Source organism: Klebsiella sp. 141153, from assembly GCF_032601995.1.
Lineage (GTDB): Bacteria > Pseudomonadota > Gammaproteobacteria > Enterobacterales > Enterobacteriaceae > Klebsiella > Klebsiella aerogenes.
The window spans coordinates 519045-561889 of sequence record NZ_JAQIRJ010000003.1 but is presented as its reverse complement, the minus strand read 5'-3'; the positions used below and the strand labels follow the sequence as shown (position 1 = coordinate 561889).

45 protein-coding genes (1 of these 45 only partly in view) are annotated in these 42845 nt (G+C 56.0%); 25 read left to right on the top strand and 20 right to left on the bottom strand.

Going from position 1 to position 42845, the window contains the following annotated elements:
* Nucleotides 1-439: 439 nt before the first annotated feature.
* Nucleotides 440-1138 (top strand): membrane protein associated with oxaloacetate decarboxylase, encoded by a 699-nt coding sequence (locus tag PGS10_RS08540; protein ID WP_047047543.1) that lies wholly within the window; start codon nucleotides 440-442, stop codon nucleotides 1136-1138.
* A 29-nt stretch (nucleotides 1139-1167) separates the two neighbouring features.
* Here PGS10_RS08540 and degS read toward each other — a convergent pair whose 3' ends face one another.
* From degS to zapG, 3 genes are all read right to left on the bottom strand, one after another.
* Complete coding sequence (gene degS, locus PGS10_RS08535; protein ID WP_015703614.1) at nucleotides 1168-2226, bottom strand: outer membrane-stress sensor serine endopeptidase DegS; 1059 nt, start codon at nucleotides 2224-2226, stop codon at nucleotides 1168-1170.
* A gap of 87 nt (nucleotides 2227-2313) precedes the next feature.
* Nucleotides 2314-3681: a serine endoprotease DegQ gene (degQ, locus tag PGS10_RS08530; protein WP_063447634.1), complete on the bottom strand. Its 1368-nt coding sequence runs from the start codon at nucleotides 3679-3681 to the stop codon at nucleotides 2314-2316.
* 173 nt (nucleotides 3682-3854) lie between these two features.
* Nucleotides 3855-4253, bottom strand: coding sequence for a Z-ring associated protein ZapG (gene zapG, locus PGS10_RS08525; RefSeq protein ID WP_015369480.1), 399 nt, complete (start codon nucleotides 4251-4253; stop codon nucleotides 3855-3857).
* A gap of 190 nt (nucleotides 4254-4443) precedes the next feature.
* On the opposite strand from zapG, the gene zapE reads away from it, so the two are divergent.
* The 6 genes from zapE (at nucleotide 4444) to PGS10_RS08495 (ending at nucleotide 8922) form a co-directional block, all read left to right on the top strand.
* Entirely contained in the window at nucleotides 4444-5574 is a 1131-nt protein-coding gene (gene zapE, locus PGS10_RS08520) for a cell division protein ZapE (RefSeq protein ID WP_045394987.1), read from the top strand.
* 247 nt (nucleotides 5575-5821) lie between these two features.
* Nucleotides 5822-6250, top strand: a complete 429-nt coding sequence (rplM, locus tag PGS10_RS08515; protein WP_002918559.1) for a 50S ribosomal protein L13 — start codon at nucleotides 5822-5824, stop codon at nucleotides 6248-6250.
* Between the two features lie 15 nt (nucleotides 6251-6265).
* Entirely contained in the window at nucleotides 6266-6658 is a 393-nt protein-coding gene (gene rpsI, locus PGS10_RS08510) for a 30S ribosomal protein S9 (RefSeq protein WP_000829818.1), read from the top strand.
* A gap of 309 nt (nucleotides 6659-6967) precedes the next feature.
* Nucleotides 6968-7606 (top strand): stringent starvation protein SspA, encoded by a 639-nt coding sequence (sspA, locus tag PGS10_RS08505; RefSeq protein WP_015369483.1) that lies wholly within the window; start codon nucleotides 6968-6970, stop codon nucleotides 7604-7606.
* Between the two features lie 3 nt (nucleotides 7607-7609).
* Entirely contained in the window at nucleotides 7610-8107 is a 498-nt protein-coding gene (gene sspB / locus PGS10_RS08500) for a ClpXP protease specificity-enhancing factor (RefSeq protein ID WP_045394985.1), read from the top strand.
* A 119-nt stretch (nucleotides 8108-8226) separates the two neighbouring features.
* Complete coding sequence (locus tag PGS10_RS08495; protein ID WP_316422721.1) at nucleotides 8227-8922, top strand: N-acetylmannosamine-6-phosphate 2-epimerase; 696 nt, start codon at nucleotides 8227-8229, stop codon at nucleotides 8920-8922.
* A gap of 62 nt (nucleotides 8923-8984) precedes the next feature.
* Here the strand turns inward: PGS10_RS08495 and gltD are convergent, their stop codons facing one another.
* Both gltD and gltB read right to left on the bottom strand, forming a co-directional pair.
* On the bottom strand, nucleotides 8985-10403 hold the full coding sequence (gene gltD, locus PGS10_RS08490; RefSeq protein ID WP_015369485.1) for a glutamate synthase subunit GltD: 1419 nt from the start codon (nucleotides 10401-10403) through the stop codon (nucleotides 8985-8987).
* A gap of 9 nt (nucleotides 10404-10412) precedes the next feature.
* Nucleotides 10413-14873, bottom strand: coding sequence for a glutamate synthase large subunit (gene gltB, locus PGS10_RS08485; protein ID WP_072048007.1), 4461 nt, complete (start codon nucleotides 14871-14873; stop codon nucleotides 10413-10415).
* 685 nt (nucleotides 14874-15558) lie between these two features.
* On the opposite strand from gltB, the gene PGS10_RS08480 reads away from it, so the two are divergent.
* The 4 genes from PGS10_RS08480 (at nucleotide 15559) to mtgA (ending at nucleotide 20539) form a co-directional block, all read left to right on the top strand.
* Nucleotides 15559-16485, top strand: a complete 927-nt coding sequence (locus PGS10_RS08480; protein WP_045394979.1) for a TIGR01212 family radical SAM protein — start codon at nucleotides 15559-15561, stop codon at nucleotides 16483-16485.
* 107 nt (nucleotides 16486-16592) lie between these two features.
* On the top strand, nucleotides 16593-18929 hold the full coding sequence (gene arcB / locus PGS10_RS08475) for an aerobic respiration two-component sensor histidine kinase ArcB (protein WP_316422719.1): 2337 nt from the start codon (nucleotides 16593-16595) through the stop codon (nucleotides 18927-18929).
* A gap of 234 nt (nucleotides 18930-19163) precedes the next feature.
* Nucleotides 19164-19817 carry an isoprenoid biosynthesis glyoxalase ElbB gene (gene elbB / locus PGS10_RS08470; RefSeq protein ID WP_045394975.1) on the top strand — a complete coding sequence of 218 codons (654 nt, stop codon included), beginning with the start codon at nucleotides 19164-19166 and terminating at the stop codon, nucleotides 19815-19817.
* Complete coding sequence (gene mtgA, locus PGS10_RS08465) at nucleotides 19814-20539, top strand: monofunctional biosynthetic peptidoglycan transglycosylase (RefSeq protein WP_316422718.1); 726 nt, start codon at nucleotides 19814-19816, stop codon at nucleotides 20537-20539. Before elbB ends, mtgA begins: the two co-directional genes overlap by 4 nt.
* A 22-nt stretch (nucleotides 20540-20561) precedes the next feature.
* Here mtgA and npr read toward each other — a convergent pair whose 3' ends face one another.
* The 11 genes from npr to PGS10_RS08410 are packed head-to-tail and all read right to left on the bottom strand — an operon-like array spanning nucleotide 20562 to nucleotide 28446.
* On the bottom strand, nucleotides 20562-20834 hold the full coding sequence (gene npr / locus PGS10_RS08460; protein ID WP_002918431.1) for a PTS phosphocarrier protein NPr: 273 nt from the start codon (nucleotides 20832-20834) through the stop codon (nucleotides 20562-20564).
* A complete protein-coding gene (gene rapZ, locus PGS10_RS08455; protein ID WP_015369491.1) occupies nucleotides 20831-21685 on the bottom strand; it encodes an RNase adapter RapZ in 855 nt (284 codons plus the stop codon). Before rapZ ends, npr begins: the two co-directional genes overlap by 4 nt.
* A 45-nt stretch (nucleotides 21686-21730) precedes the next feature.
* Nucleotides 21731-22219, bottom strand: a complete 489-nt coding sequence (gene ptsN / locus PGS10_RS08450; RefSeq protein ID WP_015369492.1) for a PTS IIA-like nitrogen regulatory protein PtsN — start codon at nucleotides 22217-22219, stop codon at nucleotides 21731-21733.
* A gap of 58 nt (nucleotides 22220-22277) precedes the next feature.
* Complete coding sequence (hpf, locus tag PGS10_RS08445; RefSeq protein WP_004125711.1) at nucleotides 22278-22565, bottom strand: ribosome hibernation promoting factor; 288 nt, start codon at nucleotides 22563-22565, stop codon at nucleotides 22278-22280.
* 22 nt (nucleotides 22566-22587) lie between these two features.
* Nucleotides 22588-24021, bottom strand: coding sequence for an RNA polymerase factor sigma-54 (gene rpoN / locus PGS10_RS08440; protein ID WP_047044697.1), 1434 nt, complete (start codon nucleotides 24019-24021; stop codon nucleotides 22588-22590).
* A 47-nt stretch (nucleotides 24022-24068) separates the two neighbouring features.
* Nucleotides 24069-24794 carry an LPS export ABC transporter ATP-binding protein gene (gene lptB, locus PGS10_RS08435; protein WP_004206203.1) on the bottom strand — a complete coding sequence of 242 codons (726 nt, stop codon included), beginning with the start codon at nucleotides 24792-24794 and terminating at the stop codon, nucleotides 24069-24071.
* Nucleotides 24795-24800: 6 nt separating this feature from the next.
* Nucleotides 24801-25346 (bottom strand): lipopolysaccharide ABC transporter substrate-binding protein LptA, encoded by a 546-nt coding sequence (gene lptA / locus PGS10_RS08430; protein WP_015369494.1) that lies wholly within the window; start codon nucleotides 25344-25346, stop codon nucleotides 24801-24803.
* Nucleotides 25315-25890, bottom strand: a complete 576-nt coding sequence (gene lptC, locus PGS10_RS08425) for an LPS export ABC transporter periplasmic protein LptC (RefSeq protein ID WP_047044700.1) — start codon at nucleotides 25888-25890, stop codon at nucleotides 25315-25317. Before lptC ends, lptA begins: the two co-directional genes overlap by 32 nt.
* A complete protein-coding gene (gene kdsC, locus PGS10_RS08420) occupies nucleotides 25887-26453 on the bottom strand; it encodes a 3-deoxy-manno-octulosonate-8-phosphatase KdsC (RefSeq protein ID WP_015369496.1) in 567 nt (188 codons plus the stop codon). Before kdsC ends, lptC begins: the two co-directional genes overlap by 4 nt.
* A gap of 14 nt (nucleotides 26454-26467) precedes the next feature.
* Nucleotides 26468-27454, bottom strand: a complete 987-nt coding sequence (gene kdsD / locus PGS10_RS08415; protein WP_015369497.1) for an arabinose-5-phosphate isomerase KdsD — start codon at nucleotides 27452-27454, stop codon at nucleotides 26468-26470.
* A gap of 14 nt (nucleotides 27455-27468) precedes the next feature.
* Complete coding sequence (locus PGS10_RS08410; protein ID WP_047044703.1) at nucleotides 27469-28446, bottom strand: calcium/sodium antiporter; 978 nt, start codon at nucleotides 28444-28446, stop codon at nucleotides 27469-27471.
* A gap of 206 nt (nucleotides 28447-28652) precedes the next feature.
* On the opposite strand from PGS10_RS08410, the gene mlaF reads away from it, so the two are divergent.
* From mlaF to murA, 7 genes are all read left to right on the top strand, one after another.
* Nucleotides 28653-29465: a phospholipid ABC transporter ATP-binding protein MlaF gene (gene mlaF / locus PGS10_RS08405; protein WP_015369499.1), complete on the top strand. Its 813-nt coding sequence runs from the start codon at nucleotides 28653-28655 to the stop codon at nucleotides 29463-29465.
* Between the two features lie 7 nt (nucleotides 29466-29472).
* Nucleotides 29473-30255, top strand: coding sequence for a lipid asymmetry maintenance ABC transporter permease subunit MlaE (gene mlaE / locus PGS10_RS08400; protein ID WP_015369500.1), 783 nt, complete (start codon nucleotides 29473-29475; stop codon nucleotides 30253-30255).
* 4 nt (nucleotides 30256-30259) lie between these two features.
* Nucleotides 30260-30811, top strand: coding sequence for an outer membrane lipid asymmetry maintenance protein MlaD (mlaD, locus tag PGS10_RS08395; protein ID WP_316422716.1), 552 nt, complete (start codon nucleotides 30260-30262; stop codon nucleotides 30809-30811).
* A gap of 18 nt (nucleotides 30812-30829) precedes the next feature.
* Nucleotides 30830-31465, top strand: a complete 636-nt coding sequence (gene mlaC / locus PGS10_RS08390) for a phospholipid-binding protein MlaC (protein WP_045394964.1) — start codon at nucleotides 30830-30832, stop codon at nucleotides 31463-31465.
* Nucleotides 31465-31755, top strand: coding sequence for a lipid asymmetry maintenance protein MlaB (gene mlaB / locus PGS10_RS08385; RefSeq protein ID WP_015369503.1), 291 nt, complete (start codon nucleotides 31465-31467; stop codon nucleotides 31753-31755). The genes mlaC and mlaB overlap by 1 nt, the downstream gene beginning before the upstream one ends.
* A 136-nt stretch (nucleotides 31756-31891) precedes the next feature.
* Entirely contained in the window at nucleotides 31892-32146 is a 255-nt protein-coding gene (gene ibaG, locus PGS10_RS08380; protein ID WP_015369504.1) for a BolA family iron metabolism protein IbaG, read from the top strand.
* A gap of 54 nt (nucleotides 32147-32200) precedes the next feature.
* Entirely contained in the window at nucleotides 32201-33460 is a 1260-nt protein-coding gene (gene murA, locus PGS10_RS08375; protein WP_045394960.1) for a UDP-N-acetylglucosamine 1-carboxyvinyltransferase, read from the top strand.
* A gap of 62 nt (nucleotides 33461-33522) precedes the next feature.
* Here the strand turns inward: murA and sfsB are convergent, their stop codons facing one another.
* Both sfsB and ispB read right to left on the bottom strand, forming a co-directional pair.
* Entirely contained in the window at nucleotides 33523-33795 is a 273-nt protein-coding gene (gene sfsB, locus PGS10_RS08370) for a DNA-binding transcriptional regulator SfsB (RefSeq protein WP_015369506.1), read from the bottom strand.
* 196 nt (nucleotides 33796-33991) lie between these two features.
* Nucleotides 33992-34963 carry an octaprenyl diphosphate synthase gene (gene ispB, locus PGS10_RS08365; protein WP_045394958.1) on the bottom strand — a complete coding sequence of 324 codons (972 nt, stop codon included), beginning with the start codon at nucleotides 34961-34963 and terminating at the stop codon, nucleotides 33992-33994.
* A gap of 260 nt (nucleotides 34964-35223) precedes the next feature.
* On the opposite strand from ispB, the gene rplU reads away from it, so the two are divergent.
* The 4 genes from rplU (at nucleotide 35224) to cgtA (ending at nucleotide 38069) form a co-directional block, all read left to right on the top strand.
* Nucleotides 35224-35535, top strand: a complete 312-nt coding sequence (gene rplU, locus PGS10_RS08360) for a 50S ribosomal protein L21 (protein WP_015703604.1) — start codon at nucleotides 35224-35226, stop codon at nucleotides 35533-35535.
* 21 nt (nucleotides 35536-35556) lie between these two features.
* Entirely contained in the window at nucleotides 35557-35814 is a 258-nt protein-coding gene (rpmA, locus tag PGS10_RS08355) for a 50S ribosomal protein L27 (protein ID WP_002434222.1), read from the top strand.
* A 98-nt stretch (nucleotides 35815-35912) separates the two neighbouring features.
* Nucleotides 35913-36878 carry a DMT family transporter gene (locus tag PGS10_RS08350; RefSeq protein WP_015369509.1) on the top strand — a complete coding sequence of 322 codons (966 nt, stop codon included), beginning with the start codon at nucleotides 35913-35915 and terminating at the stop codon, nucleotides 36876-36878.
* Nucleotides 36879-36893: 15 nt separating this feature from the next.
* Nucleotides 36894-38069: an Obg family GTPase CgtA gene (gene cgtA, locus PGS10_RS08345; protein ID WP_045377966.1), complete on the top strand. Its 1176-nt coding sequence runs from the start codon at nucleotides 36894-36896 to the stop codon at nucleotides 38067-38069.
* A 44-nt stretch (nucleotides 38070-38113) separates the two neighbouring features.
* On the opposite strand, the gene dacB is transcribed toward cgtA, so the two are convergent.
* Nucleotides 38114-39547: a serine-type D-Ala-D-Ala carboxypeptidase gene (dacB, locus tag PGS10_RS08340; RefSeq protein ID WP_316422714.1), complete on the bottom strand. Its 1434-nt coding sequence runs from the start codon at nucleotides 39545-39547 to the stop codon at nucleotides 38114-38116.
* Nucleotides 39548-39782: 235 nt separating this feature from the next.
* Between dacB and greA the strand changes: the two genes are divergently transcribed.
* Complete coding sequence (gene greA / locus PGS10_RS08335) at nucleotides 39783-40259, top strand: transcription elongation factor GreA (RefSeq protein WP_045394952.1); 477 nt, start codon at nucleotides 39783-39785, stop codon at nucleotides 40257-40259.
* A gap of 152 nt (nucleotides 40260-40411) precedes the next feature.
* On the opposite strand, the gene yhbY is transcribed toward greA, so the two are convergent.
* Nucleotides 40412-40705, bottom strand: coding sequence for a ribosome assembly RNA-binding protein YhbY (gene yhbY, locus PGS10_RS08330; protein WP_002918374.1), 294 nt, complete (start codon nucleotides 40703-40705; stop codon nucleotides 40412-40414).
* Between the two features lie 123 nt (nucleotides 40706-40828).
* Here yhbY and rlmE point away from each other — a divergent pair, with 123 nt between their 5' ends.
* Nucleotides 40829-41458 carry a 23S rRNA (uridine(2552)-2'-O)-methyltransferase RlmE gene (rlmE, locus tag PGS10_RS08325; RefSeq protein WP_008806638.1) on the top strand — a complete coding sequence of 210 codons (630 nt, stop codon included), beginning with the start codon at nucleotides 40829-40831 and terminating at the stop codon, nucleotides 41456-41458.
* A gap of 99 nt (nucleotides 41459-41557) precedes the next feature.
* A protein-coding gene (ftsH, locus tag PGS10_RS08320; RefSeq protein WP_015369514.1) for an ATP-dependent zinc metalloprotease FtsH crosses the window boundary here: on the top strand, nucleotides 41558-42845 show its 5' portion. 647 nt of this gene lie beyond the right edge of the window; the window shows 1288 of its 1935 coding nt (coding positions 1-1288); it begins with the start codon at nucleotides 41558-41560; the stop codon falls past the right edge of the window.

The following is a 42845-nucleotide window of genomic DNA, read 5'->3' as shown; positions in this document are numbered from 1 at the left end:
TTGCCGGATGGCGGCTTACGCCTTATCCGGGCTACCCGTCCGCTCCGGTTTGTAACCCCGGTAAGCGCAGCGCCACCGGGGAGAGGTTCCCGGATGGCGGCTGGCGCCTTATCCGGGCGACCGGTCCGCTCCGGTTTGTAGCCCCGGTAAGCCAGCGCCACCGGGGAGAGGTTCCCGGATAGCGGCTGGCGCCTTATCCGGGCTACCCGTCCGCTCCGGTTTGTAGCCCCGGTAAGCCAGCGCCACCGGGGAGAGGTTGCCGGATGGCGGCTTACGCCTTATCCGGGCTACCCGTCCGCTCCGGTTTGTAACCCCGGTAAGCGCAGCGCCACCGGGGAGAGGTTCCCGGATAGCGGCTTGCGCCTAATCCGGGCGACCGATGACCCCGTAGCCCGGCCGGGCGCCGCGCGAGCCGGGAATTTTTCCTGAGGAGGCTTTGATGAATGAAACGCTAGTATTACATCCTGCCAGCCGGTCGTCGGCAAAAGAGGGGGTCGTTGATGACGCCCTGGCGTCGCTGGAGGAGCTTGAACAACTGCATCCGGCGCTGAATCTGCTGGCGCACCCGCCAGTCGGCCGTGGCAGCCATGATTTCTTTGTCTGTTGTTATGACGCCGGTATACAGCATGCGCAGAGCGGGGAGGCTGAAACGGTAGCGGCGTTGCTTGATTCGCTGACGCAGGAGCGGCAAAGGAGCGGCCTGCTTTGCGCCGCCGCCGGGCATCTGGATGCGCTGCGTCAGCCGCTGACGCATAATCGTTTATGCGATCTGGCCGGAAAGATGTGCGCCAGCGTAGCGCAGGCTGATAGTGAATCGCGCAGCGGTTTCTACAGCGTACGCAGTATCTCGCTGCCGGTGTATCGACGATTGCTGCGGGACAACCATGCGCACAGCGTTTGTTTACAGCAGTCGCTGCTGCATTTGCTGGCCTGGAGGAGTGAATCGCCGTGGGCGCGGCAGCAGGCGCAACGGCTGCTGTGGCAGGGCGGGGTTCTCGGCGAGAGAGGGGAGTTCGCGTTACTGACGCTGGATGATGAACTGCGGGAGCGGCAGATCCGCTGGCCATCGTTGTGGTCGTTACTGGCGGTGACCGGGTTTCTGGCCAGATTCCCGGCCGGACCGCTGTTTGCTGATTAATCGCGCTCCCGGTAAAGGAGCGCTAAGCGTTAATTTGTCGCCGGGTATTCCTGTACCGCCACGTGCAGGGTGATTTTCTTATCATCGCGCATGATGACCACCGGGATTTCTGAACCCGGGCGAATTTCCGCAACCTGGTCCATGGTTTCCAGCGCCGAAACTGCTGGTTTATCGTTCACCGAGATGATCACGTCATTGGCGCGGATCCCAGCCTGCGCCGCCGGGCCATCCGGGGCGACGTCATTCACGACGATCCCCTGGATCTGATCCATGCCGCCGCTCTGCGCATGCATTGGCGCGATCTCGCGGCCGCTGATCCCGATGTAACCGCGGATCACCCGACCATCGCGGATCAGTTTATCCATGATCTTGGTCGCCAGCTGGAACGGGATGGCAAAGCCGATCCCTTCCGGCGTTTCGCCGTCATTGCTCTTATCAAACGACAGGGTGTTAATACCCATCAATTCACCCAGCGAGTTGACCAGCGCGCCGCCGGAGTTGCCGTGGTTGATAGAGGCATCGGTTTGCAGGAAATTCTGCCGCCCGGTAGGGTTCAGGCCGATACGACCGGTCGCGCTGATGATGCCCTGGGTGATGGTTTGTCCGAGGTTATATGGGTTGCCTATCGCCAGTACTACATCGCCGATATGCGGAACGCGTTTCGGGTTAATCGGGATGACCGGCAGGCCGCCGCTGGCGTTTATTTTGAGCACCGCCAGGTCGGTCAGGGTATCGGAACCGACTAACAGGGCTTCGAATACCCGTCCATCCTGCAGCGCAATGATTATCTGGTCAGCATCGTTGATGACGTGCTTGTTGGTGAGGATATATCCGCGTTGGTCCATGATAACGCCGGAGCCAAGCGTCAGCTGGTTATGGCTGGTGCTGTTCAGCGCGCGGTTATAGACGTTGACCACCGCCGGCGCGGCGCGTCTTACCGCAGCATTATAGCTGGCGGGCGATTCGTCAGCGGTATCGCTCGGCGTCGCCGATGAGAGCTGCCACTGGCGCAGCGAAGGCATCGCCGCCAGCAGGATGCCGCCGACGATTAAACCGATAAGGACTGAACGTAAAAGCTTTCCTGGCATGATGCGAATATCGTTAATTAATGGGCAGGCGCAGCATAGCATGACTTATCCGGACATCGCACGACGCGCGATGTCCGGAAGCAGCCGTCAGCGTAGCAGCAGATAAATGCTTTCGTTACCGCGCAGCACATTCAGCGCGATGACGGCCGGTTTGGTTTCCAGCACTTTACGTAGCTCGGCGATGGAACGCACGCGCTGGCGGTTGAGGCCGATAATCAGATCGTCTTTATGCAAGCCAACCTGTGCCGCCGCGCTGCCTTTATCGACGCTATCGATAGTCACGCCCTTAGTGCCGTCTTTCAGCTGGCCATCGCTTAGCGCCGCTCCCTGCAGGGCCGGGATAATCAGATCGGCGCTGGCGGTGGAAGAAGTGCTCTTATCCAGCGTGACTTCGACGTCCAACGGTTTGCCGTCGCGCAGTAGCCCCAGTTTTACTTTAGTGCCAGGGGCGGTGGTGGCGATACGCGAACGCAGCTCGGCGAAGCTGCTTAGCGGTTTGCCGTTCATGCTGACGATAACGTCGCCGGATTTAATCCCTGCTTTTGCGGAGCCTGAATTGGCCAGAACTTCGCTTACGAAGGCGCCGCGCTGAGCGTTGATATTCATCGCCTTAGCGATATCCGCGCTCATTTCCATGCCTTTAATACCCAGCAGGCCGCGTTTGATTTCGCCGTATTGAATAAGCTGATCGGCGAGGGTCTTCGCCATGTTGCTCGGGATGGCGAAGCCGATGCCGATGCTGCCGCCGCCCGGCGCCAGAATGGCGGTATTAATGCCGATAAGCTCGCCGTTGAGATTCAGCAGCGCGCCGCCGGAGTTGCCGCGGTTAATTGAGGCATCGGTTTGAATAAAGTTTTCCAGCCCTTCGAGATTAAGGCCGCTACGGCCCAGCGCGGAGATAATGCCGGAAGTGGCGGTTTGGCCGAGGCCGAAGGGGTTGCCGACGGCAACGGCGAAATCGCCGACGCGCAGTTTGTCGGAATCCGCGATGGCGATTTGCGTTAAATTGCTGGGTTTTAAAACCTGCAGCAGAGCGATATCGCTCTGTTCGTCGCTGCCTACCAGTTTGGCATCGAACTCGCGGCCATCGTTCAACTGAATGCTGATTTTCTGCGCCTGGCTTATTACGTGGTTGTTGGTCAGTACGTAGCCTTTGGCGGCGTCGATAATCACCCCTGAACCGAGTCCTTCAAACGGCTGCGCCTGCTCTTGCGGCGCGTTGTCGCCGAAGTATTTTTTCAGCTCTTCCGGCATATTCTGCACCGGCGAGGCGGTGCCTTCTACCTGCACGCTCACCACCGCAGGCAATACTTTTTCCAGCATCGGCGCGAGGCTCGGCAGCGCGCCCTGGCCTGGAACCTGGGTCGGCAGTGATGCCGCCGCCGGAGGCAGGACCGACAACGATAATCCAATGCTTAACGCTAACGCACTCAACAGCAAAGTCTGTTTCTTCATTAGATGCTGGCTCTCGTAACCTGAGGTGTATGGAAAAAACGTCCGAATGATTTGATGTTATTGAATTTTCGACCGGCTAACAATGCGGTCCGTGCTTAAATTGTAGCTGGGATGCAGGGGGAAGACGGGCGCGGAAGGCGCGCCCGGTAAATATTTTTACGCAGACAGCGGGATCAGTCGCGTTTCGCGCCACCGCGCAGCAGGCCGGAGGCGCCTTCAGAGTAGTCGCGCGGCATCTGTACCGGCGCCTGATCGTTGCTGGCTTCGGACTCCGCCAGGCGATTGCGGAACGGATTGGCGTCCGCCATAGCGTCCGGCAGCAGGCTGCTGGAGCTTTTTGCCATGTGCTGATACAGCTGACGGTAGTCATCCGCCATGTTGTCCAGCAGTTCTGCGCTGCGCGCAAAATGGCTGACCAGCTCTTCGCGATACTCTTCAAGCTCTGCTTTATTCTTTTCCAGTTCGAACTGCAGCGCTTGTTGCTGACGCAATTTGCGGTTACCAAAACGCATGGCGACGGCACCGATGATGATACCGACGACTAATCCAATTAGCGCGTATTCCCAGGTCATGAACATCTCCCGTTGTTTTGTGGTTCCGTAGGGTGGCTGTTAGGCTCTCCGCCTGCGCCCGATAGTGCCACTATAACCGCTAATTCCACAGAAGTGGAATCCTGGCGTATCATCGCGTACTGTAGAACCGCCTTTTTTTCGTCAATCGTGCGCTACGGCGCCACGGTTTTCAAGGAATAACAATAAGATCATGCAAAGCCTGTCCCCAACATCGCGTTACCTTTTAGCTCTCAAAGAGGGCAGCCATCAACCAGACGATGTCCAACGAGAAGCGGTCAGCCGACTCGATACCATCTATCGTGAACTGCAGGATAAACCTGTAGCCGCAGCGCCCGCGGGCGGCGGTCTGCGGGCGAAATTCAGCAAACTACTCGGCAAGCGCGAGCCGGCGGCGGAAGCGACCGCTGTACGCGGCCTGTATATGTGGGGCGGCGTGGGGCGCGGCAAAACCTGGCTGATGGATATGTTCTATCAAAGCCTGCCGGGCGAGCGTAAACAGCGCCTGCATTTCCATCGCTTTATGCTGCGCGTGCACGAAGAGTTAACCACCCTGCAGGGGCATAGCGACCCGCTGGAAATCGTTGCCGACCGCTTTAAAGCGCAAACCGATGTGTTGTGCTTCGACGAGTTTTTTGTCTCCGACATCACCGATGCCATGCTGCTCGGCGGCTTAATGAAAGCGCTGTTCTCGCGGGGGATTACGCTGGTCGCTACCTCGAACATCCCGCCGGACGAACTCTACCGCAATGGTCTGCAACGCGCGCGTTTCCTGCCGGCGATAGACGCCATCAAACAGCATTGCGACATTATGAACGTCGATGCGGGGATTGATTACCGCCTGCGCACTTTAACCCAGGCGCATCTGTGGCTGTCGCCGCTCAATGCCGAGACCAGCCAGCAAATGGATAAACTCTGGCTGGCGCTGGCGGGGGGCAAACGCGAGCAGATGCCGACGCTGGAAATTAACCACCGGCCGCTGCCGACGTTGGGCGTGGAAAACCAGACCCTGGCAGCGTCGTTCGACACGCTGTGCGTAGATGCGCGCAGCCAGCACGATTACATCGCGCTGTCACGCCTGTTCCATACCGTGATGTTGTACGATGTGCCGGTGATGACGACGCAGCTCGAGAGCGAAGCGCGGCGCTTTATCGCGCTGGTGGATGAATTCTACGAACGCCATGTGAAGCTGGTGGTCAGCGCGGCGGTACCGCTGTATGAGATCTATCAGGGCGAACGCCTGAAGTTTGAGTTCCAGCGCTGTTTATCGCGCCTGCAGGAAATGCAAAGCGAAGAGTATCTGAAGCAGCCGCACATGCCCTGAATCCAGCCTTCTTCTCAGGTTGAGAAAAACCTGCTGCAAATCACATAAAGGGGTCGATCTTTGGCCCCTACTTCTCTATAATCTTGCGACCCCACGTTACGAGAAGGTTTTTTTTCCCGAAATCTTCTATGTGCTGGCATAGGCTATTCGAAGGGGTAGGTTTGCCGGACTTTGTCGTGTGAACCTCAACTGACTAAACGTTTGGGTGTTCACCAACGTGTAACTTATTTATTTGGGTAAGCTTTTAATGAAAACTTTTACAGCTAAACCAGAAACCGTAAAACGCGACTGGTATGTTGTTGACGCGACCGGTAAAACTCTGGGCCGTCTGGCTACTGAACTGGCTCGTCGCCTGCGCGGTAAGCACAAAGCGGAATACACTCCGCACGTTGATACTGGTGATTACATCATCGTTCTGAACGCAGAAAAAGTTGCTGTAACCGGCAACAAGCGCGAAGACAAAATGTACTACCACCACACCGGCCACATCGGTGGTATCAAAGAAGCGACCTTTGAAGAGATGATTGCCCGCCGTCCTGAGCGTGTGATTGAAATCGCGGTTAAAGGCATGCTGCCAAAAGGCCCGCTGGGTCGTGCTATGTACCGTAAACTGAAAGTTTACGCTGGTAACGAGCACAACCACGCGGCACAGCAACCGCAAGTTCTTGACATCTAATCGGGATTATAGGCAATGGCTGAAAATCAATACTACGGCACTGGTCGCCGCAAAAGTTCCGCAGCTCGCGTTTTCATCAAACCGGGCAACGGCAAAATCGTAATCAACCAGCGTTCGCTGGAACAGTACTTCGGTCGTGAAACTGCCCGCATGGTAGTTCGTCAGCCGCTGGAACTGGTCGACATGGTTGAGAAACTGGATCTGTACATCACTGTTAAAGGTGGTGGTATCTCTGGTCAGGCTGGTGCGATCCGTCACGGTATCACCCGCGCTCTGATGGAGTACGACGAGTCCCTGCGTTCTGAACTGCGTAAAGCTGGCTTCGTTACTCGTGACGCTCGTCAGGTTGAACGTAAGAAAGTCGGTCTGCGTAAAGCACGTCGTCGTCCGCAGTTCTCCAAACGTTAATTGTTTTCTGCTCACGCAGAACAATTTGCGAAAAAACCCGCTCCGGCGGGTTTTTTTATGGATAAAACGGCTGTTATCCACAAAGAAATGGTCTGTTCTTACCACTTTTTCAGCATTTCCAGAATACCCTCACCACAACGTCCGCAAAATCTGGTAAACTATCATCCAATTTTCTGCCCAAATGCTGGTGGTTGTTCATTTTTTAGTTAATCAATGAACATATCGTCGCCGTGCGAATGGGGTTTATACATCTGGCTGGCCATGCGTGGTCGGCAGCAGTAAAAATTCTGAATATACCTGGAGGTTTTCATGGCTGTCGCTGCCAACAAACGTTCGGTAATGACGCTGTTTTCTGGTCCTACTGACATCTATAGCCATCAGGTCCGCATCGTGCTGGCCGAAAAAGGTGTCAGTTTTGAGATAGAGCACGTGGAGAAGGATAACCCGCCTCAGGATCTGATTGACCTCAACCCGAATCAAAGCGTCCCGACGCTGGTGGATCGTGAGCTCACTCTGTGGGAATCCCGCATCATTATGGAATACCTGGATGAGCGTTTCCCGCATCCGCCGCTAATGCCGGTTTACCCGGTGGCGCGTGGTGAAAGCCGTCTGTACATGCAACGTATCGAGAAAGACTGGTATTCGCTGATGAATACCATCCAGACCGGTACCGCGGCCCAGGCTGATGCCGCTCGTAAGCAGCTGCGTGAAGAACTGCAGGCGATTGCGCCGGTCTTTACTCAGAAGCCTTACTTCCTGAGCGATGAGTTCAGCCTGGTCGATTGCTACCTGGCTCCGCTGCTGTGGCGTTTGCCGGTTCTCGGCGTAGAACTGGTGGGTGCTGGCGCGAAAGAGCTTAAGGGCTATATGACTCGCGTCTTCGAACGTGATTCTTTCCTCGCTTCTTTAACTGAAGCCGAGCGTGAAATGCGCCTCGGCCGGGGCTAAATAATGGATGTATCACAGCTGACGCCGCGTCGCCCGTACCTGCTGCGGGCGTTCTATGAGTGGCTGCTGGATAACCAGCTGACTCCGCACCTGGTCGTCGATGTGACGCTGCCAGGCGTTCTCGTGCCGATGGAGTACGCTCGCGACGGCCAAATCGTTCTGAACATTGCGCCGCGTGCGGTGGGCAATCTGGAACTGGCGAATGACGAAGTGCGCTTTAACGCCCGCTTCGGCGGCGTACCGCGCAACGTTTCCGTGCCGCTGGCTGCGGTACTCGCAATCTATGCCCGTGAGAACGGCGCAGGAACGATGTTTGAACCTGAAGCGGCCTATGACGAAGATGTCAGCAGCCTCAACGATGATGACGTCGCGCCTGAGAGCGAAAACGAAACGGTGATGTCGGTGATTGATGGCGATAAGCCGGATAATCACGATGACGATCCTGACGACACGCCACCGCCGCCGCGCGGTGGTCGTCCGGCGCTGCGCGTTGTGAAGTAATGCCTGACAGGCCCTCCGGGGCCTGTTTTTTTGCCTGCTTGCTTTGTTAACCCCGCCACACATCACGCGTCTCGCCACTGGTACTGTTTACGCTACACGTATCCGTTCGGGGAGCAGGAATGTCTTTATTTGCCCAACTAAATTCGCGCATACGCCATCATGGCGGATTAATTGTCTCCTGCCAGCCGGTACCCGGCAGCCCGCTTGATAACCCGCAGATTGTCGCCGCGATGGCGCTGGCGGCAGAGCAGGCGGGGGCCGTGGCGCTGCGTATTGAAGGTCTGAACAACCTGCAGGCCGTTCGTCCGTTAGTGACGGTGCCCATTATCGGCCTGATAAAGCGCGATCTGCATGAAAGCCCGGTGCGTATCACCCCGTGGGTGGAGGATATCGTCGCGCTGGCGCAGGGCGGGGCGGATATTATTGCCATTGACGGTACGCAGCGTCAGCGTCCGGTACCGGTATCGGCGCTATTGGCGGAAATTCATCATCAGGGAAAAGTGGCGATGGCGGATTGTTCGTCTCAGGCCGATGCCCTGCAGTGCTGGCAGCTGGGCGCAGAAATCGTCGGCACCACTCTTTCAGGCTATACCGCAGAAGAGACGCCGGATGAGCCCGACCTGGCGCTGGTGAAAAGCCTCAGCGCCGCGGGCTGCAGGGTAATCGCCGAGGGGCGGTATAATACGCCAGCGCAGGCGGCTGAGGCGATGCGCCACGGCGCGTGGGCCGTCACCGTCGGGTCAGCGATAACCCGCTTAGAGCATATCTGTGGATGGTATAATACGGCGTTGAAAAAAGCCGTTTCTAATCGATGAAGCATAAAAAAGCCCGATGGCGTTAACCATCGGGCTTTTATGCGTTGCGACTCAGAATCTAATCAGACTTCAAGATAGTTGAGGATACCGTCTGCCGCTTTGCGGCCTTCGGCAATCGCCGTTACCACCAGGTCCGAACCGCGAACGATATCGCCGCCGGCAAAGATTTTCGGGTTGCTGGTCTGGAACGCGTTGTCGCTGCCTTCCGGGGCGATGATGCGGCCCTGAGAGTCCAGCTCGACGCTATGCTTCGCCAGCCATTCCATGCTGTGCGGACGGAAACCAAACGCCATCACCACCGCGTCTGCCGGCACCACGTGCTCGGAACCGGCGACGATTTCCGCGCGACGGCGGCCTTTCGCATCCGGCTGGCCCATTTCGGTGCGCGCCATTTTCACGCCGCACACTTTGCCGTTGGCATTCACTTCCACGCCCAGCGGCTGGACGTTGAACTGGAATTCGACACCCTCTTCACGCGCGTTTTTCACTTCGCGTTTGGAGCCCGGCATGTTTTCTTCGTCACGGCGATAGGCGCAAATAACGTGCGCCGCCCCCTGACGAACCGAGGTCCGCACGCAGTCCATCGCGGTGTCGCCGCCGCCGAGAACCACCACGCGTTTGCCTTCCATACTGACGAAAGGTTCGTGTGCCGTTTCGCCAAAGCCCATGATCTGTTTGGTGTTGGCGATAAGGAACGGCAGAGCGTCATACACGCCGTTGGCATCTTCGTTTTCCAGCCCGCCGCGCATGGACTGGTAGGTGCCCACGCCCAGAAATACCGCATCGTACTCTTTCAGCAGATCGTCGAGCTGGACGTCACGACCCACTTCGGTATTGAGCCGGAACTCAATCCCCATGCCGGTGAAGATCTCACGGCGGCGGGTCATCACCTCTTTTTCCAGCTTGAACGCCGGGATGCCGAAGGTCAGCAGGCCGCCGATTTCCGGATGACGATCGAAGACGATCGCCTTCACGCCGTTGCGGGTCAGCACATCGGCGCAGGCCAGCCCTGCCGGACCGGCGCCGATGATGGCGACGGTTTTACCGGTTTGCTTCACGCCGGACAAGTCCGGGCGCCAGCCCATCTCAAACGCTTTATCGTTGATATAGCGTTCAATGTTGCCGATGGTCACCGCGCCGAACTCATCGTTCAGGGTGCAGGAACCTTCGCACAGGCGGTCCTGCGGGCAGACACGTCCGCAGACTTCCGGCAGGGTGTTGGTCTGATGCGACAGCTCCGCCGCTTCAAAAATACGCCCCTCGTTGGCCAGCTTCAGCCAATTCGGGATGTAATTGTGCACCGGACATTTCCATTCGCAGTACGGGTTGCCGCAGGAGAGGCAGCGATCCGCCTGCGCCTTGGCCTGGCCTTCTGAAAACGGCTCGTAAATTTCTACAAACTCAATTTTACGGATCTTCAGCGGTTTCTTTGGCGGATCAACACGCTGCAGGTCGATAAATTGGTATACGTTCTGACTCATCTTAACCCCTTACTGCGCCTGCACCCGCAGCTCAGCTGCGGAACGACTACGGTGACCCAACAGTGCTTTAACATCGCTGGACTTCGGTTTAACCAGCGCAAACTTCGCCGCGAAGGCCGGCCAGTTGGCGAGGATCTCTTCGCCGCGCTGCGAACCGGTAAGCTGGACGTGTTCGGTAATTAAGCCGCGCAGGTGTTCCTCATGGATAGCCAGCGTGTCCACGTCCAGAACTTCCACCAGTTCAGGGTTAACGCGTTTACGGAAGTCGCCATCCTCATCCAGGACGTAAGCAAAGCCGCCGGTCATACCTGCGCCGAAGTTCACGCCGGTTTTACCCAGGATACAGACGATCCCGCCGGTCATGTATTCACAGCCGTTGTCGCCGATGCCTTCCACCACGGTGATGGCGCCGGAGTTACGTACCGCAAAGCGTTCGCCCGCGCGTCCTGCCGCGTACAGACGACCGCCGGTCGCGCCATACAGACAGGTGTTGCCAATGATGCTTGCTTCATGGCTGCGGAAGGCGGAGCCGACCGGAGGACGAATCGACAGCAGACCGCCCGCCATGCCTTTACCCACGTAGTCGTTGGCGTCGCCGGTCAGGTGCAGCTCAACGCCGCCGGCGTTCCAGACGCCGAAGCTCTGGCCCGCGGTACCGCTAAAGTGGGCGGTAATCGGGTCGGCGGCCAGCCCCTGGTCGCCATGAGTCTGGGCGATATAGCCGGACAATGACGCCCCAACGGAACGGTCGGTGTTACGAATATCGAACCAGAACGTTTTGCTCTGTTTGTTATCCACATACGGCTTCGCCTGCTGCAGCAGCTGCGCGTTGAGCACGCCGTTATCGAACGGCGGGTTGCTCTCGGTGCAGTACAGCGCCTTGCCCGGCAGCGGCTCAGCGGTTTCCAGCAGTTTGCCGAGCTCCAGTTTCTGCTGTTTCGCCGTAAAGCCTTCCAGTTCTTTCAGCAGGTCGGTACGGCCGATCAGGTCCACCAGACGCTTCACGCCCAGCTGCGCCATCAGCTCGCGGGTTTCGCGGGCGATGAATTCAAAGTAATTGGTCACTTTGAACGGCAGGCCGTGGTAGTGGTTCTTACGCAGTTTGTCGTCCTGGGTCGCTACGCCGGTGGCGCAGTTGTTCAGGTGACAGATACGCAGGTATTTACAGCCCAGCGCGACCATCGGGCCGGTGCCGAAGCCGAAGCTTTCCGCGCCAAGGATCGCCGCTTTGATGATATCGAGGCCGGTTTTCAGGCCGCCGTCTACCTGCAGGCGAATTTTATGACGCAGGCCGTTGGCGACCAGCGCCTGCTGGGTTTCCACCAGGCCAAGTTCCCACGGACAGCCGGCATATTTCACCGATGAGAGCGGGCTCGCCCCGGTACCGCCATCGTAACCGGCGATAGTGATAAGGTCTGCGTAGGCTTTCGCCACGCCGGTGGCGATGGTGCCGACACCCGGTTCGGAAACCAGTTTGACGGAAATCATCGCCTTCGGATTGACCTGCTTGAGGTCGAAAATCAGCTGTGCCAGATCCTCGATAGAGTAAATATCGTGGTGCGGCGGCGGGGAGATCAGCGTCACGCCCGGTACCGAATAACGCAGTTTGGCGATATAAGGCGTCACTTTGTCACCCGGCAACTGTCCGCCTTCACCGGGTTTCGCGCCCTGGGCGACTTTAATCTGGATCACGTCGGCATTCACCAGGTAGGCTGGAGTAACGCCGAAACGACCGGAAGCCACCTGCTTAATGCGCGAGACTTTGTTGGTGCCGTAGCGCGCCGGGTCTTCACCGCCTTCACCGGAGTTGGAGAAGCCGCCGATGCTGTTCATCGCTTCCGCCAGTGATTCGTGCGCTTCCGGGCTCAGTGCGCCGATCGACATGGCCGCGGTATCGAAGCGTTTAAACAGCTCTTTCGCTGATTCCACCTCATTGATGCTTACGGCTTCATCGCCTGGGTTGAGCGCCAGCAGATCGCGCAGCGTGGCCGCCGGGCGTTCATTAACCAGCTTCGCGTATTCCTGATAATCACGGTATTCGCCGCTCTGAACCGCCTGCTGCAGGGTGCGAACGACGTCCGGGTTGTAGGCGTGATATTCGCCGCCGTGGACGTATTTCAGCAAGCCGCCCTGAGCCAGCGGTTTACGCGCCAGCCATGCGCGCTTCGACAGATTCAGCAGGTCCTGCTGGAAGTCGTCGAAACCGGCGCCGCCGATGCGGCTCACTACGCCCTGGAAGCAGAGGTCGGCCACGTCGCGATGCAGGCCGACCGCTTCGAACAGCTTCGAGCAGCGGTAGGAGGCGATGGTCGAGATCCCCATCTTCGACATGATTTTGTACAGGCCTTTGTTGATGCCGTTACGGTAGTTCAGCATCACCGCACGGTATTCTTTATCGATAGCTTTGCTATCCACCAGCTTCGCCAGGGTTTCGTAAGCCAGATAAGGATAGATAGCCGTCGCGCCAAAGCCCAGCAGCACCGCGAAGTGGTGCGGATCGCGGGCGCTGGCGGTTTCGACGATGATGTTAGCGTCGCAGCGCAGGCTCTTTTCGACGAGGCGCGTCTGGATAGCGCCAACGGCCATCGGCGCCGGCACTGGCAGACGATCTTTCGCGATGTTGCGGTCAGACAGTACCAGCAATACGGTACCGTTACGCACCATCTGTTCCGCTTTATCGCACAGCGCTTTTACCGTCTCGGCCAGCGTGGTTTCGTTGGCATCAAAGGTAATGTCCAGGGTGTCGGCGCGATAGTGCTCCTCCTCCATGGTGGTCAGCTGTTTAAAGTCGGAGTACAGCAGGATCGGCGATTTGAAGCTCAGGCGGTGCGCCTGGCCTTCCGCTTCGCAGAAGACGTTCATTTCGCGACCAATACTGGTAGCCAGCGACATCACGTGCGCTTCACGCAGCGGATCGATAGGCGGGTTTGTCACCTGGGCGAACTGCTGGCGGAAATAATCGTAAATGATACGCGGCTGGCTGGAGAGCACGGCGAATGGGGTATCATCGCCCATCGAACCGACCGCTTCCTGGCCGTTTTCCCCAAGGACGCGCAGGACGGAGTCCAGCTCTTCGGCGCTGTAGTTAAACTGTTTCTGGTAGCTGGCGAGCGTGTCGTCATCCAACTGACGGCTGCCGACTTCTTCTTCCGGCAGGTCTTCGAACGGCACCAGACGGCGGACGTTTTTCTCCATCCACTCTTTGTACGGATGGCGGCTTTTCAGATCGTTATCGGTTTCCGCCGAGTGCAGAATGCGCCCGCTGCGGGTATCGATGACCATCAGCTCGCCAGGCCCAACGCGGCCTTTTTCCATCACCTCATCCGGCTGATAGTCCCAGATGCCGACTTCAGACGCGCAGGTGATGAGTTTATCTTTGGTAATGACGTAGCGCGCCGGACGCAGACCGTTACGGTCGAGGTTACAGGCGGCGTAGCGACCGTCGGACATGACGATGCCCGCCGGGCCGTCCCACGGCTCCATATGCATGGAGTTAAAGTCGAAGAACGCGCGCAGCTCCGGATCCATATCCGGGTTATTCTGCCAGGCTGGCGGTACCAGCAGGCGCATCGCGCGGACGATATCCATCCCGCCTGCCAGCAGCAATTCCAGCATATTATCCATCGAGCTTGAGTCAGAGCCGGTTTCATTGACGAACGGCGCGGCGTCATGCAGATCGGGGATCAGCGGAGTCTGGAATTTATAGGTACGGGCGCGGGCCCACTGGCGGTTACCGGTGATGGTATTGATTTCACCGTTGTGCGCCAGATAGCGGAACGGCTGCGCCAGCGGCCAGCGAGGCACGGTATTGGTGGAGAAGCGCTGGTGGAACAGACAGATAGCGGATTCCAGGCGCAGGTCCGCGAGGTCCAGGTAGAAGCGCGGCAAATCCGCCGGCATACACAGACCTTTATAGATATTGACCAGGTTCGACAGGCTACAAACGTAGAAATCTTTGTCTTCCTGCAGGCGCTTTTCAATGCGACGGCGCGCGATGAACAGACGGCGTTCCATATCGCGCGGGCGCCAGCCTGCCGGAGCGTTAACAAAAATTTGTTCAATACGAGGCAGCGAGGAGAGGGCGATTTCACCGAGCACGCCTTCGTTAGTCGGCACATCGCGCCAGCCAACGATAGACAATGTTTCGCGTTGCAGCTCTTCTTCAACGATACGGCGCGCAGCGCTTGCCAGCTCGGGGTCTTTATTCAGGAACAGCATCCCGACGGCGTAGTTTTTGGCTAAGCGCCAGCCGCGTTCTTCCGCCACAATCCGGAAGAAACGATCGGGTTTTTGTAACAGCAGGCCGCAACCGTCGCCGGTTTTACCATCGGCAAGGATCGCGCCGCGGTGCTGCATTCGGGCCAGTGCGTGTATAGCGGTGCGCACTACCTTGTGGCTAGGTTCGCCTTCTATGTGGGCGATCAGGCCGAAACCACAGTTATCCCGCTCAAGGGATTTGTCGTACAACATATCAGTGAACCTCCCCAGGCTCTACGGGATGCCCTCTTAATCGATTGCGCGCAAGGCACAGCAAGAGCATGGCGACGGGGTAAGGGCATCTTTGCCTACCTCGCATTCGCCCTCTTTAAATCCTTTTCGCATCGGTACACAAGTTTGAGGACTTGCTATTAAGAGGGAATCTCAATTACTGCATAAATATGATGAGCAGAGCGCTCATCCAGAAAGCTTCCAGCGGATTCCCAACTTATCGAGAATCCACACTTACGTCAAATGGCAATCTTATTTATACAAAAGTGTGCTAAGATGTGGTTAATTTTATGATTTTAAAGGGTATTATTGTTTTTTTAAAGGCATATAAACTCTCAGGGATGCGTAATCTAGTGTGATCTGTCTCACTATATCCGCAGCCTAAGATTACCTTTCTGTGCTGAATTGTATTTTTATAGCAGAGCATTTGACTGCTGCTGTTCTTAATGGCAGGAAATAAAACTATTTTTTGCTGTGACAAAGATAATTGAAACTCAGCATTGAAGTATAAGGAAATGTTATTACTGCAGCTGTGAATGAAACAGCGTTTATTTTGATTGAATATGCAATGAGCTAAGCGGCCGCGCTGACGATTGATCCAGGTCATCGCCGTCGGAGGCTAAAAATGGCAGGCTTGGCCCCTTTCTTGAGGCCGGTCTATCAGATTATGCAGTTACAAAAATTAGTCAACATGTTTGGTGGGGATCTTACGCGCCGCTACGGTGAAAAGGTACATAAACTGACGCTGCATGGTGGATTTAGCTGCCCGAATCGTGATGGCACAATTGGCCGCGGCGGCTGCACATTTTGTAATGTCGCCTCCTTCGCCGACGAGGCCCAGCAGTACCGCTCAATTGCCGATCAGCTGGCGCACCAGGCGCAGCTGGTCAACCGCGCGAAACGCTATCTTGCTTATTTCCAGGCCTACACCAGCACCTTTGCCGAAGTTCAGCTCCTGCGTTCGATGTATCAGCAGGCGGTGAGTCAGGCGAATATCGTGGGGCTGTGCGTCGGCACTCGCCCCGACTGCGTTCCCGATGCGGTGCTGGATCTGCTCAGCGAATATCGGGAGCAGGGCTATGAAATCTGGCTGGAGCTGGGGCTGCAGACCGCGCATGATAAAACGCTGCATCGTATCAATCGCGGCCATGACTTTGCCTGCTACCAGCGCACCACCCGACTGGCGCGCGAGCGCGGATTAAAGGTCTGTGCGCATCTTATCGTCGGCCTACCGGGCGAAACGCAGCAACAGTGCCTGCAAACCCTGCAACGGGTGGTCGACACCGGCGTCGATGGCATCAAGCTGCACCCGCTGCACATCGTGACCGGCAGCATCATGGCGAAAGCCTGGCAGGCGGGTCGCCTGAACGGTATTGCGCTGGATGACTATACGGTCACCGCCGGTGAGATGATTCGCCATACCCCGCCGGAGGTGATTTATCACCGTATCTCGGCCAGCGCCCGTCGCCCAACGCTGCTGGCGCCGCTGTGGTGCGAAAACCGCTGGACCGGCATGGTCGAGCTGGACAAATACCTTAATGCCCATGGCGTTCAGGGGTCGGCATTGGGGACTCCGTGGATCCTGCCCGCCTGATGCTCCACTTCCTTAACGGCTGATTACCGCCGCATTTTTTGCACAACTTACAGCGTAATGTTCAGAATTGGGTATTATTGTGCGGAGTTGGCGATAAGGAATCCCTCATGAAGCAAATTCGTATGCTGGCGCAGTACTATGTCGATCTGATGATGAAGTTAGGTCTGGTGCGCTTTTCAATGCTGTTAGCTCTGGCGCTGGTGGTGCTGGCTATTGTGGTACAGATGGCCGTCACGATGGTGCTGCATGGGCAGGTGGAGAGTATTGATGTCATCCGTTCTATCTTCTTCGGGCTGCTGATTACCCCCTGGGCGGTCTATTTTCTGTCGGTGGTAGTCGAACAGCTGGAAGAGTCGCGGCAGCGGCTCTCGCGGTTGGTGGAAAAGCTGGAAGAGATGCGCGAGCGCGACCTTAAGCTTAACGTGCAGCTCAAGGACAATATCGCCCAGTTGAACCAGGAAATTGGCGAGCGTGAGAAAGCGGAAGCGGAACGCGAGACCACGCTGGAACAGTTGAAAATAGAGATGAAAGAGCGTGAAGAGACGCAAATTCAGCTGGAACAACAGTCCTCCTTCCTGCGCTCTTTCCTTGATGCCTCACCGGATCTGGTTTTCTATCGTAACGAAGATAAAGAGTTCTCCGGCTGTAACCGGGCGATGGAACTGTTGACCGGAAAAAGCGAAAAGCAGCTGATTCACCTCAAGCCGCAGGATGTCTATAGCGAAGAAGCCGCGGTGAAAGTGCTGGAGACCGATGAGAAAGTCTTCCGCCATAATGTCTCGCTGACCTACGAACAATGGCTCGATTATCCCGATGGGCGTAAAGCCTGCTTTGAGATCCGCAAGGTCCCCTACTATGACCGCGTGGGCAAGCGCCGTGGCCTGATGGGCTTTGGCCGCGATATTACCGAGCGTAAGCGCTATCAGGACGCGCTGGAGCGCGCCAGCCGGGACAAGACCACCTTTATCTCAACCATCAGCCACGAGCTGCGCACGCCGCTCAACGGCATCGTTGGGCTCAGCCGCATCCTGCTGGATACTGAATTGACCAACGAGCAGGAAAAATATCTGAAAACTATCCATGTTTCAGCGGTGACGCTGGGGAATATCTTCAACGATATTATCGACATGGATAAAATGGAGCGGCGCAAAGTGCAGCTCGATAATCAGGAGGTGGATTTCACCAGCTTCCTTGCCGATCTGGAGAACCTCTCGGGCCTGCAGGCGCAGCAGAAAGGGTTGCGCTTTGTGATGGAGCCAACCCAGCCGCTGCCGCACAAGGTGGTAACCGATGGTACGCGCCTGCGGCAGATCCTGTGGAACCTGATCAGCAATGCGGTGAAGTTTACCCAGCAGGGCAATGTCACCGTGCGCGTCCGCTATGATGAAGGCGATATTCTGCACTTCGAAGTCGAGGACTCCGGTATCGGTATCCCGCAGGCGGAGCAGGACAAAATTTTCGCCATGTATTATCAGGTGAAAGACAGCCATGGCGGTAAACCGGCAACCGGTACCGGCATTGGTCTGGCGGTGTCGCGCCGTCTGGCGCGCAATATGGGCGGCGATATCAGCGTGACCAGCCAGCCGGGGCAGGGGGCGACGTTTACCCTGACCGTACACGCGCAGGCGGTGGCTGATGAAGTCGAAGATACGCTGGCCGAAGACGATATGCCGCTGCCGGCGCTGAATGTGCTGCTGGTGGAAGATATCGAACTGAACGTGATTGTCGCCCGCTCGGTGCTGGAAAAACTGGGCAACAGCGTGGACGTGGCGATGACCGGTAAAGCCGCGCTGGAGATGTTCGAACCCGGCGAATATGACCTGGTGTTGCTGGATATTCAGCTACCGGACATGACCGGTCTCGACATCTCGCGGCAGCTAAAACAGCGCTATGCCGCCGATGAGCTGCCGCCGCTGGTGGCGCTGACCGCTAACGTGCTGAAGGACAAAAAAGAGTACCTTGATGCCGGCATGGATGATGTATTGAGTAAGCCGCTGTCGGTACCGGCGTTAACCGCGATCATCAAGAAATTCTGGGATGCGCCGGAAGACGAAGGCCATGAGCCGCCTGCGGTGGATGTCGCGAAATCGGCATCGGTACTGGACACCGATATGCTGGAGCAATATATCGAGCTGGTGGGACCGAAGCTGATTACCGACGGGCTGGCGGTGTTTGAGAAGATGATGCCAGGCTACATGTCCGTGCTGGAATCGAATCTCACCGCGCGCGACCAGAAAGGTATCGTCGATGAGGGCCATAAAATTAAGGGCGCGGCGGGTTCGATAGGCCTGCGCCATATCCAGCAGTTGGGACAGCAGATCCAAACGCCAGATTTACCCGCGTGGGAAGACAACGTCGGCGAGTGGGTGGAAGAGATGAAATCCGAGTGGCAAAACGATGTTGCGATACTGAAGGCCTGGATTGCGGCGGCGGATAAAAAATGACCCCGGATAAACCGGGGTGCGCGAATACTGCGCCAACACCAGGGAACTGGTTGTTGAGCCAGGATTGTTCGAGTGATTTTTTTACACGGCGCAACCTGAGGATTTGGCTTGCTCGTTCATTAAGATAGCAAACCATAAATAATTTGTTACGTGAATCGGTAAAATATGTGAAGCATAGCGAGTAAATCAAAATTATTTACTTGTTTCATAGAGTTGCGCTAAGGGGTTAGCAAGATGAAGAAGATTGGCGTGGTACTAAGCGGCTGTGGCGTTTACGACGGCGCAGAAATCCATGAAGCGGTCATTACCCTGTTGGCCATTGCGCGTCGCGGCGCGCAGGCCGTCTGCTTTGCGCCGGATAAGGCGCAAACCGACGTGATCAATCATCTGACCGGCGAAACGATGGCGGAAAGCCGCAACGTGCTGATTGAAGCGGCGCGTCTTGCGCGCGGCGCTATTCAGCCTTTGGCCAGCGCCCGTGTGGACGATCTGGATGCGCTGATTGTGCCAGGCGGCTTTGGCGCGGCGAAAAACCTGAGTAATTTCGCCGCCCAGGGGAGTGACTGCGTCGTTGACCGCGATCTGCAGGCGTTAACGCTGGCGATGCACGAGGCGGGTAAGCCGCTGGGCTTTATGTGTATCGCGCCGGCGCTGTTGCCGAAGATTTTCCCGACACCGCTGCGGATAACCATCGGTACCGATCCGGATACTGCCGAGGTGCTGGAAGAGATGGGCGCGGAGCACGTGCCGTGCCCGGTTGACGACATTGTGGTCGATGAAGACAACAAAGTGGTGACTACGCCTGCTTATATGCTGGCGCAGAATATTGCCGAGGCCGCCAGCGGTATTGAGAAACTGGTCGATCGCGTACTGGTTCTCGCTGAATGAGTAAGCGTGTTGCGCCGCTGGCGATGATCAAGCGCCTGCTGTTACGCCTGGCGCTTATCTGCGTGGTTTTCTGGGGCGGCGGTATCGCCGTATTCAGCGTCCTGCCGGTGCCGTTCTCAGCGGTGATGCTGGAGCGCCAGGTTAGCGCCTGGTTCTCCGGTGATTTTCATTATGTCGCCCATTCTGATTGGGTTGGTATGGACGAGATTTCCCCCTGGATGGGGCTGGCGGTGATTGCCGCTGAAGATCAGAAATTCCCCGACCACTGGGGTTTTGACGTGCCGGCAATCGAAAAAGCGCTGGCGCACAACGAACGCAATGAAAATCGAATTCGCGGCGCGTCGACGCTCTCTCAGCAGACGGCGAAAAACCTGTTTTTATGGGATGGCCGTAGCTGGCTACGCAAGGGGCTGGAAGTGGGCCTGACCGTCGGTATCGAAACGGTCTGGAGCAAGAAACGCATTCTCACCGTGTATCTGAATATCGCCGAGTTTGGCGACGGTATTTTCGGTGTTGAAGCGGCGGCTCAGCGCTATTTTCATAAGCCGGCCAGCCGTTTAACCCTTGCAGAGGCCGCGCTGCTGGCGGCGGTCTTACCGAATCCGATTCGTTTTCGCGCCGATGCGCCATCAGGTTATGTTCGCAGCCGACAGGCATGGATCCTGCGCCAGATGCGTCAGTTAGGCGGCGAAGGCTTTATGCAGGCCAATAAGCTGCATTAACCGCAATCCCGCCGGGAGATGCTTAGTCTTCATCAAACCCGGCGTTGAATAGCGCGATCACCGCCGCCAGCGCTTCGACTTCCTGCGGACCGCTGGCCTCCACCTCAATTTGACGACCTTTGGCGGAATCGAGCATCAGCAGGGCGATAACGCTATTGGCTTCCGCCTCCGTGCCTTCGTCGTTGCGTAGCAACACTTCCGCATCGAAATTCTGCATCAGCTCGAAAAGCTTCATCGCCGGGCGTGCGTGCATGCCCAGCTTGTTGGTGATTTCAACGGTTTGCTTGACGGTCATGATTTACGTTTTTCCAGCGTCCGGTGACGAGACTGCACGTTCTTACCGCGCGAGCGGAAGTAGTCAGCCAGCTGTTCGGCAATATAGACCGAGCGATGCTTACCGCCGGTACAACCAATGGCCACCGTCAGATAGCTGCGGTTATTGGTTTCCAGCATTGGCAACCAAAGCTCCAGATAGCTTCGGGTCTGATAAATAAAGTTATGCACTTCCGTATGGCGATCGAGGAAGGCGGCAACCGGTTTATCGAGGCCGGTCATGGGGCGTAGCTTCGGATCCCAGTGCGGGTTCGGCAGGAAACGGACGTCAAAAACATAATCGGCATCGATAGGGATACCGTGTTTGAAGCCGAATGATTCAAAGACCATCGTCAATTCACGTTCGCGTTTACCTAGCAGGCGGGTACGCAGCATCTCGGCCAGTTCATGCACCGACATTTCGGAAGTATCGACGATCAGGTCCGCGCGCGAGCGCAGCGGCTCGAGCAGATCGCTCTCTTCGTCGATCGCGCTTTCGAGCGACAAATTCTTGCTGGAGAGCGGATGCAAGCGGCGGGTATCGCTGTAGCGGCGGATCAGGGTGTTGCGGTCGGCATCAAGGAACAGCAGCTGCGGGGAGAAGGATTCCGGCAGGTTCTGCATCGCTTGTTCAAAGATTTCCGGTGATTCCGGCATATTGCGCACGTCGATGCTGACGGCCGCGGAGATATCGCGGTCGGCCAGCGTTCGCGCCAGCTCAGGCAACAGCACTACCGGCAGGTTATCCACACAGTAGAAGCCCATATCTTCCAGCGCTCGCAGGGCGACGGATTTCCCCGAGCCAGAGCGGCCGCTGACGATCATCAGTACCATGTACCGTTTCTCCTCAGTACGATAAAGGTTAAGGCGCGACTCACGTTAAGCGTCATCGCTGCTTCCTGCTTCGGTGATGATCTCATACAACTCTTCATCGCTCACCGCAGCGCGCAGGCGACGGCAGATGGTTTTGTCCGCCAGACGTTTGGCGACCAGCGAGAGCGTATGCAGGTGGGTTTTGGTTTGATCGGCCGGCACCAGTAGCGCAAACAGCAGATCGACCGGCTGATTGTCGATCGCATCGAAGGCGATCGGCGTTTCCAGCTGCACAAAGACGCCAACGGCGCGCAGGGTATCCTCTTCAAGCTTGCCGTGAGGGATCGCAATGCCGTTGCCGATCCCGGTACTGCCCATTTTTTCACGGGTCAGGATCGCTTCAAAGACCACCTGCGGCGGTAAACCTAGCTGCTTCGCCGCCAGTTCGCTGATGATTTCCAGCGCGCGTTTCTTGCTCTGGCAGTGAACCTGGCTACGGGTACAATCCTGGTTAAGGACATTGCTCAGTTGTAGAGCGGAATCGTTGTTCATCATAATTTCACCTGAGCTGCCCTTATCCGCGGGCTGCGGATAAGGGCGATCGCCCGGACAATTAGTGTTGTTTCAGTTTATCTTTATGTTTTGTTAACTGTCTTGCCAGCTTATCGATAAGACCATCGATAGCGGCATACATATCCTGCCCTTCCGCACTGGCATGGATTTCGCCACCGTTGACATGCAAATTGGCGTCCGCGATTTGCGTCACCTTCTCTACTTTTAACACAATATAGACCTGGTTGATCCTATCGAAAAACTGCTCCAGTTTGCTGAACTTCGTGGTGACGAAGTCGCGCATAGCAGGAGTGATCTCGACGTTGTGTCCTGTAATGTTGAGCTGCATAGTGTCTTCCTTATCGGTTGTGTCAGACCAGTTGTTTGCGCTGGTTTGACGGCGGAATGGATAAAGACTCTCGGTACTTAGCAACAGTGCGCCGTGCCACCATAATACCCTGATCGGAGAGCATGGTGGTGAGCTTGCTGTCGCTCAACGGCTTCGCGGGGTTTTCCGCGGCGATTAACTTCTTCACCAGCGCGCGAATGGCGGTAGACGAGGCTTCGCCGCCGCCTTCGGTATTCACATGGCTGGAGAAGAAATACTTCAACTCAAAAATACCGCGTGGACTGTGCAGATATTTTTGCGTGGTAACGCGTGAAATTGTTGATTCATGCATCTCGACGGCCTGGGCGATATCCGCCAGCACCATCGGTTTCATAAATTCTTCGCCCTGCTCAAAGAAGGCCTGCTGCTGTTCGACGATGCAGCGGCTGACGCGCAGCAGGGTATCGTTACGGCTCTCAAGGCTCTTAATCAGCCAGCGGGCTTCCTGCAGGTTGCTGCGGATAAATTGGCTGTCGGCGTCGTTGCGCGCATTATTGCCCATCGCCGCGTATTGCTGATTAATCTTCAGCCGCGGAATGCTATCGGAATTGAGCTCGACAACCCAGCGGCCGCTAACCTTGCGCACCAGCACATCCGGGATCACGTACTCCGGCTCGCTGGTTTGTATGGACTGCCCCGGCCGCGGATCCAGCGACTGGATCAGGCAAACCGCCTCTTTCAGAACGTCTTCTTTCAAGCGAGTGACGCGCATCAGGCTGCGGAAATCGTGGTTGGCCAGGAGATCAAGATGCTCGCTGATGATCAACCGCGCCTCTTCCAGCCACGGCGTCTCTTTGGCAAATTGTGAAAGCTGGATCAGCAGGCAGTCACGGAGATCCCTGGCGGCGACGCCGACCGGATCGAAACGCTGCACGCGTTTGAGTACCGCTTCCACTTCCTCAATGCCAATTTCATCATCTTCGATACTATCGACAATGTCCTGAATGGGAATAGTAAGGTAGCCGGTATCGTCAACGGCATCGACGATGGAGGTGGCAATCGCGCGGTCGGTATCGGTGAAAGGCGTGAGCTCAACCTGCCACATCAGATAATCCTGCAGGCTCTGGGTGGTTTCACCCTGATAGATCGGCAGTTCATCGTCCTGGTAGTCGACGCCATTACCCGACGGCGTGCCGGCGGTATAGATTTCATCCCAGCTGGCGTCCAGCGGGAGCTCATCCGGCATCTCTTTTTGTTCGAGCGCGTCGACGGTATCCAGGGACTCGCGGTCCTCGGCTTCTGTGGTTTCAACCTCTTCGTGAAGATCGGTTTGCTCAAGCAATGGGTTACTCTCCAGCGCCTGCTGGAGTTCTTGCTGGAGTTCTAACGTAGACAGCTGCAACAAGCGGATGGCCTGCTGCAGTTGGGGCGTCATGGCAAGCTGTTGGCTTAGCCTTAATTGCAAACCTTGCTTCATGTTCAGGGTCAATATCTCCGGCTAAAACGTCTATAACCTCTACCCTATCAGAGTCTGAAGTCTTCCCCAAGGTACACGCGTTTAACCTGCTCGTCTTCAAGGATTTGCTGCGGGGTGCCGTGGGCGATGAGATGGCCCTGGCTTACGATATAAGCTCGTTCACAGACCGCCAGCGTCTCCCTGACGTTATGGTCAGTAATGAGTACGCCAAGCCCGCTGTCGCGCAGGTGTTCGATGATGCGTTTAATATCGATAACGGAGATGGGGTCGACCCCGGCGAACGGTTCATCCAGCAGGATGAATTTGGGGTTCGCCGCCAGCGCGCGGGCGATTTCGACGCGGCGGCGTTCACCGCCGGAGAGCGCCTGGCCCAGGCTATCGCGCAGGTGTTCGATGTGGAATTCTTCCATCAGCTCTTTAGCGCGATCTTCACGCTGCTCGCTGCTGAGATCGTCGCGAATCTGCAGCACCGCCATCAGGTTATCGTAGACGCTCAGGCGGCGGAAGATAGAGGCTTCCTGCGGCAGATAACCAATGCCGCGGCGCGCGCGCGCGTGCAGCGGCAGCAGACTGATATCTTCATCGTCAATGATAATGTTGCCGGCATCGCGCGGCACAATGCCCACCACCATATAAAAGGTGGTGGTCTTACCGGCGCCGTTCGGGCCCAGCAGACCGACGATTTCACCGGAGTTGACGGTCAGGCTGACGTCTTCCACCACGCGGCGGCCTTTGTAGGCTTTGGCGAGGTTTTTTGCAGTTAATGTTGCCATAACGGATTACTTACCTTTCTTTTGCTGATCGCCGCTTTTGTCCTGCAACTGCGAAGGCACCAGTACCGTAGTCACGCGACCGCCTTTGTTGCTGAAGGCCTGCATTTTCTGCTCTTTCACCAGATAGGTGATTTTATCGCCCTGAATATTGCTATCCAGCTGTTCCAGATGCGCGTTACCGGTCAGCACCACGAAATCGTTCTGCAGTTCATAATGCATTTTCGACGCGCGGCCTTTCACCGGTTTGCCGTTGTCCTGCATCTGATAGAAGGTGGCCGGATTGCCGAAACCGTCGATCACCTCTTTGCCTTTTTCACCGCCAGGGCGGGTAACCACGACTTTGTCGGCATTGATCTTAATGGTCCCCTGGGTAACGACCACGTTACCGGTGAAGGTCACGACGTTACCCTGCATATCCAGCGACTGCTGATCGGATTCGATGTGAATCGGCTGATCGGTATCGCCGGTTTTTGCCAGAGCCGGCAGGCTGGCGGCCAGAAGCGCGCTTGCGAGCGCAATGTTAAGGCTGAGTTTGTTTGTTCTGAATTTCATAAGAGGTTCTAACCTTTTCAATCAGCTCGGCATTTTTGCTGCGTAGGTTCCCGCGCATTTTCAGGCCGCTGGAATTAAATGTTGTTCCGTATAACGTCACCATATCGTCAGAGGTTACATCCTGGGTCACCAGGTTCACCTGCGCGTTATCGGTGGTAATTTTGCGCAGTTGAGAGTCGGGGCTCAACGCGTCGACCTCAACGTGGCCGTAAAGATACAGCATACGGTCGTTGGTTAACTTGGCTTTATCCGCTCTGATTGACCAGGCCGGAACCTTGTTGGTATCAAAGGTAGTCATTACCGGGTTGGTGAACCACGATACTTCTTGTTCGGAAAAGTATTCGACATGCTCGGCTATCAGACGATAGCTCAGCGCGCCTTCCGGGCTGTACACCACGGTATCGGTATGCTCGCTTTTATACGTCGGATCGTTAGGATTGACCGCGACGGTCGCGGTGTCGTCCGTACTCGCCAGGTTCAGGCCGATCAGGATCAACGCGACCAGCGATAGTAAGATGATAACCCAACGTCTGGTTTTACTCATATTGATTGCCCTTTGGCCTCATCAAGCTTGCCCTGCGCCAATAGTAACAAATCGCAGACTTCGCGTACCGCGCCGCGTCCGCCGTTAATTCGCGTGACATAGTTCGCCCGCGGGAGCAGCAGCGGATGCGCATCGGCGACGGCGACGCTTAAACCGACCTCCGCCATTACCGGCCAGTCGATCAGATCGTCGCCAATGTACGCGACTTCATCGGGGCGAACCGCCAGTTTGCTTAATAATTCGCGAAACGCCAATAGCTTATCGGACTGACCTTGATACAGATGCGTAATGCCCAGCGTCTGGCAGCGGTCTTCTACCAGTTTAGCTTTTCGCCCGGTAATAATCGCGACTTCAATACCGGAAGTCAGCGCGCAGCGGATCCCGTAGCCATCGCGGACGTTAAACGCTTTCAGTTCTTCGCCGTTGTTGCCCATATAGATAAGGCCGTCGGAAAGCACGCCGTCGACGTCGAGGATCAGTAAACGGATCTTCGCCGCCCGGTCGATAAATTCCTGGCTTACCGGCCCGTAGCAGGTGTCGACCTGGGCATCAGCATTATTCATTATTTTATCCTTACTTACACTACGCCAGCGCGCAGCAGATCGTGCATATGTACCACACCTAGCAGTCGGTCGCCATCGGCAACCAGCACGCAGGTGATATGGCGGGACTGCATCAGGTTGAGCGCATCTACCGCCAGCATGCCCGGACGAATGCGGATCCCGCCTGGGGTCATGACTTCAGCGATGCTGGCGTTGCGCATATCGACGCCGGTATCGAAGACGCGGCGCAGGTCGCCATCGGTGAAGATGCCGATGATATTCATCTCGTCATCGCAGATGGCCGTCATGCCTAAATTCTTACGGGTGATTTCCAGCAGCGCATCGCGCAGGGTGGCCTGCAGGCCGACGTGAGGGATCTCATCGCCGGTATGCATAATATCATTGACCCGCAGCAGCAGCTTACGACCAAGTGCGCCGCCGGGGTGCGACAAGGCGAAATCTTCGGCGGTAAAGCCGCGGGCTTCGAGCAGCGCTACGGCAAGGGCGTCACCCATCACCAGCGCGGCGGTGGTGCTGGAGGTCGGCGCCAGTCCTAGCGGACAGGCCTCTTTCGGCACTTTCACACATAGATGAATATCGGCGGCGCGCGCCATGCTGCTGTCCGGACGGCTGGTGACGCAGATAAGCGGCACCTGCTGGCGTTTAAGCACCGGAATCAACGCAAGAATTTCATTAGATTCACCGGAATTGGATAGCGCGATGACCACATCCTGCGGCGTGACCATCCCCAGATCGCCGTGAGCCGCTTCACCGGGATGGACAAAAAAAGCCGAAGTACCGGTACTGGCGAAAGTCGCCGCCATTTTGCGCCCGATATGACCGGATTTACCCATGCCCATCACCACGACTTTACCGCCGCAGCGGAAAATCGTTTCACAGGCGCGGGTGAAATCTTCATTAATATACTGATCGAGCTGGGCCAGACCTTCACGTTCAATTTCCAGAACCTGACGTCCTGCCTGTTGAAAGTCAAAATCCGTTGGCAAATCTATTTGCGACATGATGTTATCCCAATTCATTCAATGAAGAACGGCGCAGAACAGAACAGTAGCGCCAACCAAACCATAAAGCCGCCGACCAGCAAGGCGCCCGCTACGCGTCCCGGCTGCCGTTTGCGCCGCCAGCACAGCAGCGCGAAGATAGCGCTGACCAGCAGCATTACGCTGTAGTCGCGCGTAAAAGCTTCGGCAGGGAAGGCGCCAGGGGCGATTAACGCTGGCAGCCCGAGCACCAGCACGAGGTTAAGGATATTCGCACCAATAATATTCCCGATGGCGATATCGTCTTCCCCTTTTCGTGCGCCGGCGATAGCGGTGGCCAGTTCCGGCAGGCTGGTGCCGATAGCAATAACCGTTAAGCCGACCGTCAGCTCGCTAATGGCGAAATAGTTCGCCAGCACCGTGGCGTTATCCACCACCATGCGGGTGGCCATCGGCATGACGATCATCGCCACCCCGAGCCACAGCAGGGCGACGGGCAGAGAACCGCCGCGTGGCAGCTCCGCCAGCTGTTCCCGGGTCAGGCTATCGCTGCCCTGGCGTTCCGCCAGGCGCGCTATCTTTAGGGTAAACACCAGCCACAGTATGGCTAGCGCCAGTAAAAACAGCCCGTCCAGACGCGACAGTTGACCATCGTAAAGTACAAATCCCGCCAGTAAACTGACCAGCAACATTAACGGCAATTCGCGGCGCAGGATATCAGAATGCACGGTAAATGGATGGAGCAGGGCGGCAAGACCGAGAATTAATAGAATATTAGTAATATTGGATCCCAACGCCGTGCCGATCGCCAAATCGGTTTGTCCGTGCAGGGAAGCGGCGACGGAAACGATGATCTCCGGCAGGCTGGTACCGATGCTCACGACAGTCATGCCGATGATGAGCGGCGGGATCCCCATCATGCGGCACAGTATTGAAGCGGCGTATACCAGACGATCGGCGCTGTAAACGACCAGCAGTAAACCAATTATTAACAGAGCCGTTGCTAAGAGCATCTAAAGTCCTTTCTTCAGGTATAATCGTCGCCTCGCTGGCCGTCCGTACGCAGCGTAACGAATTCTTAATTTTGACTTTATGTGTGGCAAAAGTAAAACAAATGCCAGCTTTCGCTAACCCGGGCAGGTAAGATTCTGTAAAAATGTTGGGTTTGTGGTGAAAGAAAGCGCCATGCTTAGCCCGAAGGTTTAGTAAGGATGATTTTATGAGCCAAACTCTGGCGAATTTAGTCGAGGTTCGCGGTATTCGTTTCTCTCGGGGCGACCGCGTCATCTTCGATGATATCTCGCTATCGGTGCCTCGCGGCAAGATTACCGCCATTATGGGGCCATCGGGGATCGGCAAGACGACCCTGCTGCGTTTGATCGGCGGCCAGATCCCGCCGGACAGCGGCGAGATCCTGTTTGACGGCGAAAACGTGCCGCAAATGACGCGCTCGCGGCTGTATACCGTGCGTAAACGTATGAGCATGCTGTTTCAGTCCGGCGCGCTATTCACCGATATGAACGTGTTTGATAACGTAGCTTACCCGCTGCGCGAACATACCCAGTTGCCGGATGCGCTGCTGCATACCACCGTCATGATGAAGCTGGAGGCGGTTGGGCTACGCGGCGCGGCGAAACTGATGCCTTCTGAACTCTCCGGCGGAATGGCGCGGCGCGCGGCGCTGGCGCGGGCGATTGCCCTTGAGCCGGATCTGATCATGTTTGACGAACCCTTCGTCGGACAAGATCCCATCACCATGGGCGTATTGGTTAAACTTATCTCAGAGCTGAATAGCACCCTGGGAGTGACCTGCATTGTGGTATCGCACGACGTACCGGAAGTGCTGAGCATTGCGGATTACGCCTACATCGTGGCGGATAAGAAAATCGTTGCCCACGGCAGCGCGCAATCGCTGCGTGAAAATAGCGATCCGCGCGTGCGCCAGTTCATTGATGGCATCGCTGACGGCCCGGTGCCGTTCCGTTATCCTGCGGGCGATTACCACCATGATTTATTAGGCAAAGGGAGCTAAACGACTCATGCTATTTAATGCGCTGGCAGCGCTCGGACACCGCGGCATCAAAACCACCGCGACCTTCGGGCGCGCCGGATTAATGCTGTTTAATGCCGTGGTGGGCAAGCCGGAATTTCGCAAGCATGCGCCGCTGCTGGTACGCCAGCTGTATAACGTCGGCGTGCTATCGATGCTGATTATTATCGTCTCGGGGCTGTTCATCGGAATGGTACTGGGGCTGCAGGGTTATCTGGTATTAACGACCTATAGCGCTGAGACCAGTCTGGGCATGCTGGTGGCGCTGTCGCTGCTGCGCGAACTGGGGCCGGTGGTGGCCGCGCTGCTGTTCGCCGGGCGAGCCGGTTCGGCGTTAACCGCCGAGATTGGCCTGATGCGGGCGACCGAGCAGCTCTCCAGCATGGAGATGATGGCGGTGGATCCGCTGCGCCGGGTGATTTCGCCGCGCTTCTGGGCCGGGGTCATCTCGCTACCGCTGTTGACGATCATTTTCGTCGCCGTGGGGGTCTGGGGCGGTTCGCTGGTTGGCGTAAGCTGGAAAGGCATCGACGCAGGGTTCTTCTGGACCGCGATGCAAAATGCCGTCGACTGGCGAATGGATCTGGTTAACTGCCTGATTAAAAGTCTGGTTTTTGCCGTTACGGTAACCTGGATTGCGTTATTCAATGGTTATGACGCTATCCCCACTTCCGCTGGAATTAGCCGGGCAACGACGCGCACCGTGGTGCATTCGTCGCTGGCGGTTCTGGGGCTGGATTTTGTGCTGACTGCGCTGATGTTTGGGAATTAAGTTCATGCAAACGAAAAAAAATGAGATCTGGGTAGGTGTGTTCTTACTGGCGGCGCTGCTGGCGGCGCTGTTTGTCTGTCTGAAGGCGGCGAACGTGACCTCGTTGCGTACCGAACCGACTTACCGTCTTTATGCGACCTTCGATAACATCGGCGGTCTGAAAGCGCGTTCACCGGTGCGTATCGGCGGTGTGGTGGTCGGTCGCGTTGCCGATATTACCCTCGATCCGAAAACCTATCTGCCGCGTGTTGCCATCGATATCGACGAAAGCTACAACCACATTCCGGATACCAGTTCGCTGGCGATTCGTACTTCCGGCCTGCTCGGGGAGCAGTACCTGGCGCTGAACGTCGGTTTCGAAGATCCGGAACTGGGCACCGCTATTCTTAAAGACGGCGGTACGATTCAGGACACCAAGTCCGCGATGGTACTGGAAGATCTGATAGGCCAGTTCCTCTATAACAGCAAGGGCGGCGATAATCAGAATTCTGACGATGATAAGGCGGCGGCTGAGAGTCATACTGACGCTACGCCGCAGGCCGGCATGACGCATTAATTTCAGGAGAGACAAGATATGTTTAAACGCTTACTCATGGTCGCCATGCTGGTGATTGCTCCACTGACCGCCGCGCATGCCGCGGATCAAACTAACCCGTATAAGCTGATGGACGAGGCGGCGCAGAAGACCTTCGATCGTCTGAAGAACGAACAGCCGAAGATCAAAGCGAACCCAAACTATCTGCGTGATATCGTCGATCAGGAACTGCTGCCTTACGTGCAGGTGAAATACGCCGGCGCGCTGGTGCTGGGCCGTTACTACAAAGAGGCGACGCCTGCACAGCGTGAAGCCTACTTCGCCGCCTTCCGCGAATATCTGAAACAGGCTTACGGTCAGGCGCTGGCGATGTATCACGGGCAGACTTATCAAATTGCGCCTGAGCAGCCGCTGGGCAGCGCAACCATCGTTCCGATTCGCGTCACCATCCTCGACCCGAATGGCCGTCCTCCGGTACGCCTGGACTTCCAATGGCGTAAAAATACCCAGACCGGCAACTGGCAGGCTTATGACATGATCGCCGAAGGCGTCAGCATGATCACTACCAAACAAAACGAGTGGAGCGATCTGCTGCGTACGAAAGGCGTTGACGGTCTGACCGCGCAGCTGAAAGCTATTTCTGCCCAGCCTATCACTCTGGAACAGAAAAAATAATGAGCGAGCAACTGAGCTGGAACCGCGACGGTGAACGCCTGGCGTTGCGCGGCGAACTGGATCAGGAATTTATACTGCCGCTGTGGAATGCCCGCGCGCAGGCCACCGACGGCGTATCCACTATCGACCTCAGCGACGTTTCGCGGGTCGATAGCGCCGGAGTGGCGTTGCTGGTTCATTTTGTCGCGCTGGTACGCCGGCAGGGCAAAACGGCGCAAGTGGTAGGAAAAAGCGAAAACCTGCAAACGCTGGTGAGTCTTTACAACCTTCCGGCAGACATGATCCCGTAAATTTTTCAGTAGGTTAATGCTGAAGCTATTCTGAAAGCCCTATCAATCTGTTCGATGGGGCTTTTTGCTTGTTTAAGACAGCGCCACTTTCCTCTAAGATGTTGGGCTGTTTTCACACTCAGAAAAATGTGATCCCATGGAAAATCATGAAATTCAGACCGTGCTGATGAACGCACTCTCCCTTCAGGAAGTCCACGTCTCTGGCGATGGCAGCCACTTTCAGGTTATCGCTGTGGGTGAGATGTTTGACGGCATGAGCCGGGTAAAAAAACAGCAGGCTATCTACGCGCCGCTGATGGAATATATTGCCGACAATCGCATTCATGCGCTGTCGATCAAAGCGTTTACCCCGCAAGAATGGGCGCGCGATCGCAAACTTAATGGCTTTTAAGCTGTAGGGATGTTCCCTACAGCGTTGATGAATTTTTAACCGAGAACAGAATCAATGGATAAATTCCGTGTTCAGGGGCCGACTCGCCTGCAGGGCGAGGTCACCATTTCCGGCGCTAAAAACGCTGCCCTGCCAATCCTCTTTGCCGCGCTGTTAGCCGAAGAGCCGATTGAAATCCAGAATGTACCGAAGCTGAAAGATATCGATACCACCATGAAGCTGCTGAGCCAGCTGGGCGCGAAGGTCGAGCGCAATGGTTCCGTATGGATCGATGCCGGTCCGGTAAATGTTTTCTGTGCTCCGTACGATTTAGTGAAAACCATGCGCGCTTCCATCTGGGCGCTGGGGCCGCTGGTGGCGCGTTTCGGTCAGGGTCAGGTTTCTCTGCCGGGCGGCTGCGCTATCGGCGCGCGTCCGGTCGACCTGCACATTACCGGTCTGGAACAGCTGGGCGCGGAAATCAAACTGGAAGAAGGCTATGTGAAGGCATCAGTCAATGGGCGTCTGAAAGGCGCGCATATTGTGATGGATAAGGTGAGCGTAGGGGCGACCGTGACTATCATGAGCGCGGCGACGCTGGCTGAAGGCACCACGGTTATCGAAAACGCCGCGCGCGAGCCGGAAATCGTCGATACCGCCAACTTCCTCAACGCGCTGGGCGCGAAAATCAAAGGCCAGGGCAGCGACCGTATCACCATCGAAGGCGTCGCGCGTCTCGGCGGCGGCGTTTATCGCGTGCTGCCGGACCGTATCGAAACCGGTACCTTCCTGGTTGCCGCGGCGATCTCCGGCGGTAAAATTATGTGCCGCCATGCGCAGCCGGATACCCTGGATGCGGTGCTGGCGAAGCTGCGCGAAGCTGGCGCGGATATTGAAGTCGGTGAAGACTGGATTAGCCTCGATATGCACGGCAACCGTCCGAAAGCGGTCAACGTGCGTACCGCGCCGCACCCGGGTTTCCCAACCGACATGCAGGCGCAGTTCACCTTGCTGAACCTGGTGGCTGAAGGGACTGGCGTTATCACCGAAACCATCTTCGAAAACCGCTTCATGCACATTCCGGAACTGATCCGTATGGGCGCGCACGCGGAAATCGAGAGCAATACCGCGATTTGCCATGGTGTCGCGAAGCTGTCCGGCGCACAGGTCATGGCGACCGACCTGCGTGCATCCGCAAGCCTGGTACTGGCGGGTTGTATTGCGGAAGGGACGACCATCGTCGACCGTATCTATCACATCGATCGCGGCTATGAGCGCATCGAAGATAAACTGCAGGCTCTGGGCGCGAATATCGAACGCGTCAAGGGCGAGTAGTCCCGCTTCGGTAGCAGCCCTCTGACGTCCGTCCGGGGGCTGTTATCGAGCTCTCCCTCACCTTAGGTCTTATTTCTCTTCTGACGCATCATCTGCGTTCTGTCGATGAACTGATGGGTAATGGGATCGTGATAACGCGATGGCCAAATAACCCACGGATCGGTTCCCAGCGCGTTAGCAATAATCAATTCGCCCTTTGGCCACGGACGGGTTAGTGCGTTGGCAAGCGTAGAAGAGCTTAAACCGTGACGTCGCGACTCAGCTGCGAGCGATGTCCCCTTTTTGCGAAGGCCGGCAATGATATCCGCTGAATGCCAGTCGATGAACTTATCCATAAATTCTCCCGGTGATAACTGTCTGCGCGTCAATACGGACGGCTGAAATACTATACCCTGGTTCTTATATGGTTTTAACAAGTTCCATTATCGTTCCTGTATATTCAGAATATATTAAGGTTTCTGGCGTTATTTGAAGGATATTGGATTTTATTGGAACTCTCCCGCGCAATGCGCGCGGGAGAAAGGGGGGGGATTAGTGGTCGCGCTGAACGGCGATATGGGCAAGGCCGATGAGCGCCTCGCGCCACGGCGTATCCGGCAGAACCTGCAGCGCGGCGATAGCTTTATCGGCTTCTTCTTCCGCACGTTTCTGCGTCCACTCCAGCGAACCGCAGGCCGCCATGGTTTCAAGTACGGCGTCAAGCAGATGGCGCCCGTTACCCTGCTCGATAGCGCCGCGAATCATCGCCGCCTGATCCGGGGTACCGTGATGCATCGCGTGCAGTAGCGGCAGCGTTGGTTTGCCTTCGTTCAGGTCATCACCGACGTTTTTGCCAAGGCGTTCGCCATCGGAACTGTAATCCAGCAGATCGTCAATCAGCTGGAACGCGGTGCCGAGGTAACGACCATAATCCTGCAGCGCCTGTTCTTCTTCCGCGCTGCAGCCAGCCAGGATGCCGGAACACTGCGAAGCGGCTTCAAACAGACGGGCGGTCTTACTGTAGATGACCCGCATATAGTTCTCTTCTGTGATATCCGGGTCGTTGACGTTCATCAACTGCAGGACTTCACCTTCGGCGATAACGTTTACGGCTTCCGACATCACCTCCAGCACCTTCAGCGAACCGAGGCGAGTCATCATCTGGAAGGCGCGAGTGTAGATAAAGTCGCCCACCAGTACGCTGGCGGCGTTACCGAACGCGGCATTGGCCGTCGCCTTGCCGCGGCGCATATCGGACTCGTCGACGACGTCGTCATGCAGCAGGGTCGCGGTATGAATAAATTCGATCAGTGCGGCAATGTTGACGTGCGCATTCCCCTGATAGCCGACCGCACGCGCTGCAAGCACGGCGATCATCGGACGAATACGTTTACCGCCTCCGCTGACGATGTAGTAGCCTAACTGATTGATAAGCTGTACATCTGAGTTGAGCTGCTCGAGGATTGCCGCATTGACACCCGCCATATCCTGCGCGGTTAACTCATTGATTTTTTCTAAATTCATCGCAAAAGCCGGGCCAAATGTCCTGTTACCGCGAATCCAGGTGGGATCACAGAAGGATTAAGATAGAATTAAAAGAAGATATGATTGTACTGAAAAATCAGCGCAGATAAACGTTAGCGTGAAAGTTGTGTTTTTTTTCTGCGTTGATCGATGATCGCTCTTGTCAAAGGGTCGCGTTTTGCGTAATATTCGCGCCCTATTGTGAATATTTATAGCGCACTCTGAATCACACGAAGAGGTGCGCGGAAGCGGAGTTTTATATGTACGCGGTTTTCCAAAGTGGTGGTAAACAACACCGAGTAAGCGAAGGTCAGACCGTTCGCCTGGAAAAGCTGGACATCGCAACTGGCGAAGCTGTTGAGTTCGCTGAAGTTCTGATGATCGCAAACGGTGAAGAAATCAAGATCGGCGTTCCTTTCGTTGAGGGCGGCGTAATCAAAGCTGAAGTTGTTGCTCACGGTCGTGGCGAGAAAGTTAAAATCGTTAAGTTTCGTCGTCGTAAACACTATCGTAAGCAAGCAGGCCACCGTCAGTGGTTCACTGATGTGAAAATCACTGGCATCAGCGCCTAAGACTTGAGGGAGTAGATTTAAATGGCACATAAAAAGGCTGGCGGCTCGACTCGTAACGGTCGCGATTCAGAAGCTAAACGTCTGGGCGTAAAACGTTTCGGCGGTGAAGCAGTTCTGGCAGGTAGCATCATCGTTCGTCAACGTGGTACCAAATTCCACGCTGGCACCAACGTTGGTTGCGGCCGTGACCACACTCTGTTCGCTTTGACTGACGGTAAAGTCAAGTTCGAAGTTAAAGGCCCGAAAAACCGTAAATTCATCAGCATCGTTGCTGAATAAGTTTTTCGCGTCCTGGTGACGGATGAAAGCCCCGCAACACGTTGCGGGGCTTTTTACATTAGAATCCCGGAAAAATTTCTGCAGGGAAAACGGGCATCATGAAGCAGCAGGCCGGCATAGGCATTCTTTTGGCGCTAACCACCGCGATGTGTTGGGGAGCTCTGCCAATTGCAATGAAGCAGGTTCTCGAAGTGATGGAGCCGCCAACGGTGGTCTTTTATCGCTTTTTGATGGCCAGTATTGGTCTTGGCGCGATCCTCGCCATCAAAGGCAAGCTGCCGCCGCTGCGTATTTTTCGCAAGCCGCGCTGGTTGGTTTTATTAGCGATTGCTACCGGCGGTCTGTTCGGTAACTTCATTCTGTTCAGCTCTTCCTTGCAATATCTCAGTCCAACGGCCTCCCAGGTCATCGGCCAGTTATCACCGGTCGGTATGATGGTGGCAAGCGTTGTGATTCTGAAAGAGCGCATGCGTGGTACCCAGGTTGTAGGGGCGCTGATGTTGCTCAGCGGGCTGGTGATGTTCTTCAACACCAGCCTGATTGAAATCTTTACCCGTCTCACGGACTACACGTGGGGGGTAATTTTTGGTGTCGCAGCGGCAACGGTGTGGGTAAGCTACGGGGTCGCGCAAAAGGTGTTATTGCGGCGCCTGGCATCACAGCAGATACTATTTTTGCTGTACACTTTATGTACGATTGCTTTACTGCCACTCGCTAAACCGGGGGTTATCTCCCAACTGAGCGACTGGCAACTGGCTTGCCTGATTTTTTGCGGGCTGAATACCCTGGTCGGCTACGGGGCGCTGGCGGAAGCCATGGCGCGCTGGCAGGCGGCGCAGGTCAGCGCGTTAATTACCTTAACGCCACTGTTTACGCTACTGTTTTCTGATTTATTATCAATGGCCTGGCCCGATGTTTTCGCCAGACCGATGTTAAACCTGATTGGTTATCTCGGTGCGTTTGTCGTGGTTGCGGGCGCGATGTATTCCGCCATTGGCCATCGTCTTTGGGGACGCTGGCGCAAGCGAGAAGCGGTTGTACCGCTGCCCCGCTCAGGCGAATGATTTACGGAGAGTAAAATGAAGTTTGTAGATGAAGCAACGATCCTGGTCGTAGCAGGTGACGGCGGCAATGGTTGCGTTAGCTTCCGCCGCGAAAAATATATTCCGCGAGGCGGCCCGGACGGCGGCGATGGCGGTGACGGCGGCGACGTTTGGCTGGAAGCGGACGAGAACCTCAACACCCTGATCGACTATCGATTCGAAAAATCTTTCCGCGCAGAACGCGGACAGAACGGTCAGAGCCGCGACTGTACCGGTAAACGCGGTAAAGATGTCACGGTGAAAGTGCCTGTAGGGACCCGCGTCATCGACCAGGGAACCGGCGAGACCATGGGCGATATGACCAAGCACGGTCAGCGTTTAATGGTTGCGAAAGGCGGCTGGCATGGTCTGGGCAACACGCGCTTCAAATCATCCGTTAACCGTACTCCGCGTCAGAAAACCATGGGTACGCCGGGCGATAAGCGCGATCTGCAGCTCGAGCTGATGCTGCTGGCCGACGTGGGGATGCTGGGGATGCCGAATGCCGGTAAATCCACCTTCATTCGCGCGGTCTCCGCGGCGAAGCCGAAAGTGGCCGACTATCCATTTACCACCCTGGTACCGAGCCTGGGCGTGGTGCGTATGGACAACGAGAAGAGCTTTGTGGTCGCCGATATTCCGGGGCTGATTGAGGGCGCAGCGGAAGGCGCTGGCCTTGGTATTCGCTTCCTTAAGCACCTCGAGCGCTGCCGCGTGCTGCTGCACCTTATCGACATCGAGCCTATCGACGGTTCCGATCCGGTAGAAAACGCGCGCATTATCATCGGCGAACTGGAGAAATACAGCGAGAAGCTGGCCTCTAAACCGCGCTGGCTGGTCTTCAACAAGATTGACCTGATGGACAAAGCGGAGGCTGAAGCCAAAGCGAAGGCCATCGCCGAAGCGCTGGGTTGGGAAGATAAGTTCTATCTGATCTCCGCGGCCAGCCAGCAGGGCGTTAAAGACCTGTGCTGGGACGTGATGACCTTTATCATCGAAAATCCAATCGTGCAGGCGGAAGAAGAGCAGAAGCCGGAGAAAGTCGAGTTCATGTGGGACGACTATCACCGTCAGCAGCTTGAAGAAGCCGAACTGGAAGAAGATGACGAAGACTGGGATGACGACTGGGACGAAGACGACGAAGAAGGCGTCGAATTCATCTACAAACGTTAATTCTGAGTAAAAAGGGCCGCATCATCTGATGCGGCCCTTTTGTTTTAGTTGTTCTGGTACAAATCTTTATACAGTCGACTTTCGAAGCGCACCAATGGTATGCGGCGGTTGCGCTGGTCGCCCGGCGGCACCGCATAGCCGGAGAGATACTGCACGAAGGCCATCTTTTGCCCGCTGGCGGTGGTAATGAAACCTGCCAGGTTATATACCCCCTGCAGCGAACCGGTCTTCGCCGAAACCTTACCGTCAACGCCCGCCTGATGAAGACCGGCGCGATACTGCAGCGAACCATCGTGTCCGGCAAGCGGCAACATCGAGATAAAGTTGAGCTCGTTATCGTGCTGAGCGATGTACTGCAATACCTGCATCATGGTCGCCGGCGCGATAAGATTGTGCCGGGACAGGCCTGAGCCATCGGCGATAATCGTGTTACCGAGGTCAATACCCGCCTGCTGGCGCAGAATTTGCCGCACCGCGTCGGAACCGGCGCGCCAGGTTCCCGGCACGCCCATTCGCGCGTGGCCGATAGTACGAAACACCGTATCGGCAATCATGTTGTCGGATTTCTTCAACATGATGCGTAGAAGATCGTGCAACGGCGCCGATTGGGTCGTCGCCAGCACGGTGCCCGGATCGTTAGCCAGGGTCTGGCGCAAGAGAGTGCCGCTGTAGGTGATACCCGCATCGGTGAGCTCGGCTTTCAGGATCGCGCCTGCATAGCCTGCGCCGTCCTGAATGGCGAACGCCAGCGGCAGCGGCTCGCTGCGCTGCGGCAGGCAGCCGGTGAGGGTGTAGCGGTTGAGATCGCCCGGTACGACGTCCAGCTCGCAATACTGCGCCTCTGCGGAGCCGCGGGCGAGCGTCCGCACCTGGCTGAACATGGTGACCGGATAGTAAGAGGCCACGCGGATAAAGGCCAAATCGCCGGGTTTCTGCGCGCTATAGAGTGAGACGGAGAAACAGTTACGATCAACAATCGCTGCCGCTGGCGGGGCGCTGAAGCACTGCGTCATGTCATTCCATGGCCAGCCGGGGGCCTTATCGTGGCTAGCGAAAACCGAGGTATCGATAAGCACATTGCCTTCAATGCGCTGTATGCCGGCTTTTTTCAGCGACGCCACCATGTTGCGGATATCCTGACGCTTTAGCGTCGGATCGCCGCCGAAGCGGGCAATCAGGTCGCCTTTCAGCACACCGCCGTCAAGCGAGCCTTTGGTTTCCAGCGTCGTGGTGAAGCGGAAGTCCGGCCCCAGCTGCAGCAACGCCGCCAGCGCGGTGATCACCTTCTGGGTACTGGCAGGCAGCGCCATCTGTTGGCTGTGGAAGTCTATCTCCGGCGTCGGGGAGCCAACCTTCTGTGCCATGAAGGCAAGGTTCGCGCCAGCAGGAAGCTGACTGATGTACTCGTCAATATTCGCGGCCTGAGCGCTAAGCGCTATACCGGCAGTCAATCCGATGATAAATCTGGGAAATCGCATAATCTCGCGCTAACAACCTGAAACCAAGCCGTCATACTACGGTGCATCACCCTGTAAAGTAAACGATGACCCATAGTGAACTTCAGGGTAAAATGCGTATCAAATTGAAAATTGCTGCTGACCTGGGGAGTGTTTCCCGGGTCGGTTTTCTTTTTGCTTCGGCCATGGCTAAGACGTGACCGATGGCGGAACGACTCCGTCCGTTCCATGAAGGAATGATAAAGAGGTATAACAAATGCAAGCTATTCCGATGACCTTACGTGGCGCAGAGAAACTGCGCGAAGAACTGGATTTCCTGAAGTCCGTACGTCGTCCAGAGATTATTGCTGCTATCGCCGAGGCGCGTGAGCACGGCGATCTGAAAGAGAACGCGGAATACCACGCTGCCCGCGAACAGCAGGGCTTCTGCGAAGGTCGTATCAAGGATATCGAAGCAAAACTGTCGAATGCGCAGGTTATCGATATCACTAAGATGCCGAATAATGGCCGCGTGATTTTCGGCTCCACGGTCAGCGTGCTGAACCTGGATAACGACGAAGAGCAGACTTACCGTATCGTGGGCGATGACGAAGCGGATTTTAAACAGAATCTCATCTCTGTGAATTCACCGATCGCCCGCGGTCTGATTGGCAAAGAGCAGGATGACGTCGTCACTATCCGTACCCCGGGTGGTGAAGTGGAATACGAAATTACCAAGGTTGAGTACCTGTAAGGCGTATTTCCCGCTACGATGTTTATAGATTGTAAAGAAAGGAAAAAGGCCGCATAGCGGCCTTTTATCAACGTCAGGAGCATGGCATTTTGCTCGCCTGGCCACAGAAATCCCTCGTTTTACACAATGTTGTGTCGGGATTCAGGATATTCTTAGCGTGGCAGCGAGATTTTACGCTCTGGCGTTGGGCGGTACAGAACCAGCGTTTTACCGATGACCTGTACGTTACAGGCGCCGGTTTCACGCACGATGGCTTCCACGATCAAGGCTTTAGTTTCGCGATCTTCTGAGGCGATCTTCACCTTGATGAGCTCATGGTGCCCTAACGCTTGTTCGATCTCGGCCAGTACCCCTTCGGTCAAACCATTATTGCCAAGCATAACTACCGGCTTGAGCGGATGTGCCAGACCTTTCAGGTGCTGTTTTTGTTTAGTACTCAGATTCATCGTATTTTTTTGCTTACGTTGGGATTGAAAACGGGTCATTCTACCGCCATCTCCCATATATCGCCAAACTACCGCGTCGATTTTTACGCAGTAAAGTACGATGAACCCGAATGGGAATGTTAAATGACAGGTAAAAAGCGTTCTGCCAGCTCAAGCCGCTGGCTTCAGGAACACTTTAGCGATAAATATGTTCAACAGGCACAGAAAAAGGGGTTACGTTCCCGTGCCTGGTTTAAACTTGATGAAATACAGCAAAGTGACAAGATTTTTAAGCCGGGGATGACGATAGTCGATCTCGGCGCTGCACCCGGTGGCTGGTCGCAATACGCGGTTACGCAGATCGGAAACAGCGGCCGCATCATCGCTTGCGATCTTTTACCAATGGATCCAATCGTCGGTGTGGACTTCCTTCAGGGCGACTTTCGTGATGAATTAGTCCTGAAAGCGTTACTTGAGCGAGTAGGCGACAGTAAAGTACAAGTTGTCATGTCCGATATGGCGCCGAATATGTGCGGAACACCGGCGGTGGATATTCCCCGGGCTATGTATCTGGTAGAACTGGCGCTTGAAATGTCTCGTGATGTATTAGCGCCAGGTGGTAGTTTTGTTGTGAAGGTGTTCCAGGGCGAAGGCTTCGATGAGTATCTTAGAGAAATTCGCTCCCTGTTTACGAAGGTCAAAGTTCGTAAGCCGGACTCTTCCCGCGCTCGTTCGCGTGAAGTGTATATTGTAGCGACCGGGCGTAAACCATAACCGGTAGATTTCAAACGAAAGTTTGAAAGACGCTGGATATAGAGTATCCTGACGCTGTTTTTAACACAGTTGTAATAAGAGGTTAATCCCTTGAGTGACATGGCGAAAAACCTAATACTCTGGCTGGTCATTGCCGTTGTGCTGATGTCAGTATTCCAGAGCTTTGGGCCCAGCGAGTCGAATGGCCGCAAGGTGGATTATTCTACCTTCCTGCAAGAGGTCAATCAGGACCAGGTTCGCGAAGCGCGTATCAACGGACGTGAGATCAACGTTACCAAGAAAGATAGTAACCGTTACACGACTTACATTCCGGTTAACGATCCGAAGCTGCTCGACAACCTGTTGACTAAAAACGTCAAAGTAGTTGGCGAACCGCCGGAAGAACCAAGCCTGCTGGCTTCCATCTTCATTTCCTGGTTCCCGATGCTGCTGCTGATCGGCGTCTGGATATTCTTTATGCGTCAGATGCAGGGCGGCGGCGGAAAGGGCGCGATGTCCTTCGGCAAGAGCAAGGCCCGAATGCTGACCGAAGACCAGATCAAAACCACCTTTGCTGACGTTGCCGGTTGCGACGAAGCGAAAGAGGAAGTAGGCGAGCTGGTTGAATATCTGCGCGAACCGAGCCGTTTCCAGAAGCTGGGCGGTAAAATCCCGAAAGGCGTCCTGATGGTCGGCCCTCCGGGTACCGGTAAAACGCTGCTGGCGAAAGCTATCGCCGGCGAAGCAAAAGTGCCGTTCTTTACTATTTCCGGTTCTGACTTCGTAGAAATGTTTGTGGGTGTCGGCGCGTCTCGCGTACGCGACATGTTCGAACAAGCTAAGAAAGCTGCGCCTTGCATCATCTTCATCGATGAAATCGACGCCGTCGGTCGCCAGCGTGGCGCCGGTCTTGGCGGTGGTCACGATGAGCGTGAGCAGACCCTGAACCAGATGCTGGTTGAGATGGACGGCTTCGAAGGTAACGAAGGTATCATCGTTATCGCCGCGACTAACCGTCCGGACGTTCTGGACCCGGCACTGCTGCGTCCTGGCCGTTTCGACCGTCAGGTTGTCGTTGGTCTGCCGGATGTTCGTGGTCGTGAGCAGATCCTTAAAGTTCACATGCGTCGCGTACCGCTGGCGCCGGATATCGACGCGGCAATTATTGCTCGTGGTACTCCTGGCTTCTCCGGTGCTGACCTCGCGAACCTGGTGAACGAAGCTGCCCTGTTTGCTGCCCGTGGTAACAAACGCGTCGTCTCAATGGTTGAGTTCGAAAAAGCGAAAGACAAAATCATGATGGGTGCGGAACGTCGCTCCATGGTGATGACGGAAGCGCAGAAAGAATCGACCGCGTACCACGAAGCGGGCCACGCGATTATCGGCCGTCTGGTACCTGAGCACGATC

Excerpts from the sequence above, each read along its gene's own strand:
- degS (WP_015703614.1), bottom strand. The coding sequence starts at position 2,226 with ATGCCAGGAAAGCTTTTACGTTCAGTCCTTATCGGTTTAATCGTCGGC.
- lptA (WP_015369494.1), bottom strand. The coding sequence starts at position 25,346 with ATGAAATTCAGAACAAACAAACTCAGCCTTAACATTGCGCTCGCAAGC.
- hpf (WP_004125711.1), bottom strand. The coding sequence starts at position 22,565 with ATGCAGCTCAACATTACAGGACACAACGTCGAGATCACTCCTGCTATG.
- rpmA (WP_002434222.1), top strand. The coding sequence starts at position 35,557 with ATGGCACATAAAAAGGCTGGCGGCTCGACTCGTAACGGTCGCGATTCA.
- ispB (WP_045394958.1), bottom strand. The coding sequence starts at position 34,963 with ATGAATTTAGAAAAAATCAATGAGTTAACCGCGCAGGATATGGCGGGT.
- zapE (WP_045394987.1), top strand. The coding sequence starts at position 4,444 with ATGCAAAGCCTGTCCCCAACATCGCGTTACCTTTTAGCTCTCAAAGAG.
- rpsI (WP_000829818.1), top strand. The coding sequence starts at position 6,266 with ATGGCTGAAAATCAATACTACGGCACTGGTCGCCGCAAAAGTTCCGCA.
- arcB (WP_316422719.1), top strand. The coding sequence starts at position 16,593 with ATGAAGCAAATTCGTATGCTGGCGCAGTACTATGTCGATCTGATGATG.
- mtgA (WP_316422718.1), top strand. The coding sequence starts at position 19,814 with ATGAGTAAGCGTGTTGCGCCGCTGGCGATGATCAAGCGCCTGCTGTTA.
- elbB (WP_045394975.1), top strand. The coding sequence starts at position 19,164 with ATGAAGAAGATTGGCGTGGTACTAAGCGGCTGTGGCGTTTACGACGGC.
- PGS10_RS08495 (WP_316422721.1), top strand. The coding sequence starts at position 8,227 with ATGTCTTTATTTGCCCAACTAAATTCGCGCATACGCCATCATGGCGGA.
- kdsC (WP_015369496.1), bottom strand. The coding sequence starts at position 26,453 with ATGAATAATGCTGATGCCCAGGTCGACACCTGCTACGGGCCGGTAAGC.
- mlaC (WP_045394964.1), top strand. The coding sequence starts at position 30,830 with ATGTTTAAACGCTTACTCATGGTCGCCATGCTGGTGATTGCTCCACTG.
- degQ (WP_063447634.1), bottom strand. The coding sequence starts at position 3,681 with ATGAAGAAACAGACTTTGCTGTTGAGTGCGTTAGCGTTAAGCATTGGA.
- sfsB (WP_015369506.1), bottom strand. The coding sequence starts at position 33,795 with ATGGATAAGTTCATCGACTGGCATTCAGCGGATATCATTGCCGGCCTT.
- zapG (WP_015369480.1), bottom strand. The coding sequence starts at position 4,253 with ATGACCTGGGAATACGCGCTAATTGGATTAGTCGTCGGTATCATCATC.
- mlaB (WP_015369503.1), top strand. The coding sequence starts at position 31,465 with ATGAGCGAGCAACTGAGCTGGAACCGCGACGGTGAACGCCTGGCGTTG.
- npr (WP_002918431.1), bottom strand. The coding sequence starts at position 20,834 with ATGACCGTCAAGCAAACCGTTGAAATCACCAACAAGCTGGGCATGCAC.
- gltD (WP_015369485.1), bottom strand. The coding sequence starts at position 10,403 with ATGAGTCAGAACGTATACCAATTTATCGACCTGCAGCGTGTTGATCCG.
- PGS10_RS08410 (WP_047044703.1), bottom strand. The coding sequence starts at position 28,446 with ATGCTCTTAGCAACGGCTCTGTTAATAATTGGTTTACTGCTGGTCGTT.
- lptC (WP_047044700.1), bottom strand. The coding sequence starts at position 25,890 with ATGAGTAAAACCAGACGTTGGGTTATCATCTTACTATCGCTGGTCGCG.
- rlmE (WP_008806638.1), top strand. The coding sequence starts at position 40,829 with ATGACAGGTAAAAAGCGTTCTGCCAGCTCAAGCCGCTGGCTTCAGGAA.
- sspB (WP_045394985.1), top strand. The coding sequence starts at position 7,610 with ATGGATGTATCACAGCTGACGCCGCGTCGCCCGTACCTGCTGCGGGCG.
- ibaG (WP_015369504.1), top strand. The coding sequence starts at position 31,892 with ATGGAAAATCATGAAATTCAGACCGTGCTGATGAACGCACTCTCCCTT.
- dacB (WP_316422714.1), bottom strand. The coding sequence starts at position 39,547 with ATGCGATTTCCCAGATTTATCATCGGATTGACTGCCGGTATAGCGCTT.
- PGS10_RS08480 (WP_045394979.1), top strand. The coding sequence starts at position 15,559 with ATGCAGTTACAAAAATTAGTCAACATGTTTGGTGGGGATCTTACGCGC.
- mlaF (WP_015369499.1), top strand. The coding sequence starts at position 28,653 with ATGAGCCAAACTCTGGCGAATTTAGTCGAGGTTCGCGGTATTCGTTTC.
- rplU (WP_015703604.1), top strand. The coding sequence starts at position 35,224 with ATGTACGCGGTTTTCCAAAGTGGTGGTAAACAACACCGAGTAAGCGAA.
- greA (WP_045394952.1), top strand. The coding sequence starts at position 39,783 with ATGCAAGCTATTCCGATGACCTTACGTGGCGCAGAGAAACTGCGCGAA.
- cgtA (WP_045377966.1), top strand. The coding sequence starts at position 36,894 with ATGAAGTTTGTAGATGAAGCAACGATCCTGGTCGTAGCAGGTGACGGC.
- murA (WP_045394960.1), top strand. The coding sequence starts at position 32,201 with ATGGATAAATTCCGTGTTCAGGGGCCGACTCGCCTGCAGGGCGAGGTC.
- lptB (WP_004206203.1), bottom strand. The coding sequence starts at position 24,794 with ATGGCAACATTAACTGCAAAAAACCTCGCCAAAGCCTACAAAGGCCGC.
- kdsD (WP_015369497.1), bottom strand. The coding sequence starts at position 27,454 with ATGTCGCAAATAGATTTGCCAACGGATTTTGACTTTCAACAGGCAGGA.
- rplM (WP_002918559.1), top strand. The coding sequence starts at position 5,822 with ATGAAAACTTTTACAGCTAAACCAGAAACCGTAAAACGCGACTGGTAT.
- mlaD (WP_316422716.1), top strand. The coding sequence starts at position 30,260 with ATGCAAACGAAAAAAAATGAGATCTGGGTAGGTGTGTTCTTACTGGCG.
- rapZ (WP_015369491.1), bottom strand. The coding sequence starts at position 21,685 with ATGGTACTGATGATCGTCAGCGGCCGCTCTGGCTCGGGGAAATCCGTC.
- PGS10_RS08350 (WP_015369509.1), top strand. The coding sequence starts at position 35,913 with ATGAAGCAGCAGGCCGGCATAGGCATTCTTTTGGCGCTAACCACCGCG.
- mlaE (WP_015369500.1), top strand. The coding sequence starts at position 29,473 with ATGCTATTTAATGCGCTGGCAGCGCTCGGACACCGCGGCATCAAAACC.
- yhbY (WP_002918374.1), bottom strand. The coding sequence starts at position 40,705 with ATGAATCTGAGTACTAAACAAAAACAGCACCTGAAAGGTCTGGCACAT.
- PGS10_RS08540 (WP_047047543.1), top strand. The coding sequence starts at position 440 with ATGAATGAAACGCTAGTATTACATCCTGCCAGCCGGTCGTCGGCAAAA.
- rpoN (WP_047044697.1), bottom strand. The coding sequence starts at position 24,021 with ATGAAGCAAGGTTTGCAATTAAGGCTAAGCCAACAGCTTGCCATGACG.
- gltB (WP_072048007.1), bottom strand. The coding sequence starts at position 14,873 with ATGTTGTACGACAAATCCCTTGAGCGGGATAACTGTGGTTTCGGCCTG.
- ptsN (WP_015369492.1), bottom strand. The coding sequence starts at position 22,219 with ATGATGAACAACGATTCCGCTCTACAACTGAGCAATGTCCTTAACCAG.
- sspA (WP_015369483.1), top strand. The coding sequence starts at position 6,968 with ATGGCTGTCGCTGCCAACAAACGTTCGGTAATGACGCTGTTTTCTGGT.